Here is a 49,486-nt window from a genome sequence, read left to right as displayed (position 1 = left end):
CTCATGGCCCAGGTTCGCGCATCAATCTGCGGATTGACGACCGGGCTATCCGGCACCTGATCGGTGAGGTGGTAGGCTCCATCATTCAGCCCCAGCGGATCATAGAAGTGGCGCAGGGCGGCATAGGCTTCGGGTTCATCGGCGGAGAACCCGCCATGCTCGATCCAGCCTGGGACATCGAGGGTGATCGCTTCCTCATCCACATTGAGGCTGCCCGGTACCACAATCCCCATACCGCGCAGCAACAGGCTGTGATCGATGGGTGACCGCGTATACTTCTCGCCCTGGCCATAGGTCGCCTCAAACTGCTGAAAGGCGTGTACATTGATGCGCGGGTGGGCGTAGAGATTACCCCACGCTTGCGCCGGGGCAGTGGGTAGCCCGGCCAGCAAGACAATGGTGAGCAACAGGGTGAGTAGAATCCCGGTGCGCTGCGGAGTGGATGTGGGAGAGTTCATAGCAGACCTCGCGGCTAGGAGCGAGTTACTCGTAGTATAGCGGATTGGTATTACCGACACTCGTGCTACAATGAGCGCTGCGATCCACCTCCGGTGGGGGTTTGGGGGCGGCTGCGCCGCCCCCGAAGATCTTTTTTTGTGTTTTTTGGCGGCGTAGCCGCCAAAAAACACAAAAAACTGGGGTTTGGGGCTTCAGCCCCAAGGACTCATCAACCGCGACAAGCACCCAACACTACCCAATGCGACAGACATACCAACGCTCCGTTCTGCTCATCCTCGCCCTCTGCCTCTGGCTGATTGGTTGCGGCTTCATGCTGAACCGTCCCGCCGTGAGCTTCGATACCGTGAGCGGGCTGTATGCGGCTGAACAGGTAGCTACCAGCACCTACCGTTGGAGTGGCGATCAAATCATCATCCCCATCACCCGCCACAGCGGCCCGACCCAACTGCATCTACGCTTGGCCGCCCCGCGTTGGCCGGAGCGACCTGCCCCCGAACTGCTACTGGCAACCAGTAGCACCTTGGCGCACCTCAGCCCACCCGCCGAGATGCGCCACTATCACCTGCTGCTCCCCCCAGACACCAGTGCGCTGTATCTTCACACCAGCGTGGCTCGTCCCCCCGGCAACGACCCGCGCTGGTTGGGGGTGGTACTCTACGATCTGTGGGCGATCCCTAGTGGCCTGCCACTCGATTCTATTCGCCTAGGTCTCCTCCTGTTCCCCGTGGTCTTCGCGGCGGCCCTCATCCTCGATTGGAGCATCCGGTGTGGTTGGGCGGCCCCGCTGCTGCTCACCGGCCTTGCCTTGCTGCCGCGCATCATCGGCCTCGGCCACACCCCCCCCGGCTGGCGGATTGATGAAGTCGTGAGTCTGGTGGATGCCTGGAGCCTCGCCCAAACCGGGCGCGATCATTTGGGCCACGCCTGGCCGTTGGGAGCCTTCGAGGCGCTGGGCGACTGGATCGCGCCGCTGTTGACCTACCTGGAGTTGCCCTTTGTGGCGCTCTTTGGCCCACAGCGCCTCGTTGGGCGTGGGGTGACGGCGGTCGTGGGGGCGCTCGCCGCCCCCCTCGGCTATGCGCTGGCGCAGCGGCTGGGCATGGGGCGGGCCGGGGCGATCACCACTGGCTTGATGATGGCGCTCTCGCCCTGGCAGATCACGATCAGTCGCACCGCCTTGCCGCCTGCGCTCGTGCCGACCTTCTGGACGCTTACCATGCTCGCCGGGGTTCACTTCATCCATGTTCGCGACCGCCGCACCGCCATATGGTTGGCCCTTGCCGCCGGGTTCGCGCTCTACACCTACCCCACCCTCAAGATGGCCGCGCCATTTTTGGTGGCGCTGGTGATCCTGCTGGCGCTCTTCGCATGGTGGCGCAGCCCCGCACGCCCCCATCTAGGCCAGGTAATCCGCGCATGGCTCCCGGCGGGGTTCCTCTTGGCGCTCCTCTGGGCACCCTTTATCCACGTCACGCTCTTCAACCCGGCCAGTTCCACGCGCCTCGGTCAAGCTGCGCTACGCGCCGATTCAGCCAGCGAATGGATTCGGGCATGGTGGGCGGGGTATGTGGTCTACTTCCAGCCCGATTTCTACTACCGTACCAGCGATGGAAGCTCGTTGATGAGCGTCCCAGGGTTTGGCGCGGAACTCTGGGCGGGTCTGCCCCTCGTGTTGATCGGTCTGGTGATGGTAATGAAGCGCAATGTGGCATGGGTAGGGGTGCGTCGCGACGCGCCCCTACGCGATATTCCTTACCTGGATACATATAGATTCATCCCCCTCTTCATCCTGGGCACCATCCTGATCGCCCCGTTCCCCTCCAGCGTCACCACACCCAGCCCGCACAGCTACCGGGGCGCACCGATGGCCCCGATCTATGCCCTACTGGTCGGCTATGGGGCGGCGTGGCTCTGGCAGCAGCGCCGCCCGCTGCTTCAGTACGGGGTAAGCCTCGTGTTGGCCGTCGGGTTGCTGTGGCAGTGGGGCATCTGGTGGAATGCCTACACCCAGGAGTACCCGCGCATCCAGGCCCAACTTAACCAAGATGGGTTAGCAGAAACGCTGCAACGGGCGGTCAATCTGGCCGCAAACTACGACGAGGTGTGGGTTAGTTATGATACGATTGCCATCCCTTACCTCTTCGTTCTCGCCGCCCAACCCATGCCACCCGCTGAAGCGCAACGCCTGATCCAGGTGGATCGGCGCCCAGGGCGATTCAATGCGATCACCCGTGTTGGTCCCTACCTTTTTGTGGACACCCACGACTTACCCGTCAATCTCCCCACGCTGGCAGCGGTACCAGGAACAACGGGATGCCAGGGGTTTGTGATCCAGGAGTGGGAAGAGGCGGGCAAGCGGATTTTGGTCGTCCGTGGAATGTGAACCGCCCCAATCATGCTACAATCAGTATCATCCTGGAGTTGTGACGGATAACGCGAATATGTCCAGGCCAGTCTGTGCGTAGATGCAAGAATGACGAGGTGCGAGCCATGGGTCTTCCGGCAGAATTGATCATTAACATCGGAGATGTGCTGCAACGAGTTCAGCACAACGGGCCGGCAACGAGTATCAATAGCGAGCAGTTAAATGTCAATCTGCTCCACCTCAGCGAAGGTGCGAGCATTCCTCAACACACCAATGAAGAATTGGATGTGTTGTTTGTCGTCATTCAGGGAACCTGTAAGCTGTTTGTGGATAACCAGACCACCGTCCTGCGCACTGGTATGGCGGCTGTGGTGCCCGCCGGACGGGTGCGCGCCCTGCGCTGCACCATGGGGCCACTGGTCTATCTGACGTGCCATCGTCGCCGTGGCCCGCTCATGCCCAAGATTCCTGAGCGTAATTAACCCTAGCGGGGGCTGCGGGGGCCGCAGGCCCCCACAAGAATCTCTCTTGTTGCGGTATTTTTGGCGGCGTAGCCGCCAAAAATACCGCAACATACCCTACCCAAAATACCCCCCCACAATAAAGGCCGAAAAGATCTCCAGCAGTAACACAAACGGATTATTGACCAACAGAAAATACTTGAAGTTGGTGTGATTGGGTTCACGGAAGAGCCGGATCTGGAACGGGATGGGCGCGACTAACGCCAAGGCCACAAAGCCAGCCGCCCACACGTAGCCGCCGATCAATGCCAGCACCAGCATCGCCACCAAGCAGAGATCAATAATCGTATACGCTACCACCAAGGTTTGGCGTACCCCCAACGCCACTGTCAACGACTTCAAGCCCAGTTGACGATCCCCCTCAACACTCTTAATATCATTGAGGAAGAGCAACCCCGCCGCCAGCGCACTATTGATCAGCGCCAAAATCACACTCGGCCATGTGAGGGGCCCAAAGAGCATATGTCCCACCAGCCAGGTCAGCAGGATGTAGCCTACCCCCACCGCCGGTGGGCCAAACCAGAAGTTCTGTTTGAGCTTAATCGGTGGCATACTGTAGAGGACGGAGAGAATCAGGCTGATCAGGGCGAAGATGGGAATCCAGAGGCTGTAACGTGCCAAGAAGATCCCGATCAGCATGGTGCTCAGGCCCAAGATGATCCAGTTGGCGCGAGCGGCTGCCAGACTCAAGCGCCCAGAGGGGATGGGGCGGCCCGGATCATTGATCGCATCCAGCTCATAGTCGTAGTAGTCGTTAATACTCTGGCTAAACCCGGTTCCGAGTGGCCCACACATCAGCGCGGCCAACCCGGCCAAGAGCAGGTGGTTGAGGTTGGTGGGATCAAAACCCGGCGTGCCTTGGCTAGAGGCCAGGGCACCACAAAAGACCATGGCAATTGCGGCCACCCAGGTAATCGGGTCGGCCAGTTCTAAATGGGCCTGGAGTTGGGTGCTGAACGCGGGCTTGGATGTGGCTGTGTGCTGCATAGCGGTTTTTCTTCCAACACGTAGGGGCGAAGCATCGCCCGCGATGTGGTCAGGGATTAGTAACAAGGCTAGGAGCGATGCTTCGCCCCTACTGGGTCATAATAAACGAAAGGACGCCCCACAGTGATCGGTAAGATTGTCATGGTCACGGGTGCAAATTCAGGGATCGGCAAGGTAACGGCGCTCGAACTGGCACGTAAAGGTGCGACGGTGGTGATGATGTGTCGCAACCGCAGCAAGGCCGAGGCCGCCCGCGCCGAGATCATCGCCCAGAGTGGCAACAATCAGGTCGAGTTGATTATCGCCGATTTTGCCGCGCTCGACTCGGTACGGCGCGGCGTAGCCGAGTTCCTCGCCCGCCATGATCGGCTGCACGTCCTAGTCAACAATGCCGGGCTGTTTGTTGATCAGCGCACCCTCAGCCATGACGGCTACGAACTGACCTTCGCGGTCAACCACCTGGCCCCGTTCCTGCTCACCAACCTGCTGCTCGATGCCCTGCGTGCGGCTGCTCCGGCGCGGGTCGTGAATGTCTCTTCGTCAGCGCACATACCCGGACATATCCGCTTCAACGATCTTCAGGCCACCCGTGGCTATATCGGCTTCCGCGCCTACAGCGACTCGAAGCTGGCCAATATCCTCTTCAGCAACGAGTTGGCGCGGCGCATGGCGGGCAGCGGCATCACCTCGAACAGCCTGCACCCTGGGGTGGTAAACACCAACTTTGCGACTGGTTCGGAGGGTATCTTCCAGTTTATCTTCAATCTGGCACGGCCCTTCTTCATCACCCCCGAACAGGGCGCACAGACCTCGATCTACCTGGCGAGTTCGCCCGAAGTGGAGGGGATCAGTGGCAAGTACTTTGCGGATCAGCGCCCCCAACGCGCCTTGAACGAGGCCAATAATGTGGCGGTGCAGCAGAAGTTGTGGGAGGTGAGTAGCCAGTTGGTGGGGTTGGGGTAGGTTGACAATCCGCCCACGTTTGCGTAGACTCACCCGCGCATCATCTCTTTATCAAAAGGAACAACCTATGCGGCGCTTTCTAGCGGCCACACGCTACATCGCCCTCATCCCTAGTATCTGCATCTTTATCGCTGGTACCGCGCTCATGGTCTATGGAGCCATCGAGTCCTTCCAGATCATCATGCATGCCTTTGAAGAAGAGGTCAGTTCCAAAGGTGCCAAGACGCTGCTGCTCTCGGCCATCGAATTGGTAGACCTCTTCCTCCTCGCCACCGTCCTCTATGTGATCGCGATTGGCCTCTACGAACTCTTTATTGATGATGACCTCCCACTTCCACCGTGGCTCATCATCCACGACCTTGACGATCTCAAGGAGAAACTGATCGGGGTGGTGATCGTGGTTTTGGGGGTTCTCTTCTTGGGCCAGGTGATCGCCTGGGATGGCACCCGCGATCTGCTCAACCACGGCGGTGCGGCGGCGCTGGTGATCGCGGCCTTGTCCTATTTCCTCAGTTTGAAGAAGAAGGCCAAAGAATAGAGACGCCATCAAGTAGAGACGCAATATTTTGCGTCTCTACTTGATGGCGTCTCTATTCGCCGCGAAACTCCGGCTTGCGCTTCTCGGCAAAGGCGGCCATGCCCTCTTTCTGATCGTAGGTATCGAAGAGCAGGTAGAAGTTGCGCTTCTCGATCTCCAACCCCTCACGCACGGTCGTCTCGGCAGCATAGCGCACGGCATCCTTGGCCATCCGCACCGCCAGCGGCGGCCTCGCGGCGATCTTCTCGGCCATCGCCTGCGCCGCCGCCATCAGTTCTTCCGCCGGGTAGACGCGGCTTACCAGACCATAACTGGCCGCCTCCTGGGCCGAGATCATATCGCCGGTGAGGATCAGTTCCATCGCTCGGTATGGCCCGATGGCCCGCGTCAGGCGCTGGGTGCCGCCCGCCCCCGGAATGACCCCGATGGTGATCTCTGGCTGCCCGAACTTGGCCGTGTCACTGGCAATAATGATGTCGCACATCATCGCCAACTCACAGCCGCCGCCCAGCGCATAACCTGATACCGCCGCAATGATCGGCTTACGGCAATCGCGTACCCGATCCCACTTGGCGATAATTTCACTGGTCAACATCTTCATCGGTGTTGATTGGCTCATCGCCTTGATGTCAGCACCCGCCGCAAATGCCTTCGGCCCGCCGGTCAGAATCAGCACCCGGATCGCCTCATCGGCATCACACTGGGCAATCGCCGCCACCAACTCATCCATCAGTTCTGGACTCAGGGCGTTCAGCGCCTTGGGGCGGTTCAGGGTGAGGGTGGCCACGGCGCCACGCACGTCAACCAATACCAGTGGTTCTTCGCTCATTGATAGTACTTCCTTGTAGATGAAGCGGTACCAATCCCATCTCCAATGGGGGGTTGGGGGCGGCGAAGCCGCCCCCAAAGATCTTTTTTTGTTGATGTTTGGCGGCGTAGCCGCCAAACATCAACAAAATTATCCCTCCTATTATCGCATAACGTTGCACACCCCGTGCGCCTATGCTATACTCTGCCCGCCAGAAATGGCTGCTAACAATGGATAGTGCTCATCCAGAGGGGCGGAGGGAACGGCCCAGCGAAGCCCCGGCAACCACGTATCAATGCCACGTGTCGAAGTTATGCATTGATCCGAACGGTGCAAACTCCGTCAGCGCAAGCTGGAAGATGAGGTCTCCTATGCCTTCACGCCAGCATGTGGGGGCTTTTTTGTTGCGCTGCGCCTCCAGCGCTCTGTATTGCACCCATAGAGGTTGATGTGACGAAGCCAACCTACCTCCAAGCGCTCGCTGAGCGTGTGCTGATTTTCGATGGCGCGATGGGGACGAGTATTGATACCTTCAATCTTACGGTTGAGGATTATGGTGGCGAAGCCACCAATGGCAACCGTGATTATCTCGTCATGACGCGCCCCGATGTGATCGGCCAGATCCATGCCTCCTACCTTGAAGCCGGTGCTGATGTGGTCGAGACGTGTACGTTCCAGAGTTCCCGCCTCCGGCTTGAAGAGTGGGGGCTGGGCGAGCGGACTATCGAACTGAACCAGACCGCCGCTGCGCTCGCCCGCTCGGTCGCCGACCGCTTCGCGGCCCAGGATGGTCGCCCGCGCTTTGTGGCTGGCTCGCTGGGGCCAACCGGTAAACTGCCCTCTTCCGATGATCCCGCGCTCTCCGACATTACTTTTGCGCAACTGAGCGACATCTACCGCGAGCAGGCTACCGGCCTGATCCAGGGTGGGGTTGATCTGCTGCTCATCGAGACGAGTGTGGATGTGTTGGAGGTGAAGGCCGCCCTCGACGGGATTCGCCGCGCAAAGGCCGACCTCAACCGCCCCGATATTGCTGTCCAAGCCCAGGTCTTCCTCGATCTCTCTGGGCGTATGCTGCTTGGTACCGATGTCCCCGCCCTGATCGCTACGCTCGAAGCCATGCCGGTGGATGTGATCGGCCTGAATTGCTCGACTGGCCCGGAGCATATGCGCGAGGCGATCCAGTATCTCACCGCCCATTCGCGGAAGCCGATCTCCTGTATTCCCAACGCTGGCTTGCCACTCGAGGTGGACGGCGAGACGGTCTACCCCATGCTCCCTGATGAGTTCTCGCGCATTCTGGGCGAGTTTGTGCGCGACTACGGTGTGGCGGTGGTGGGTGGCTGCTGTGGCACGCGCCCCGGCCACATCGCCGCCGTGCGCGAGACGCTCGGCCTCGCATGCCCGCTCAAGCAGCGCGAGATAGACTACATCCCCAGCGTCTCGTCGGGTATCCGCGCTGCGGCGTTGCGCCAGGAGGGCACGCTGACCCTGATCGGCGAGCGGGTCAATACGCTTGGTTCGCGCAAGGTGAAGCGCCTACTGATCAGTGACAATTATGATGGGGTGGTCGAGGTGGCGCGTGAACAGGTGGATAGTGGTGCCCACCTGCTCGATGTCTGTGTGGCCATGACCGAGCGCAGCGACGAGTCGGTGCAGATGAATGCGCTGCTCAAGAAGCTGACCATGAACATCGAGTTGCCGCTGGTGATTGATACAACCGAGACCGATGTGCTCGAACAGGCACTGGCGATGTACCCCGGTCGCGCCGTGGTCAACTCGCTCTCGCTGGAGGGTGGGCGCGGCGGCAAGATTGATAAGGTGCTGCCGCTGGTGGCGCGCTACGGTGCGGCCACTATGGCCATGACGATTGATGAAGAGGGTATGTGCCACACCCGCGAGCGCAAGTTGGCGGTAGCCGAGCGCATCACCCAGATCGCCCGTGACGAGTATGGCGTCCCCGCCGAGGCGCTGATCTTCGATGTGCTCACCTTCCCGATTACCACCGGGCAGGAGGAGTTGCGCAACGCAGCGGTCGAGACCATCGAGGGCATCCGGCTGGTCAAGGAGCGCATCCCCGGCTGCTTCACCACGCTAGGGGTGAGCAACCTGAGCTTCGGCGTCGCCGCGCATGCCCGCGCCGCGCTCAACTCGGTCTTCCTCTTCCACGCCATGGCTGCCGGGTTGGACACCGCGATCATCAATCCGGCCCACATCACCCCCTACACCGAAATCCCCAATGAGCAGCGCGAGATCTGCGAAGACCTGATCTTCAACCGCCGCGAAGACGCGCTGGCGCACTTCATCGGCTACTTCGAGCAGCATCAGGCAACGCCCGAACAAGACGGGGCCAGCGACCCCACCGCTGGCTTAGCGGTGGACGAGCGCCTGCACTGGAAGATTCTGCACCGTAAGAAAGAGGGCGTCGAGGCCGATATTGAAGAGGCGGTCGCCAACCGCGAGGCCGCCGGGGCAGCGCGAGGCGTCGCAGCCGTCGAGGTGCTCAACAGCGTCCTGCTACCCGCCATGAAGCAGGTGGGCGATCTCTTCGGCACCGGGCAACTTATTCTGCCCTTCGTCCTCCAGAGCGCCGAGGTGATGAAGAAGGCCGTGGCGCGCCTCGAAACCTACCTGGAGAAGATGGAAGGCTCGACCAAGGGCAAGGTGCTGCTCGCCACCGTCCTCGGCGATGTTCACGACATCGGCAAGAACCTGGTCAACACCATCCTCGCCAATAACGGCTACACCATCTACGACCTAGGCAAGCAGGTGCCGGTCAACACGATCATCGAGCAGGCCATCGCGTTAGAGGTGGATGCCATCGGCCTCTCGGCACTGCTGGTTAGCACCAGCAAGCAGATGCCGCTGGTGGTGCAGGAACTCCACCAGCGCGGCATGAACCTGCCGGTGCTGGTGGGCGGCGCGGCGATCAACAAGCAGTTTGGCCAGCGTACCAGCTTTGTCGCCACAGACACCGCCTACGCGGGCGGCGTCTTCTACTGCAAAGACGCCTTTGAGGGGCTAGAGGCGATGGATCGCCTGAGCGACCCGGCGGGGCGCGCCGACTACATCGCGGCCAGTCTGCGCGAGGCCACCGAGGGGCTTGGCAAGCGCAGCGTTGGGGCCGCCGCGCTGAATAGTGTCGGGGCCAGCGGGCCACGCTCGCAGGTGCGCAGCGATGTGCCCGTGCCCACCCCACCCTTCTGGGGCGCCAAGGCCACCAAGCGCATCCGGCTCGAAGATGTCGCCGCGCACCTCGACCACAACGCGCTCTTCCGCCTGCAATGGGGCGCGAAGAACGCCAAGGGGGCCGAGTGGGAGACGATCAAGGCCGAGTTTGAACAGCGCCTGCGCGACATGTTGCGCAGTGCCGAGCGTGACGGTTGGTTGGAGCCCCAGGTGGTGTATGGCTACTTCCCCGTGCAGAGCGCGGATCAGGAGTTGGTGGTCTACGATCCCGCCTCGGTACAGAGCGGCACGCCCCGCGAACTGACCCGCTTCGCCTTCCCGCGCCAGATTGGGCGCGAGCATCTCTGCCTCGCCGACTACTTCCGCAGTGTGGCGAGCGGCAGCTACGATCTGGGCGTCTTCCAGTTGGTAACGGTGGGGCCACGCGCTAACGAACTGAGCAACCAACTCCAGGCCCAAGGCGATTACAGCCAGGGCTACTACATCCACGGGCTTGCCGTGAGTATGGCCGAGGCACTCGCCGAGTACACCAACCAGATCGTGCGCCAGGGGCTAGGACTCGGCGAAGGCCGGGGCAAGCGCTACTCGTGGGGCTACCCGGCATGCCCGGATCTGGCCGAGCACACCAAGCTCTTCGCCATCCTCCCCGCCGAGCAGATCGGCATGAGCCTCACCGAGGCATACCAACTGGTGCCGGAGCAGAGCACCGCCGCGCTGGTGGTACACCACCCCGAAGCCAAGTACTTTAGCATCGGCAGCGCCGAATAGGGCTGCCTATACAGATGGGGTTGCGTAGCTAGGCTACGCAACCCCATCTGTGTGGAGACACCATGGAGTTCATCACCGGCATCATTGACTTCATCCTGCATATTGACGAGCATCTCGGACGTTTCGTTACCGACTATGGTGCGTGGACCCTCGGTATCCTGTTTGTGATCATCTTCTGCGAAACCGGCCTCGTCTTTACGCCCTTCCTCCCCGGCGACTCACTGCTCTTTGCGGCAGGCGCGATCTCAGCCCAATACCCCGACGCGCTGCCCTTCGGCTTCATGCTGATCCTGTTGATCACCGCTGCCATCCTGGGCGACACCGTCAACTACTGGATCGGCTCATCCTTGGGCCACTGGCTGATGAACCGCCCCAAGCCGCTGATCAAGCGCGAGTATATTGATCGCACCCACGCCTTCTTCGAGAAGCATGGTGGCAAGACGATCATCATGGCGCGCTTCGTGCCGATTGTGCGCACCTTCGCCCCCTTCGTTGCCGGTATGGGCAAGATGTCCTACCGCTACTTCCTCACCTACAATATCGTCGGTGGTATAGCATGGGTGATTCTCTTCCTCGGCGCGGGCTACCTCTTCGGCAACGTGCCCTTTGTGAAGCACAACTTCGAGTGGGTCGCCATCGGGATCGTGCTGGTCTCGGTACTCCCGATGGTGATCGAGTTTGTGCGCGGGCGGAAACATTAAATTGTTACCCGCACCAAAAGGGAGGAGGCGGTATGTACCGCCTCCTCCCTTTTGGCTTTGCTGCAATGTTCTTGGGGCTGATGCCGCCAAACACCAACAAAAACGATCTTCGGAGGCGGCGCAGCCGCCCCCAAACCCCACCAGAGGTGGCTTTACACCGTTACAACGGGTTTGATGACCTCAACTATCGGGGCGGCGGTAAGGGCAATCTGTAACACCTCATCCATAGATGTGACCGGGATCAGATTGAGATCCTGACGCACCTTTTCGGGGAGTTCGACAATATCCTTGGCGTTCTCCTTGGGTAGGATGAAGGTACGGATACCAGCGCGGTGGGCGGCAAGGGTCTTCTCCTTGAGTCCACCGATGGCGAGCACCTTCCCGCGCAGCGTCACTTCACCAGTCATGGCCACATCGCGGCGTACCGGCTGGCCCGTCATGGCGCTGATCAGCGCGGTAGTGAGCGTAATACCTGCCGAGGGGCCATCCTTGGGCACCGCACCTTCGGGGATGTGGATGTGGATGTTGTGCTCCTCGAAGTAGTTGGTCGCAATGCCGAGCTGATCGGCCTTGGAACGCACATACGAGACGGCAGCCTGGGCGCTCTCCTTCATCACATCACCGAGGTGTCCAGTCAGGAGCAGCCCGCCCTTCCCCTTGACCGGCAAGACCTCAATGCTGAGAATGTCACCGCCGGTGCTTGTCCAAGCCACGCCGGTGGCAACCCCAATCTCATCGCGCTCTTCGGCGAGGCCGAAGGTGAAGCGTTCGGGGCCGAGGTAGGTCGGCACATCATCGGTATCAATCAGATAGCTGGCGGGGCTATCTTCCGCGCCGGGTTCGGTGGAAGCAGCAACCTTACGCGCCACCTTACGGCAGAGGGTCGCCAGTTCGCGTTCGAGGTTACGCACCCCAGCCTCGCGGGTATACTCACGCACCAACTTGAGCACGGCACCATCGGTAATCTCCAACTGTTCGGGGTGGAGGCCGTGGAACTCGCGCTGCTTGGGCACCAGGAAGCCACGTGCGATACCGAGCTTCTCATCTTCAGTATAGCCACCAATCTCGATGATCTCCATGCGGTCGCGCAGCGGGCCGGGGATCGGTTCGAGCTGGTTGGCCGTGGCGATAAAGATCACCTTACTGAGATCGAAGGGAATCTCCAGGTAGTGATCGCTGAAGGTGTTGTTCTGCTCAGGATCGAGCACTTCGAGCAGTGCCGAGGTCGGATCACCCCGGAAGTCGGTACCAACCTTATCCACCTCATCCAGAATATAGACCGGGCTATTCGACTTGAAACTCTTCATACCCTGGATGACACGACCCGGCATCGCACCGATGTAGGTACGGCGGTGGCCGCGAATCTCGGCCTCATCGCGCACGCCACCCAGGCTGGTGCGGATGAACTGGCGATTGAGCGAACGCGCAATACTGCGCCCCAGGCTCGTCTTGCCCACACCGGGTGGGCCAACGAAGCAGAGGATCGGGCTACGCATCTTATTCCCGGCCAGCTTACGCACCGCGAGGAACTCCAGGATGCGCTCCTTGACCCGTTCGAGGCCAAAGTGATCCTGATCGAGCACTTTCTGCGCCTCGACAATACTGATCTCGCCGTGATCCTCTTCGGCCCAAGGCAGATTGAGCAGCCAATCCAGGTAGGTGCGAATGACCCCGGCTTCGGGGCTATTCATTCCCTGCTGGGCGAGGCGCTTAATCTCGTGCAGCGCCTGGTTTTTGACATAATCAGGAGCGGTGAGTTCAGCAACCTTACGCCGCAGTTCATCAATCGGATCATCGCTATCATCATCCTCGCCGAGTTCACGGCGGATGACGCGCATCTGCTCGCGCAAGAAATACTCACGCTGGCTCTGATCGAGCACCTCTTTGGTATCCTGCTGGATCTTCGCACGCAGTTTGAGCAGTTCCAGTTGGCGTGCCAACACCATATTCGCCTTGCGCAAGCGGGCCATCGGATCGAGCGTATTGAGAATATCGAGGCGGTCGCGGAAGTCGAAGGCTGGCCCCCAGGTGACAATATCGGCCAGATGACCGGGGCGCTCGATGCGGTGGACAAACTGGATCGCCTCTTGGGGCACTTCACCCAGATGATCCACAAACTCATCCACCTGCTGCTTCACCGTATCCATGAGCGCCTGGATCTCCATGCTATCCACATCAGTGTCAAAGACCGGCAGACAACTGACACGGTAGAAGGGTTGGATTTGGATTGCACTCTGGATCACGGCGCGGTGCAAGCCCTCAAGGATGACCCGCGCAGTCCCATCGGGGAGTTTGGCAAACTCCTCCAGGCGAGCGATGACCCCAGTCGGAGGGAGTTGCTGGGACTGGGCACTCTTATAGCCCTCCAACTCATTCTCGCGCACAAAGATGAGCAACACCTCGTGGTCTTCGTCCCAGGCGCGCTCCATGGCCCGGTAGGATTTCCCCTGCGGCACTTGGAGGGGGATGGTCATATGGGGCATGATCACCATCTCGCCCAACACCACCAGCGGCAACAGGCGTGCATCCTTGGTTGCAGGCTCAAGATCGCTATCATTCAGCATTGCGGGTTCATGCGTAGGGCGCAACTCATCGCTCATGCAACTGTATCCTCACTATCATATCAAACCAAGACAACAGGGGACAAAACCGACTTAGGCTAAACGTCTATTTTCACCATAATCCGTGACGCGCTGCATCCCAGCGAGTACCTGCTCAAGAATCTGCTGGAAGGTATCAACCTCGTCTTCACTCAACTGGCCGAGGGCCATCTGCATCTGTTCACGGCGTGCTTGGCGGATTTCTGAGATGAGAGCAATGCCCCGCGCCGTGATATAGACCATCACTTGGCGACGGTCATGCTTATGACGAGTACGTTCAATCAACTGTTTTTCCACTAGTCGATCAACAATACCCGTGAGCGATGCGGCGGACTGATGGGTCGCATCGGCAAGATCGGACATCTTACACTCTTCGCTCACCTGGTGCAGGTGAATGAGCGTGTAGAACTGAGGCAAGGTGAGGCGAAAGCGCTCATCATCAAGCAGTTGCATGAATTGGCGCTGAGCGAGCCAGCTAATCTGCATGATCGCTTGCTCGATCTCCTCAAGCGTGCCGCGTTCGGTTTGTAGTTCGCGACGGACTGAGGCCATACGGCTATCCTCACGGATGTAGATATTCAACACTGTTGAGTATATCACCCTTAAAGGGTTGTGGCAAGGGAATGTCACCTCCGGTGGTTGGGGCGCAGCCCCCATCCCGTAGGGGCGAAGCATCGCCCACCATAGCCCCCCCCCACCGAATACATCCGCAGGCGATGCTTCGCCCTTGGGGCGCAGCCCCCACCCATCGAATACATCCGCAGGCGATGCTTCGCCCTTGGGGCGCAGCCCCCCACCTTCGCCCTTGGGGCGCAGCCCCCCCCACCGAATACATTCGCCCTTGGAACCCCACCGGAGGTGGGCCGTCACCGAGGGAACCGTTGATATAACATTACCGCCGTAGCCTGGTAGCAGGGCCGCAATTGCTCGGCGAGATCGTGGGCATCTTGGAGGCTAGAGGTCTGTTCGAGTTGGTTACACAGGGTAGCGAGGGCATGCGCACCAAGCTGGAGGCTACCACCACGGAGGCGGTGGGCAATCCGGCGGGCCGCGTCCCAATCGGTATGCACGATGGCTGCATCAAGCGCATCAAGTTGGGGCAGAAGTGCCTCTTCAAAGAGTTGGGCCAGATTAAAATCGGTGGCGGCACCATCTAAGTCGAGAGATTGGGCAAGCAATTCAAGGTGGTTCCAGTCAATCAGTGTGGGTTCAGCGGTTGGAGGCATTGGGTCATCAGCAGCGGGATTCTGGCATGCGAGAGCCTGTTGCAGGTCATTCGGCTGTACCGGCTTACTGAGATAGCCATCAGCACCCATGTTCAGTAGCCGCTCCCGTTCACTATCTAACGCATTGGCGGTAAGTGCAATGATCCGGGGTTGTACAATGCTGTCACCGTAGGCGCGGATCGCCAGGATGGCTTGGGCACCATCCAGCCGTGGCATCTGAATATCCATCAACACCACATCATAGGCATGTTCGTGTAGCGCATCAACCGCAGCTTGACCATCATCCACGATGGTGACGTGGTGGCCAAGCCGCGTCACCATGCGCCGCACGACTTCTTGATTGACCAGATTGTCCTCGGCGACGAGAATATCGAGTGGATGCTCGGCGGCGCACAGGGGTTTGTTGGGGCGGGGAAGATCGACGGGATTGGCATGGGCGAAGGGCAGGTTCACACTGAAGATCGAACCATGACCGAATCTGCTCGTCGCCCCAATCGTTCCACCCATGAGGTGCGCCAGTTGCTGGCTAATGGCTAAACCCAGGCCAGTGCCACCATAACGGCGGGCGGTACTGCTATCGGCCTGCACAAACGGCGCAAAGATCCGTTCGAGTTGCTCCTCAGTCATCCCGATACCCGTATCGCGCACCTGGAAGCTGATCTGCGAACACTCCGGGCTGGGTTGATCGAGCCGCGTGACCTCTAGGGCGACCTCACCTTGGCTGGTGAACTTCACCGCATTACCAAGCAGATTAAGCAGAATCTGGCGTAAGCGGGCCGCATCACCCTGCACCGTCTGGGGAACATCCGGGGCGATGTAGCAATTGATAGCGAGGTTCTTGGTTTGGATGGTGTGGGCAACAAGATCAATGGTGGTCTTTAAATGATGATGCAGATCGAAGACGGCCAATTCCAATTCAAGCTGGCCCGACTCGATGCGTGAAAAGTCAAGAATATCGCTAATCACCGCCAGAAGCGCCTCGCCCCCGGTGCGGATCGTATCCACAAAAATGCGCTGTTCGTGGTTAAGATCACTCTCTTGCAGCATCGCAGACATACCGAGCACCGCATTGAGTGGGGTACGGATCTCGTGGCTCATATTGGCCAAGAAGGCCGATTTTGCCCGCGTCGCAGCCTCGGCGGCATCATTGCGGGTGCGCAAGGTATTCGCCATCTCCCACTGCTGGATGAAGGCTTTGATCATCTCAAGACCGGTGCGCAGCATCCGCAATATCGCATCGTTCCATATCCGATCCGCTTGACCATCGCCTGCGGCGAGGGCACCCTGCCAGTGGGGATCGATCTGGAGGCCCAGGCCCAGCATTGATCGGATTCCATTGGAACTGAGTAGGGTATGTGCACGGGTGCCAGGGGCAAAGAGTTGATCAATCGGGCCGACCACAATCACGCCTTGCTCAATCGTGGCTAACAGAATGGGAGGCAGATGTTCACGGTGTATCCGAAACTGACGAACGGGAACCGTAGCGGGCGCGTGGCCCTCGATCACAATCCCCACCTGTTCAACCGCCGCATCAGGGCGCGGAAAGATATGTAGGGCCAAGTGGCTACAATTGAGCGCACTGTACAGCGTCGTAACGGCCTGTTGAACTACTGGTTGCCACGCCAGGGCATCGGCACCTTGCACCAAGAGGATGCGTGAACAACGCGCCAGCGCTTCGGCATAGCGAAGCTGTTCGGAGAGCGCCTCCTCCGCCGCTTGGCGGCTGCGCATCGCGGCATTAAGCTGGTTGAGTTCGTTGTTTGTACTGAGGCTGGCCTGAAGTTGGACGTTGGTCTGTTCGAGTTGGTGTAGGGCACTGCGGGTGGTTTCGAGGCTTGTCTGGTAGGCGCGTAAGAGTGAACCGACGATGATCACCATCAGGATTGAAGTACCACCAATAAGGACGAGGTTGTTGAAAATCAGCGGCCATGTGAGCACCACATGGCGGATCGGGTCGAACGGGTAGGGGCGTATTCCAAGCCTAATGCTCGCTGGGATGACCAAGAAACCGACCAATCCGATGCCAATAACGACATATGCTGCACGTTGGCCGAGTAACAGCACCGTTAACACGGCGGTGACAACGAGGAGGCCGGGAACCATTCCGAACAGGCCAAAAAAGTAGAGACCAATCAGCGTTAAGAGGAGAAAATAGCCAACCAAAACCATTCCGCGCAGCCGATAGTTTGTTCGACGCGCAAGAACGACCGTAAACACGATCAGGGTCATACTGACTTGGCAAAGTCCAAAGATCCAGTATCCGATCCAAATACTGACCATCATATTGATCAGCATCATCGGGATGATCAATACAAAAAAAAGGCGTAAGAGTAGCGCAACGATTTGTTGACGCCAGACAAGGAGGGGATCAGCATCAAACGGCCCCACATTGGTGGGGGAGATGTTGCTCATGGTGTATGTGTCCTTGAAGGTCGGGTGCTGCTAGTATAGCACGTTATCCAACGGGGTCGAGACGCAAACGGCGGTTGCGTAGGGCATGGGCAAAGCCCTTGGGGCTGCGCACCAAAAATGATTTTCGGAGGCGGCGCAGCCGCCCCCAACCCTCCACCGGAGGTGACGTTGCCCATGCCCTGGGCGGCTGCGCACCTACGTTGACTCAGAATAGGGCACGGTGTACAATGCCTAAACGTAGACACCTCATAACCCCCTGTTTCCCGTGTAATCCGACTGTAATCTTACAACCTTGAGATTACGCCTATCTACCGTCTATAGTAGTAGCGTGATCAAACGGGAAACGTCATTACTTAGGTGTCTCCTACACTGGCTCGCAGAAAGGGGTCGCTCATGCGGCGTATCATCATTCGCGACACATCTCGGATTGAACCCTTCGCTGAGCCCGCTCGTGATCTGCGCATTTTGAACAAACCCCTCTGGTTGATGCAGCGTGATCTGCTAAAGGCCCATTATGCGCACACGAGTGAGGTTGACTCGTTCGAGGAGTTATATAATCTGATTGACCAGAGCGATGAAGAACTGATCATTTACCGTGATAATCTCTTTTTCAATGCTGAGTTGATCGAGACCTTTATAGCACGGGCTAAAACCTTGGGGCGGCCCTGCCAGATTGCCTTTTGGGCTACTGACGAGGCGCGTGGGATCAAGGGTGATGCGAGTATTGAGAAGCACGCACTGCAACTCTGTACCAACATCGTTCGCCACGATCATGCCACCTATCACGCCAATGGGCGCGAAGCTCAGGGTGCGGTGCATCTGGCCGATATCTTCTACTACCCGGCAGGGCAGCGTGTGGCGCCGGTGCCGCTGATTGTAGAGACGATCAGCCGCGAGATGGGCTACTACCACATTCCGAGCTATATGGCCACCAACCAGGGCGATCTGACCTACCAGATCCCGTTGCGGGCCTTCTTGTCGATTGAGAGTTGGCTGCATGTCTTGATGGCAAATGTGCTCATGGGGGTCTTCTCTTTGGCGGCGCAGCAAGATTCGCGCATGGAGAAGGCCCGACTGATCAATATTCGCAATTGGACCCAAGAAGACTGGCAACTCTTCCCCAGTAAGATCGCCTTCTCGCTCAATGCCTTGTGGGAGAAGTTGAACCCACTCGAAGAACCTTGGCGCAACCACTTTTTGTCCTCGCGCAGCCTTGTGACAGTCGGGAAGCGCTGTTCAATCGATCCAACTGCGATCATCCACGGGCCAACGATCATTGGCGATGATGTCTATATTGGGCCGGGGGTAGTGATTGCCAACAGCATTATCGGCAACAATGTCAATGTAATGCAAGGCTCGCAGATCATGCTCAGTGTGGTCAGTGATCGCTGTTTCATGCCCTTTAATGCCGGGCTCTTTATGACCGCGCTGATGGAAAATAGTATGGTGGCCCAGAATAGCACCTTGCAACTCTGCGTTGTGGGCCGTAATACGTTTATTGGCGCGAATAACGTCTTCACCGACTTCAACTTACAAGGTGAGCCGATCAAAGTTGCCCATCAGGGGCGGGTGGTTGAGATCAACCTGCCGGTGCTCGGCTCGGCGGTGGGGCACAATTGCAAGATCGGGAGCGGCTTTGTGGTCTATCCGGGGCGCATGATCGAGTCAAATGCTGTTATAATCTTTGACAATGAGAAGAACCTGATCCGCAAGACGGTTCCCGGTCATAATGTTGATGATGTTGATGTGCGAGGTGAACCTCGCCGCATCGTCTATCATTGGCCGAATGTCTATATTGATCCAGCGGATGATCGCGACCAAGTGGAACCGCCCGATACACGTGCCTTGTATACTGGCAACGGGGTTGCTGGTGAGCACTATCGTGAACGTTCGGATGACCAACTGCTCAGTTTGCCCGCCGATGCTGAGGTGGGTAGTTCGGTCAATCATTCGGTGATGAGTCTGCCAGTAGCCGTCGGCGTCTCTGCAAGGCGAGGAGGATAGGCGGTGAGTAAAGAGCGCATCCTGGTCGTTGAAGACCAACCAGACATTTCAAGTCTGCTCAAGATCTACTTTACCTCTCAGGGCTATGAGGTTTTTACGGCGATGCGTGGCCAGGTGGCGCTGGAGATCTGTAGTAAGACGCCGCCCAACCTAGCGCTGCTTGATGTAAACCTGCCCGATATGGAGGGTTATGATATTGGTAAGGCACTCCGGGCCAGCCCGCGCACGCGCCACATCCCGATCATCTTCCTCACTGCACGTGGTGAACGGCGTGACCGGCTGATTGGCTTGGGTGAGGTGCAAGCCCAGTACTATATCGTCAAGCCCTTCGATATCGAAGAGGTGCATACGATTGTCAAGAATCAGCTTGATGATGCCCGCCGTAAGAATCAACTCCATCCGGTGACGAATCTGCCGACGGCCGATCTGATCAATGATCAGTTGCGCCAGTTGCTCTCAACCCAGGGTTGGGCGATGGCCCTGGTGCATATCAATGGCTTCGAGACGTTTACCCAGTCCTATGGCTCGGTGGTGGGTGAGGATGTCTTGAAATTTAGCGCCCTGCTGATGAACGAAGTGGTGAACGATCTCGGTAGTACCGAAGACTTTGTGGGGCATATGGTGGTGGGGCCAACCTTTGTGGCCACTTCGGCACCAGATCGCCTCAAGGCGATCTGTGAACGGCTGATCGCCCGCTTCGATGAAGAGATCGGCCTGCATTACAACTACAAGCACCGGAAACAGGGCTATATTGAGGTGCCGGACGATCAGGGTGAGATGCGCCAGGTTCCACTTATGTCGCTCTCAATCGGTGTGCTCACCAGCCAAGATGGCCCCTTCTACGATATTCGCGAACTGAGCGAAATGGCCGAAGAGACCCGTCAGCGTACTGTTCAGCAGGCACGTGAGTTGGGTAAGAAGAGTTGGGTAACCTTCGGGCGGGCGCATTAGCGTCACCAAAGAATGACCGGCGGTCAGAGGGGAGTTGTGGTCGCCAATATGCGCTACACTCCCCTTTGGTATCTTAATATGGCAGCGGAAACCAGTATCGCCCGCGTTTATTGTGAAAGAGCTTGGTCAATCGTTGTTCTATCTGACCAATGCTCCGCTGACCAACCGCCCGTGCCGCCCCTGCGGACTCTGTGAGGAGCATTCCAGATACCATGGACTCTTTGATCGCCTCAACTCCGACCTATGGCTGGGAACTGCTTGCTCAGTTGGCCGCCTGGGGGCAGCAGAGGACTCCCAATCCTGATCCGCACACTTGCGTGGGTGATCTGGCAGGACTGCTGGCTCGTTACTTCCAGGTACCTGGTGGGCGGGTGGAAATTGTCGAACAGGGGCATGTTCTTGCTGCTGGTGCATGGGGCCATCCGGTTGCAGCGGATACACTGCCGCTAAGCCTGAGTGCGCATGGTGAGGAGATCGGGCGCTTATGGCTGGTGGGGCAGGCTACGCTCGATGCTAACTTCTTGCGCGTGTTGACCGCGCAGTTGGCCTTGCTTTTGCAGAATCAGCGCCAGCAGGCCGAAGTACAAATTACGAACCAGTTGCGAGCAATGGTGGCCGAGTATTTGGAGCAGGTGGGCACGCTGGATAGCCGCGCTTTGTTTGATGCGGTCTTGATGGCGGCCTTGCCGCTGTTGCATGTGACGAGTGCGGCGATCTACAGTCAGGATGCGGCGCATCTGTTGCTCTATGCTTCGGTGCCGGATCAGGCATCCTATCCGTTGTTGATTGATGATGTGGCGCACTTTGTGGCAGAACGCGCACCACGCCAGATGCAGCTTGGCCATCCAGCAGCGCTCTCGGTTTGGGTCTTTCCTTTGTGGACCCACGAGACGTTGGTGGGGGTGTTGATGGTTGGTCTGGGTGAGGCTGATCGTACTCCGATCCAGATGCGCCTCGTCACCTTCTTTGCCGAGCAGGTGACGTTATTGTTGCGCAATGCACGCCTCTTTAGCCAACATCAGCAACGCGCCCGTGAGTTGTTTGTTCTGTACGAGAATAGTAAAGAGATCACGACTGGTACCCAGATCGAGAGTATGCTTGATCGGGCGAGTGAGAATATTGCGCTGGCGTTGAGTGCCGACTATTGCGCAGTGCGGTTGATCGATCCCCAGCACCCCGATACCCTCGCCATCGTTGGCTGTTATGCCGAACATGGCCGTGAAGAGCACATGCCGACGGTGCATGCTGTGACCATGTTGGCCGAGTTGGGTCGCAACGATATCATGCTGGTTGATACGGTTGCCAGTTTAGAACCTAGTACGCCACTGGCAACGATGTTCGCTGCCGAGAAGTTGGGTACTGCGTTCTTGTTACCCTTGCGCGCCAAAGACCAACTGATCGGCCTCTTGACCATCGGCTATGTGCGTGAGCGGCGTCCGGTTTCGCAGGCGGATCGTAACTTGGCGCAGGTCTTGGCGGCCCAGGTGGCGACGGCGATTGCCAACCGGCGGCTCTACTTGGTTGAGCAGCAGCGGGCGGCGGAGCTAGAGCAACTCCAACGGATTGGCCAACGTCTGAGTGCAGGACTCTCGCTTGATGAGACCCTCGAAGCGATCCTCGAAGGGGTGCATTCGCTGATTGATTGTCAGGCCGTGCGGGTGAGCCTGTGGGATGCACCAACACATGAGTTGACGGTCGTGGCGACGACGGGCTTGCGCGAACCAGCCAGGAGCACGCCAGATGGTTTAAGCACGTGGCTGGCCCGCCATCAACGCTCACGGGTGATTGCCGATCTGGAGGCCAATGCGCGCCAGGCACCGGCTGGGCAGCAGTATGTCCACATCCCCTTAGAGGATGGCACCCTCGCCCACTCCTATCTGGGGGTACCACTACGCACCGGCGATACATTGGCCGGGATTCTGGAACTCTTTGCGCGTCAACCGGGTGCTTTCTCATCTGAGAATGAACACCTGATGAGCATTGTGGCTGGGCAGTCGGCGCAGGCGCTGGTGAATGCAACTCGCTACGAGCAGGCCGATACGAGCCTGCGTATCCGTTTGGAGCAACTGCGGGCCTTGCAACGGGTATCGAGCCAGTTGGCGATCACCCTCAACCAGAAGGAGATCCTGTCCTATGTGCTGGAGCAGGCGATCAAAGCAACCGGAGCAACCCATGGCTTGATCGCATTGAAGGCCAATGAGGATGATGGCAGCGATGGGCAGTTGGCGCTACGTGCCTTGGGTGGTGCGTTGGCCTCCGCGATCTACCACCGCAGTATGCACAATCTCGTCCTTGACGGTAGCCACACATGCTTGATTGTTGAAACGGTGGGCTATGATGAGGCGACCCAAGACGCGATCATCGGCTCGGTGTTGGATAGTGTCGCGGCGACGGCGCATACCGCCATCCAACAGGGTGAGCCGGAGTTGAGTGATCAGATCGGGCCAAGTGAACGGATTGCGGTCTATCTGCCCGATGCGGCTTCGGCTTTGGCCGCCCCGATCTTCTATGAGGCGGGGGTGGCGGGGGTGTTGCTGCTACTCTCGCCACGCCCACGTGGTTTTGATCACGACTCGGTCGAGTTCCTGCGCGCCCTGACCCACCAGGCGGCGGTAGGTATTGGCAATGCGCAACGCTACGCCGAACTCGAACACCTCTCGCGCATCTTCCAGCGCCGTGCTTCAATGCTGAATGATGTGTTGGAGATTGGTCAGTCGTTGCGTACTGATGATTCGCTCGAAAGCCTGTTGGAACAGGTTGGCTATAGCGTCGTCGAGTCGGCCAACTTCCGCACCATTCTCTTCTGTCTGGCTGATCCCGACAATCCGCAGGTGTTACGCCCGGTGGCGGCGGCGGGTATTCCGCTGAATGAGTTGGATCATCTGGGTGAGGAGCCATTGCCGGAGGCGTTGGCCATCCGCTACCTCGATTCACGCTTCCAACTGGGCCATTGCTACTTTATTCCAGCGGAAGAGGCGTTGGCGCTGGAGGCCGATGTTCGTACCACGGTCTTCAACTATACCCCGTTTGATGATGATCGTCTGCCCGACGAGTGGCAGTGCAATGATCGTTTGTGTGTCCCGCTCTATTCCGCTGAAGGTAACCTGCTCGGCCTGATGTTTGCGAGTGACCCGCAGGATCGTCAGCGGCCTACGGCTCGCACCGTTGAGGCGCTAGAGGTCTTTGCCGATCAATCCGCGATTGCGATTGAGAACTACTACCTGCTGCGTGATGCGCGCGCACGGGCCGAGTTGATGGCGGCGCTCTTCCAGGTGGGTAGTGCGGCTACCAGCACGACTGATCTGGAGACTCTGCTTGATCGGGTCTACCAGGAGATTGTGAGCTACCTGGGCACGCCCAGTTTCTATTACATTGCGCGTTATGATGCGGAACGCGAGCAGCTATGCTTCAAACAGTTTTTGCGCCAGGGCGAGGTATTGCCCGAATATGAACAGGCAACCTTCGCTAAGAGCGGGCTGAGTGAGATTGTCATTGATACTGCGAAGTCGCTGCTGATCCATGATCTGCATTCCGATACCGAAATGGCTGGTAAGCGGATCTTACGTGCCGAACAGGGCGAGTTGGTGCGCTCGTGGCTGGGCTTGCCCTTGATCAGCCAGGGCCACGTCATTGGGCTGCTCAGTGTGCAGGACTTTAAGCCCAACGCCTTCTCGGAGCGCGATCAACAGTTCCTCAATGCGCTCTCAAGCCAGTTGGCGATTGCCTTGGAGAATGCGCGCCTCTTTGCCGAGCGTGAACGACGGATTGCAGAGTTGGATGTGATCAACCAGATTGGGCGGATTACCAGTTCGACCCTCGATCTGCCGTTGATGTTGCATCGTGTCTATACCCAACTTGCCAGTTCACTCACCATGGATTCCTTCTCCATCTTGGTCTATCAGGATGAAGTACAGGAGATCTTGCTCTCTTTTGAGGTGGATGATGGCAAGCAGGTTGTTGATCACATATCACGCAAACCGAGTCCGGGGAGCCTGACCGAGCAGATTATTCTGACGCGCCAGCCCCTCCAGTTCCAAGATCTGCGCGTGGAGGCGAACGATCATGGGTTGACCCCGATGCCCTTTGGGAGTGAGCGCCTTTCGGCGGCTTGGCTGGGGGTGCCACTCTTGGTTGGTGATGGACGTGTGGTTGGGGTGATGGCGGTAATGAGCTATACCCCCAATGTGTATGGCGAGCGTGAACGTTCCTTCCTCACCACAGTGGCCAATCAGGTGGCACTAGGGGTGCAGAATGCGCGCCTGCTGGCGCAGGCGCATGAGCAGGTGCAGCAGCTCGATCTGCTCAATCGGGTCTCGCTGATGGCAGCCACTGAGACCGATGTCCACCAGATCTACCAGACAATTGTCACGGCGATGTCTGAGGCTACCGGGGCAAATCAGGCCCGTTTGTTGCTCTACAACCGCCGTACCGGGTATGCGCGCAGTGTGGCGACGCTCGTTCCAGAGAAGGAACATACCGCGCTGGTGCTGCCACTGATCAATAATCCTGCGGTGGATTGGCTCGATGAACATAAGATGCCGCTGGTGACTGAAGATGCGCGCCATGAACCAGACTTGGAGCGTTCACATCAGGCGTTTATTGCGCTCGACATCCGCTCGTTAGCACTCGTTCCGCTCGTGGTGGATCACGACGTGATTGGTGTTGTGACCCTCGAGACAATTGGCCATCTCGGCGACTTCCGCCCGCAGGCGATTGAACTCTGCCAGACGATTGCCAACCAGGTCACGGCGGCGATCTCGCGTAGCCAAGCCTTTGCCGCAGCGCGTAATAGTGCCGAGGCGCTGGGTGAAAAGGTCAGCGAACTAAGTACCCTGCTGGATGCAGCGCGGATTCTCTCCTCGTTGCTCAAGCCCGAAGAGGTGTTGAACAAACTGATGGAGTTGGTCTCGCGCCAACTCAATGTCACCACCGTGGCACTCTGGACGATCACCGAAGGCAATATGCTGGTTCCCGCCGCGCTCGATGGTATCCCCAGTGAGCGGGCCGGGCGCATGCGCGTGCCAGTGGGCCAGGGGCATACCGGGCGGGTTGCCCAAACCGGCCTCCCGTTGATCATTGACGACGTGAGCAAGCATGGTGGTTCGATCTACCCGCGCTATGAGCGTGACAACAACCTCGTCTCGTATATGGGCGTGCCAGTGATCTATCGTGAGCGCACGATTGGTGTGCTTAGTGTGATGACCAACTATGTGCGCTTCTTCAGTGATGATGAGATGATGCTCATGGCGGGGCTGTCCGACCAAGCCGCCACCGCGCTGGAGAATGCGCGCCTCTTCCAAGAGCGCGAACGTCAGATCAAGGAACTCTCGACGATCAACGCGATTAGCGCGGCAGTCAATTCGACCACCGAACCACAGGATCTGCTCGAACGCCTGCACCGGGGTGTTGGCGAGATTCTTGATGTGAGTACCTCGATCATTGCTATCTACGACCCAGCCAATGATCTCTTGAGCTACCCGGTGGTCTATGATCGCGGTGTGCGTCAGATGCTCGATCCCTCTCCATTGGCGAATGGTACCAATGCCTGGGTGGTGCGCAATCGTCAATCGCTCTTGCTGCACACGATTGATGAAGTGCGCACCATGGGCTTGGTGGTTGAAGATGGTCATATTGGGGCCGATGATCAGATCGAACAATCCTATCTGGTCTGCCCGATTATCTTTGGCAATCAAGTTTTGGGTGTGATCAACATCCAGAGCTATGAGCAATATGCCTTTAACCAGCATGATCTGCGCTTCCTGACCACCGTCACTAACCAAGCGGCGGTAGCACTTAACAACGCGACGCTCTTTACCGAGACGCGCCAGAATGCGCAGGAGATGACGACACTCTTCGAGGTGACGCAGAATCTCTCTGGTACACTCGATCTGGACGAGACCCAGCACCTGATCGCCGATTCGGCGGTGCGGATGCTGGGGGTTGAGATGTGTGCGGTCTTGTTGATCGAGGCGGGAGAGATGACGAAGCCGTTGGTGTTGGATCGCGGTGAGATCATCAATGCCAATGATCTGGGCTTTCGTCTGGATGGGCTAACGGGCCAATTGCTCAAGCGCGATCAGCCCTTAGCTATCCGCGATTTCCCCAACCTGGATCGGGAGATCACGAGTGACCAGATCCGCCAGCATGGAGTACGCAGTGCTCTTGGGGTGGTGATTACCTCGCATGATGAGCGTCTGGGCGTACTCTGGGTGGCCTCGCGCATGTCGCAGGAGTGGAACAAGCGCCAGATTGCGCTCATCTCGATCTTGGCCAACCAAGCTGGGCAGGCACTGAAGAGCGCCCAACTCTACCAGTTGGAGCAGCAACGGCGGCGGCTGGCCGATACGCTGCGTGATGTGGCGCAGTCCTTTACCAGTACTCTGGCGCTGCCCGAAATCCAGACCTTGATCTTTGACCAACTCAAGCGTGTGGTAAACTATGATAGTGCGGCGGTGCTGTTGCGGGTTGGTACGACCGACCGGTTCCAGATTACTGAAACACGTGGGATTGGTGCGGTACCTCTGCGTGAAGCGACCTTTGCGATGGATGCGATTGCGCTCTTCCAAAATATGGCCATTGAGCGCAAACCATTGATGTGCGCTGACACCCTCAATGATCCGCGCTTTGCGATGATGCATGAGTTGGGTTGGCATGCGCGTTCCTGGATTGGTGCGCCGCTGTTGGTGGATAATGAATTGGTGGGGTTGCTCACCATCGGTGCCGATGCGCCTGATAGTTACGATGACGAGGCAGTTGAAGGTACCTTTGCCCTTGCCAGCCAAGCGAGCCAGGCGATTCAAAATGCGCGACTCTTCGATCAGATCTCCAAACTGGCGGCAGATCTGGAGCGGCGGGTATTGGAGCGCACTGCGGATCTGGCGCGGGCAACCGATCAGTTGAGTGAAGAGAAGGATCGCCTCGAAGCCGTCCACGCAATTACACTGGAGTTGACCACCCAACTCGATCTGGATAGTATCATCCAGCGTGCATTAGAGTTGATCTCGGAGAACCTGGGGGTTGCCCGTGGTTCGATCATGTTGCGTGACACCGAGAATGGCTCGTTGTTATGTCGGGCGGTACTCTACAACCGGGGTGATGTGCGCGGGGCCAACATTCCGCTCACCTTCCAGGGCAGCGAGGGGCTATCTGGGTGGGTCATGCGCACCCAGGAACCGGTCAATATCGGGGATGTGCGGCAAGATGCGCGGTGGGTACAGGAGGCGGGGCGCGCCGATGATGTACGTTCGGTAGCGGCGGTACCGATTAAGACCAACGACGCGGCACTAGGCGTGCTGGTGCTTTCTAGCCCGATGGAGCACTACTTCACCGACTCGCAGATGAATCTGTTGGGGACGATTGCCAGCGTGGTTGCTTCGGCAGTCAGCAATGCCCAACTCTACAACTTCATTACTGAACTCGCTACGCGCAACTCGATCCTGCTCGAAGAGCAACGCGAAGAGAGTTCGAAGAGTGCGGCAGTCTTCCGTTCGGTGACCGAAGGTGTGATCGTGCTCGACCCGCAGGGTCAGGTGACACTCTTCAACCCGGCGGCTGAGCAGGTGTTGGAGATCCCGGCGGAGCGCTTGTTGCATCAACCGCTCAGTCGGCTCCACGACCATGGCGAGGATGAAGATCAACGTAAGCGGGCGCAGACCCTCTATACTGGCCTCGTGAATGGCTTGAATCAGGTGCAGCAGACCGAGAAGATCTACAGTTCATCACTCGATCTGACCAACCCTAATCAGGTGATTGCGCTCAATATTGCGCCGGTGATCGGGCCGGATGGCCAGGGCTACGGCAATGTGATGGTCTTGCGCGACATCACCCGCGAGATTGAGGCCGACGAGGCCAAGCGGCAGTTCATCTCCGACGTGAGCCACGAGCTACGTACCCCGCTCACCGCAATCAAGGGCTATGTGGATGTCTTGTTGCTGAGTGGTACCCAGACACTGACCAGTGATCAGGTGAGCTACCTAGGGATCATCAAGAACAATACCAATCGGCTGAAGGCACTGATCGAAGATATTCTGGAATTCTCGCGCCCCGATGCCTCGAAGAAGCTCAACTTTGCCCGGCTTGCGATCCCTGATGTGATTGACGAGGTGGTCAGTTCGTTGCGGCTGGAGTATCAGCGCAAAGATATGACGGTTGAGGTGGATGCGCCCCATGATCTGCCGACCGTGATGGCCGATCAGAAACGGATCACCCAAGTGGTGTTCAACCTCTTCTCAAACGCGGTAAAATACACCTTCGAGGGCGGTCGCATTCATGTCCGTGCTTACCTCAATCGGGCTAACATGTTCCAGGTTGATGTCGAAGACACGGGTGTGGGGATGTCGCCTGAGCAGCGTAAAAAGCTCTTCCGGCCCTTCTACCGCGCCGACAACCCCTTGCGTGATGTGGCAGGTGGTACCGGGTTGGGCCTCTCGATTGCCAAGGCGTTGATCGAGCAGCACGGTGGCGAAATGTGGGTCACCAGTGAGATCGGTAAAGGTAGCACCTTTAGTTTCATCCTTCCGCTCGAGCAGACGGACGTGAACCAGGAAGAGGACGCCGCGTGAGTGCCATTCATCTCGACAACCGACTGGTTCACTACGAGGTCTTCGGACGCGGCCAGCCAATAATCTTCCTTCACAGTTGGCTCGGTTCGTGGCGCTATTGGGTGCCCACGATGGATCTGGCCTCTGAGCGGTATCGTGCGTATGCGCTCGACTTCTGGGGCTATGGGGAGAGTGACCGGCGCGGGACACAGTTCACGATCTCTAGCTATGTGGATATGCTCAATCGCTTTATAGGCCAGATGGGGATCCCCCATGCTTATCTCGTTGGCCACGGGATGGGCGGGATGGTGGCGATTCGGGCCGCACGTGAGAACCCAGAACGCTTCACCAAGGTGATGAGTGTATGTACACCGCTCTATGGCCAAGTGTTGAGTAACCACGTCAAGCCGGGTACCTTCTCCAAGTTACTTGGGCGCAGCAATCCCACCAATGTTTGGACGAAGATCATTCGCTCCATTCCCATCGCCGATAGTGATGTGCAGAAGGAACTCTACGAAGATACCGAAAGCCTGAGTGAGACGGTCTTGGGGAGTGTGCAAGAGTCGTTATTTGATACCGATCTACGTTCAACGCTGGCCACCCTGGATGTACCACTCTTGGCAGTCTATGGTGGCAAGGATGTGATCGTGAATGACGAACATGCCCAATTCCTCAACGAACTGAGCGACCGGCCAACCCAGTTGATCACCTTGCCGAAAGCCAACCACTTCCCCTTCTTGGAACAGTCAAACACCTTCTCGCGGCTGTTGTTGGATTTTCTGGTCTCCCAAGGTTCGCCAGTGGAGATCAAAGAGGAGTGGCGGCGCCGGGTCAATCAGCGCGAGTATCTATAATTGCATCAGACCAGCACATTCGCCGTATACCCAGCATCGCGGATTGTGTGTAGGATGGTGGCCAAACTGAGCGCCTCGGTGTGTTCGATGTAGAGGATGTGCTCGGCGAGGTTGGCGCGCACATGGGTGACACCGGGCAGATCGTTGAGCACTGCAAGCAGGATGCGGCGGTCATGCTGCTGGCACATGGTATGAATGCGGAGGATTTGGCGGGGCATTAGGTGGCTCGCTTTCGTTCATTCATTGCTGTGAGTTTCCCGGCGGGGGTTGGGGAGATGCGAAGCCGCCCCCGAAGAACTTTTTTTCTCTGATGTTGGCGGCTTCGCCGCCAACATCAGAGAAAAGAGGCTCTGGGGCGTAGTCTCAAACTCCACCGGAGGTGATGTTGCTTGGATAGGGAGATAGACATATGACCGAACCATCGGATGCCCCTCAAGAGGCAGTGCAGCGCAACACCAAGGGTCTCGTGATCGTGAATACCGGCAACGGTAAGGGTAAGACCACCGCCGCCCTCGGTATTCTGCTGCGTGCGTGGGGGCGGGAGATGCGGGTAGGTGGGGTGCAGTTTATCAAGAACGAGCATGCCAACTATGGTGAACTGCGCGCCCTAGCGCGGATGGGAATTGAGCTAACCCCAATGGGTGATGGCTTTACCTGGAAGAGCCGTGATATAGACGAGAGCCAAGCTAGGGCGCGGCATGGGTGGGAGGTGGCCCAGCAGATGATTCGCGAGGGCGGCTATGATGTTTTGCTGTTGGATGAATTCACCTACCCATTGCAGTATGGTTGGATTGATGTTGAGGATGTGATTGCTTGGTTACGTGAGCATAAACCACCGATGTTGCATCTGATCATTACTGGGCGTGGCGCACCAGAGAGCCTAGTGGAATTTGCTGATCTCGTCACTGAGATGCGCGAGGTGAAGCACCCCTACCGCGAGCAGGGCATACGTGGCCAGAAGGGGATTGAATTTTAGTAGGCGACGCGGTTCTTGCCGGTGCGTTTAGCGACATAGAGTTGCTGATCGGCGGTAGCGATCATTTGTTCGATATTACCATTGCGCAACACCGCCACCCCTAGGCTGAGTGTTACCCGTAGGCGCGGTTCGAGGGCATACCAGCAATAGCTCTCCACCGCATTGCGGATCGCTTCAGCAATCAGCACGGCTTCATCAAAGAGCGTATTGGGGAGTAGAATCAGAAACTCCTCGCCACCATAGCGTGCGACGAGGTCGCTCTCGCGGGTCTGCTGGCGCATGAGTTTGGCCACCGTGCGCAGCACATCATTGCCGAGCATATGGCTAAATTGATCATTCACCTGCTTAAAATTATCAATATCACCCATGATCGCACACAGCGTATGACGTAGTTGCACTGAGGTCGCGGCCAGTTCTTCGATATGGGCATCTACATAACGGCGGTTGAAGAGGCCGGTGAGGCTATCTTCGTTGGCCTCACGTTCAAGAATCCGGGTACGGGCCTCAAGCTCGCGGATCACCTCATGCTGCTCGGATTCATCGAGTGCCTCGCTGATCGTTGCGTGCGGAACATGGAGTAAGAGTTGGTCGGTAACATCACCGAGGTTATGCTGGATGATCACGACCGCTTTTGCCCCACGTTTAGAGGCAGCCTCGATGGCCTCCTTATTGGGAACGAGAGCGATAAACTGTGTTGTGGTCTGGAGCGAATTCCATAGCCCCCAGACACCGGGGTCGGAGCTATTGGCGATCAGCAGGGCGGGGCTAGGATGGCGGGCCAGCAGACCCTGGGCGGACACGACATTGGTCGCGACCATTGGGCGGTAGCCTTGGAGGCGCACGGTCGTTGCGATAGTGGCCCGTAGTGCTTCGTTGGGTTCGATCAGGAGGGCTTCGGGGCGTTGTTGGCCGCGCCGATCCTGCGGAATTTCGGGGACTTGTACCACATTGTGGCGACGGTCGAGCACATAGCTATTGCCAGAGATATGTTTCGCGGCCTGCTTCAACTCGGCTGAGACCTGACTGAGATGATCGACACTAGTGAAGGAGCGGATATTGGTACTCACCACCGCAATTGAGAGGCTGAGCAGACCAAACTGGCGAGCGACGCCATGGCGATCAATCCCGCGCAGGTACCCACGCTCCAGATCGGCGGGATCATAGAGGGTGCGCATTTTTTCATCAAAGCGAGCAATCAAGCGCTTACACAAAGCCTCTGGATCATTGCCAAAGTGAATGATCGCAAAATCATCACCACCGATATGGCCAATAAAATCATCGTGGGCGGTGATCTCCGTGATCACATGGGCCAAGAGATGGATGGCACGATCCCCACGTGCAAAGCCATAGGCATCGTTAAATGCCTTAAAGTTATCGAGGTCAATCCAGAGCAACGAGAAGGCATGGCCAAGACCGAGTTGACGTTCAAGTTCGGCTTGGAGTAGCACATTGCCGGGCATGCCGGTGAGCGGATTGCGCACCGGGAGTTGGGCTGCGCGCCGCAGGTGGCTACGGATGCGTGCCAGCAATACATCAATATCATAGGGCTTGATGATATAGTCATCGGCCCCACTATCAAAGCCAGTAACAACATCCGATGAGGTGCTGCGTGCAGTGAGAATGATCATCGGCAGATGCGCCGTGCGGGTATCATTGCGCAACTGGCGGATGGCCTCAAATCCGTCCATCAAGGGCATCATTAGATCAACCAACAGCAGATCGGGTGGTTGATCTTGGGCCATCCGTACCAATTCATCGCCATTACTGGCGATACGCACCTCATAGCCAACATCCTGAAGCGTCTCGCGGAGCAAGAGGCACAGGGCCGGATCATCATCGGCAACAAGGATTTGTTCGTGTACCGTCATTGCCAACCCTGGATCATTGACGAACTTGGCGATCGATCCGACATAGCGGGTTCCTTTATACTGTCATCAAGCATACCACAAGATATTATGCTCTGTTGATTCTTCTTGTGCATGTGCGAGGGCATGGGCAACGTTGTTGGGGCTTCGCCTCAAACCCCAATTTTTGTTGTGTTTTGGCGGTGAAGTCGCCCTCGAACCTCCACCGAAGGTTGCACATGCCCTGACTATCGTGCCGTACCCTAGCGGCTGCGCTAACCGCAAGTGGTATAATCCGAGTAACTTAACGCTTCAATAGCATCACGCGAGATCGTGTTGATGATACAGAAATGAGACAACTTCGATGCCCACCTTTAGTGAACTTGGCCTAAGTGAACCCATCCTGAATGTACTTAAGGATCTTGGCTATGATGAACCGACCCCTATTCAGGAGCAGGCCATTCCGGTAATGCTCTTGAATAGTGATGTGATTGCTCAAGCGCAGACCGGCACCGGTAAGACGGCGGCCTTTGCGCTGCCGATTGTCCAACGGTTGCGTGATGAGCGGGTGCCGCAGGCGCTGATTCTGGCTCCGACCCGCGAGTTGGCGATGCAGGTGGCCGAGGCAATCTATAAATATGGCAAGGGTCGGCGGATTAGTGTCGCGCCAGTGTATGGTGGACAGCCGATCTATCGTCAGCTCCGAGCGCTCGAACAGGGCGTGCAGGTGGTCGTTGGCACGCCGGGTCGGATTATGGATCATATGCGGCGTGGTACGTTGGTGCTGGATCAGATCTCGACGGTGGTGCTGGACGAAGCCGATGAGATGCTCGATATGGGTTTTGTTGAGGATATTGAGTTTATCTTACAACAGACCCCTCAGACACGGCAGACAGCGCTCTTTTCGGCGACGATGCCGGAGGCGGTGCAGGGCTTGGTGCAGCGTTATACCAGGGATGCCAAGCGCATCAGTATTGCGGCTGAACAACTTGCGACACCGCGTACTCGGCAGACCTACTACGAAGTGATGCCGCGTGAGAAGCTTGATGCCTTGTGCCGCATTCTGGATGTGGAGACGCCCAGTTCGGCGATCATCTTCTGCCGTACCCGCAGCGAGGCTGATGCACTTGGTGAGAGCCTGCAAGGGCGTGGCTATCTTTCTGAGGTGCTGCACGGCGATTTGAGCCAAGCCCAGCGTGACCGGGTGATGAAGCGCTTCCGCGAGGGCCAGGCCGAGTTGTTGGTGGCTACCGATGTTGCGGCGCGTGGGTTGGATATTCCCGATGTCACCCATGTGATCAACTATGATGTGCCCAACGACCCAGAGGCGTATGTGCATCGCATCGGGCGTACCGGGCGGGCTGGGCGCACTGGGTTGGCGATCACGCTGATCACCCCGCGTGAGCGGCGTATGCTCCAGATTATTGAGCGTGCCAGCCGATCCCGCATTCAGCGCCAGAAGTTGCCCTCGCTGGCCGATGTGGCGGCGCGCCGCCGTGAGGCGTTCCGCGATGCGCTGCGTGAGGTGTTGGAACAGGGCGATCTTGACCCGTACCTCCTCATGGTTGAGGAGATGTCTGAGGAGCATGATGCGGTTGATCTGGCCGCTGCGGCCTTTAAGTTGTTGCTCAACGAGGTGGAACAGGATGATACGATTACCAGTGTTGAGGGTGACGCGGCTGGCTCTGAGCCGGGCATGCAGCGCCTCTTCCTTGATGTGGGCCGCTTCGACCGGATCCGTCCCTCCGATATTGTGGGCGCGATTGCCAATGAAGTGGGCCTCTCGGGTAAGAGCATTGGCAGTATTGATATCTATGACCGCTTCTCCTTCGTGGAGGTGCCTAACGAACATGCCCAGAAGGTGCTGCACATCCTGAATGGGGTGAGCATGCGCGGCAAGCAGGTGCGGGTTTCGATTGCGAAGCCTAAACGCTAAACTGGCTGAAATACCCAGAAAACCACTTACCCAGAGGAGTGCCACCTCATGAGCGATACTACCCGCCAGGAACTGCTTGAGCGAGTAAAAGAACAGAGTGTTGCGTTTATCAACCTCCAGTTCACCGATATTCTTGGTATGGTCAAGACTGTGACGATTCCGATTGAGGAGTTGCCCGATGCGCTTGATCATGGGGTCTGGTTTGATGGGTCCTCGATTGAGGGTTTTGCGCGGATGGTCGAGAGCGATATGTATCTGGTGCCCGATCCGAGCACCTATTCGCTCATTCCTTGGGATCAGCATGCCGGGCTTTCGACCGCCCGGTTCATCTGTAATATCTACACCCCTGATGGGACGCCCTTTACGGCTGATCCGCGCCATGTGCTCACCTCGGTATTGGGGCAGGCGGCGGAGTTGGGCTATGGCTTTCATGTGGCACCGGAGTTGGAGTTCTTTCTCTTCCACCGTGATGGTGTGCAGCAGACGACGCCGTTGCCGCATGATAACGCGAGCTATTTTGATGTCTCGACTGATCAAGCAACGCTCATTCGACGCCAGATGGTGCGGGCACTACGCGGGATGGGGATCGTCACTGAGGCGGCGCACCACGAAGTGGCCGCCGGGCAGCACGAGATTGATCTGCGGGTGACCGAGGCGCTGCGGGCTGCCGATCATACCGTTACGGCGCGGGTGGCGCTGAAGGCTATCGCGCAGATTAATGGCCTGTATGCGACCTTTATGCCCAAGCCGTTGGCGACGGTGAATGGGAATGGTATGCATGTCCATCAGAGTCTGGTCGATCTGGCGACGGGGCAGAATGTCTTTTTCGACCCTGACGATCCATATGGGCTGTCTCCGATTGCGCGCCACTTTATCGCCGGGTTGCTGGCGCATGCACGCGGGATGTGTGTCATTCTGGCACCGCTGGTCAACTCCTACAAGCGGCTGGTGCCGGGGTTTGAGGCACCGATCTATATCTCGTGGGGACGCACGAACCGTTCGGCGTTGGTGCGGGTGCCACGGATCACCAACGGGCGCAACCAGAGTACCCGGATTGAGTTGCGCTGCCCCGATCCTTCGTGTAACCCCTACTTGGCCTATGCGGTGATGCTGGCGGCGGGGCTTGATGGCATCAAGCGCAAGTTGTCGCTGCGTGAAGCAGCCGAAGAGGATCTCTTTCACATCGATCCACGGGCGCGGGGGCTGGCGATGTTGCCCAGTTCGCTCGGTGCGGCGCTGGATGCGCTGCGCGAAGATGAGGTCATTCAGGCCGCGATTGGGCCGAATGTCTATGAGCGTTTTGTGGATGCGAAGCAGTTGGAGTGGGAGAGTTACCGTTCCTATGTGTCGCAGTGGGAGTTAGAGCGCTATTTGCCGATCTTTTAGGGCGTTCGGGGGCGGCACAGCCGCCCCCGAGATCTTTTTTTGTGGTGTTTTGGCGGCGAAGCCGCCAAAACACCACAAAAACCACAAAAAGAACCATGAACCATTGCCTGATCGCCTATACGGTTCCCCAAATGGCTACCTGGCAGCATGAAGCGGTGCTGGCTGGTGATGACCCGGCGTGCCAGCAAGCCTTGCTGGGGCCGGTTGAGGCGCTTGCGGCGGTGACTGAGGTCGTTCCATCTTGGGGGGCCACGACACCCACTGGGAGTTGGATCGAAATTCAGCTTCGCGCCCATACGGTGCAGGGCTGGTCGAAGTTCTATCGGGTGGCCACTTGGGATGCCGCACCCGAAGCGAGCCGCCGGACTAGTTTTGCTAGCCAGCAGGATGAGATCGGGTGTATAGCGACCGATACGCTCTTGCTCAACATTCCCGCTGATGCGCTCCAGGTGCGGGTATTGCTGTGTGCGCCGACGGGTGTTGCGCTGCCGCACCTCGATCTGCTGACCTTGTGTGTGAGTTGTAACAGCGACGCAGCGGCGGCAGCACCGGCCCCGGAGGTGTGGCCGTCGCCCCTCGCCATGCCGCTGCTCATCTCGCAGTATCTCAGTTTCCCCGACGGTGAGGGCTGGTGTAGCCCAACGGCGCTGGGGATGTGTCTGGCCTATTGGCGCACACACCTGGATGATCCGCGCTTGGCCGCCTTCACCACCCCTGCGTGTGTACCCGATCTGCTTGTGCCGATGATCTATGATCCGGCCTGGGAGGGCACCGGCAACTGGGTCTTCAACACCGCCTATGCGGCCAGCCTGGGGCTGTTTGCCTATGTCACCCGACTGCACAGCCTGAACCAAGTGGCGCGCTGGGTACAGGCGGGGGTTCCGGTGGTCTGTAGCGTTGCGTGGCGGGAGGGTGAGCTTGAAGGAGCGGTGGGAGCGACTGCCGGGCATCTCACGCTGCTGATCGGCGTGGATGCTGATGCGGTCACGGTGGCAGAACCGGCCAGCCGGGATATGGCGCAGAGCATCTGGCGCTACCCAGCGGATCAGTTTGTGGCCTGTTGGCAGAACAACTCGGCGGGAGCAGTCTATCTGGTCTATCCGCCCGATCATCCCCGACCTGCCCCTGGCGCGGATGATGCTTGGTTTTGAAAGTGCCGTATGAAGATCCTCTTTCTCTCGCCCTACCCGGCCTATCCGCCACGGGGTGGCGGGGCGTTGCGTATCTGGAACCTGCTGCGGGGCTTGGCTCAGCATCATGACATCACGTGTCTCAGTTTTGCCTCCGACGCGGCGGCGGTGGTGGCGCTGGCCCCCATGCGGGCGCATTGCCGCCTCGCAACGGTGATCGGACCGCCGCCGCGCAGCCTCGCGCAGCGCGCTAGGGCGACGCTTACCAGCCGACTGCCCGATCTGGCGTTGCGCAACGCCGCCCCGGCCTACCGCGAGGCGCTGAGTCGGTTGTTGGCCGCCGAGCGTTTCGATCTGGTTCACGCGGCCAGCCTGGAGATGGCCGATTATGGTCTGTTGGCGCGCCAATTCGGGGTGCCGCTGATCAGCCTGGATCAGTTTAATGCCGAGTACCTGTTGCAGCGGCGGGCGGCGCTGAGTGACCTACGGCGCGGTGTGGCGGGCACGCCACGGGCGTTGCTGGGCGGAGTCTACTCGCTGGTGCAGTGGCGTAAACTGGTGGCCTACGAGCGGCGCGTGGTGCGCGACTATGACCGGGTGTTGGTGGTGTCGGCGGAGGATCAGGCGGCGCTGGCGCGGCTGGCACCGCAGGCGAGTCTGCACGTCATCCCCAACGGGGTGGACACGAGTTACTTTGCGCCGCATGACCCTCCCCCCCCTGGCCTCCCTCGCCCGTTCGCTGCGCGAACAGGCGAGGGGGGAAGCGATCTGGTCTTTACGGCCACGCTGGATTACCGGCCCAACATTGACGCGCTGGTCTGGTTTGTGCAGCAGGTACTCCCGCGCATTCGGGCCGTGCAACCAGCGGCGCGTTTTGTGGTGGTGGGGCGGGCGGCGGGGCCGGCGGTGCGGGCGCTGCACGATGGCGACGCGGTGGTGGTGGTGGGTGAAGTGGATGACGTGCGGCCCTCCATTGGGGCGGCGGCGGCCTACGTGGTACCGATGCGCATCGGGGGTGGCTCGCGGCTCAAGCTGTTGGAGGCGCTCGCACTGGCTGCGCCGGTGGTGAGTACGCCGATGGGGGCCGAGGGCATCATCGGGCTAGAGGATGGGAAACACCTGTTGTTGGGGGCAACCCCGGCGGCGTTCGCGGCGGCCACGCTACGCCTGATCGCAGATCGGGAGTTGGGGCGCAGGTTGGGGGCGGCGGGGCGGGCGCATGTGGTCTCGCAGTATGATTGGCAGGCGATCATCCCGCGTTTGGAGGGGGTGTATGGGGGTTAACCGCCGAGGACGCGGAGGGGCGCAGAGGATTCTTTTTCTGTCGTCTCCTCGGTGGTAGATGGTATATAACCGCCGAGGACGCGGAGGGGCGCAGAGGATTCTTTTTCTGTCGTCTCCTCGGTGGTAGATGGTATATAACCGCAAAGGACGCGGAGGGGCGCAGAGGTCGAGGTTTAACCGCCGAGGACGCGGAGGGGCGCAGAGGATGGTGTTTTATCCGATCCTCTGCGCCCCTCTGCGTCCTTTGCGGTGAAAAGAACGGGGCAGATCTACCGCCCCAGGCGCGCCTTGAGCTGCTCGGTCAGCAACGGCAACACCTCATTCACGTCCCCAACGAGGCCATACGTGGCAACGCGGAAGATCGGGGCGTCGGGATCTTTGTTGATCGCCACAATCGAGCGCGAGGTGCGCATCCCGGCGAGGTGCTGAATGGCCCCGCTAATCCCGCAGGCTACATAGAGCTTCGGGCTAACCGTCTTGCCCGTCTGGCCGACCTGATGCTCGTAGGGCACCCAGTGATCATCAACCACGGCACGCGAGGCACCATAGGCGGCACCGAGCGCTTCGGCGAGGGGCGGAATGAGCTTGAAGTAGTTGTCCTTGTTGCCCAGGCCGCGCCCGCCGCTGACGATGATCGTGGCGTCGGCGAGGTTGACCGCGCCGCTCTTGGGGGCCACACTCACCACCTTGGTGCGGATGCTGGTGGCGGGCATGGCGACATTCTGGATGTTGCCGCTGCGCCCAGCTTGCTCGGCAGCTTCGGGGAAGCTCTGCTTGCGCGCCAGCACCACCACCGGGCGTCCGGCGGCGAAGGCGAGGGTGTTGATCACATTACCACCGTGCGAGGGGCGCACGGCGCTGATCTGACCACCGGAAACCGTAATATCGGTGGCATCAACCGCGAGGCCCGCGTTTAGATCGGTAGCCAGGGCGGCACCGAAGTCGCGCATCTGGAAGCTGGCACCGGCCAGTACCACTGCGGGCTGAGCCTGTGCGGCGACGGCTTTCGCCGCTGCGACATAGCCATCGGTGGTGTAACTGGCCAGGGACGCATCACTGACGACATAGACCGTATCGGCACCCAGGGCGACGGCCTGCGCCGCCAGATCACCGGTATCGCCACCGACCACCACCGCAGCGAGGGGGCCACCCAGGGCATCGGCGAGGCTCTTTCCCTTACCGAGTAACTCACGGGTAATCGCGGCAATCTTGCCGCCTACCTGCTCGACACATACGAGTACGCCTGACATTCTATCCTCCCTTGGATCGCACGCAGCGTCCTAAATAACCTGGTTCTCCAGGAGCTTATTGACCAGCGCGGCAACCTTGGCGGCAGCATCGGCCCCGGTAATCATCTCGCCATTGGGGCGAGCGGGGGCGGGGGTGCGGGCGCTCAGGGCGGCAGTCGGGGCGAGATCGGCAGCGCTGAGGCCCAGATCAGCGGCGCTCCAGACGGGCGGCTCGATCTTGGCGACGCGCTTGATCTTCAAGAGGGAGGGGTAACGCGGGCTGTTAATATCCTTGATCACACTCACGACGGCGGGTAGCGGGCTTTGCACGGTCTCGATCACCGTCTCTAGGTTGCGCTCGGCAGTGATGGACTTGGCCGCCGGGTCAACATCTTGGATTTTCCCCACATAGGTGATCTGGGGCCAGCCGAGGTGACGGGCGAGCGCCGGGGCGAAGGCACCGCTCTCATCATCGGTGCTGTTGCGCCCGGTGATGACGAGATCGACATCGCCCAGTTTGGTAATCGCCGCAGCGACGGCACGCGCAGCACCCAGCGTATCGGTATTGGTGAAGGCCGGATCACTGAGCAGCAGCGAATCGGTGGCCCCCATCGCCAGGGCGCGACGGATCTGTTCTGTCCAGCCGGCGTTGCCCAGTGAGAGCACCGTCAACTTCCCACCATGCTTCTCGTTCCAGGTGATGCCCTCTTCGACGGCATATTCATCAAAGAGGTTGATAATCTTCTCGATGCCGTCCGCATTGATGCTCAGGTCAGCATTGAGCTTGACCGAGTTGTCACGGGGAACCTGCTTCATACACACAACGATGTGCATTCTGTGATCTCCTTAGATTGCTCCTGCTCCGACGCGGTGCATTATATCATTTTTTGTCTGAAGGGAGGGTATGTTGTCCTTCACTACATTCGGTGGGGGTTTGGGGTGGCTACACCGCCCCCGAAGATCTTTTTTTGTGTTTTTTGGCGGCGAAGCCGCCAAAAAACACAAAAAAATAGGGTTTGGGGCTACGCCCCAAGACGCTATGCACCCCACTCGGTGGGATCATAAGCCGGCAACTCGCAGCGCAGCGGCGGACTGATACGTCGCCCCAGGGCAAAATCGGCCTGCAAGAGTTCCTGTAGCTCGCGGGTGCCCTCATAGATGATGCCGCCGCGTGCATTGCGCAGGTAGCGCTCCACCGGGTACTCATCCGAGTAGCCGTAGGCTCCGTGAATCTGGATGGCGTCGTCGGCGCACTCGAAGCTACTCACTGTCGCATGCCACTTGGCCAGGGTGGTCTCGCGGGTGTTGCGCTGGCCCTGGTTCTTCATCCAACCGGCGCGGTAGACCAGCAGGCGCGAGGTGTCAAGTTTGCGCACCATGTGGCTGATCATACGCTTCACTAGTTGATGATCGGCGATGGGGCCACCGAAGCTGTGGCGCTCTTCGGCATACTTCAGGCTGGCTTCGAGGCTGGCCTGGATCAGCCCGGTGGCTCCGGCGGCGACGGTGTAGCGACCGTTGTCGAGTGCGGCCATGGCGATCTTGAATCCCTCGCCCTCTTCACCTAGGCGGTTGGCGAGGGGTACGCGCACATCCTGCAAGACCAAGCCGCCGGTATTGCCCGCACGCATGCCGAGTTTGCCGTGCAGCGGGTAGGAGGCGACCCCCGGCATGGTGCGCTCGACAATAAAGGCCGAGATGCCGCGTGCGCCCTTGGTGGGGTCGGTCTTGGCAATCACGAGGAAGGTGTCGGCAATATCGGCGAGGCTGATCCAGATCTTCTCGCCATTGAGGATGTAGTCATCGCCATCGCGGCGGGCGGTGGCCTGCATGGCGACGGCATCGGTGCCAGAGTTGGGTTCGGTGAGGCAGTACCCGGCGAGTAGTTCGCCCTTGGCCTGGGGAATGAGGTAGCGCTGTTTCTGCTCCGCGCTACCCCACTGGAAGAGCGAGAGCGAATTGAGGCCGGTATGAACGCTGATCACCACGCGCAGGAAGCTATCTACCCGTTCTAGCTCCTCACACACCACCGCGAGGGCGAGGTAATCCATGCCTGCGCCGCCATACTTCTGGGGGATACAGATCCCCAGCAGACCCAACTCGCCCATACGCTTGAGGATGGGGCGAATATGCGGGCGATCCTCTGGCCCCTCGGTATGTTCGCCGCCACTCCGATCCCAGGTACGAATATGCGGAGCCACTTCACGTTCAGCAAAATCACGCACCGTGCGGCGTAGCATTTCGTGTTCGTCGCTGAGGAACATGCCGTACCCGGCAGTTAGATCGAGCATTGCGCAGATACTCCTTTGTAGCGCTTGTATTCGGATGTGGGCATTATACCGCAGGCGGGTACGAAGAAGGGGGAGCAGGTTCCTGCTCCCCCTTCTCAAAGTTAACGAACAACCAGTGGTAGATAGACATTGTAGGGTTCTACAATCTCTATCGTACCATCCGAGACTGCACTTAATCCACCGGCGGTTTGGATGCGAACCTTATAGATCCCAGCCTTGATCGAGGTATCTATCGTTGCAATGAGATCCGTATCCGATCCTGGCGCATAACTGACTGAACCGACCGACTGCATCTCGCTGGTTGTTACATCAACCAGATAGACCTTGGGTAACTCGCCGCCTAGCCCCGCAGTCCGAATATTGAAGGTATTGATCCCAGTGAGTAGTAACTGGGTGGGGGTGAACGACTCGATCTTCAAGGTACTATCCACGCCTGCCTGGAGCGAGATCATACCACCCTGCCAGAGTGTGTTATCAGATGCGTGTCCCAGTAATGAGACTGGCATCTCGAAGCTCTTCCCTTCTGGTTGAGCCAATACACGCCAGCGGAGTGCAACCAGCGGATGTGACTCACTGCTACTCCATGCCGTATAGACCGCCAGATCATAGGATCCATTGCCCTGGGCAACCCATGAGAGGCCATCAGGATTACTGCTAAAGCTAATCGGCTGACCATCCGGGTTAAGTGGCTGAATCTCCACCAATTCCAGGTAGTTGGATTTAGCTCCAATCAAGAGCTTGTACTCATCAGCCTGACCAGTCGCATGGATAATGGTCGTGAACTCAGATCCTACTGCAACCGTACCATTCACTTCGATCTCAGTCAGACGCAACTGATCATCTGAAGCGACGGGAAGATCGCTATCAGTAGCGAACTGAACAGGCTTGGTGACGATTTGGGCCGCAGGCTCATCAACCCCCATCATTGTCCCCACCACCACGCTAAGGTCATAGGTACTAGTCAGCGTGCCGCCAGTTGAGTTAAAGGCATTGACCGCTGCGTAGTACCTCCCAGTAGCGGGGGCTGTCCAAACGATCTGTGACGCCCAAGTCAGGTAATCATCATTGGAGGCCAGAAGTGTACCACTACTACTGTAGAGCCAGAGGTACGTATCGGCGTTATTTCCCAGATTGGACGTATATAGCGTATAGGTTGTCCCAGCGACTGCATCGAAATAGACCCAATCAACATCGCTAGTAGTATGGAAGTTGTGCGTTTGAGCACCCGATCCAATCATGATAGTGCGGGCTTGAGATGACATATCATCGGGTTCATAGGCATCAATCGGAATTCCTGCGGTACCCGTCACCGAGAGGTCATAACTCGTACAGTTCCCGGATGTGGAACTTGAGTAATGAGCGACCCGCACAAAGAGCGGATCGCTTGATGTTGCCGTCCAGACAATCCGTGAGGCCAAGCTGCCATAGTCATCGTTGTAGACCAACGAATTGCCATAGCGATCCATGAGTTGGAGGGTTGTATCGCCACATGTCCCAAGATTCGTGGTTGCGATCATATAGATCCAACCACTTGTTGGGTAGAAGTAGCCCCAATCCTGATCGCCAGGGATGTGGAAATTATGATTCTGCGCACTCGTATTGATCTGTATCGAGCGAGCAGTCGTGATAGCATTATCAGGCTCGAAGGTGTCAATGGTCGTACTGCTGATACTCGTTACCCGTAGTTCATAGGATGAACATGAGCCAGAACTTGTTGAGGAATAGTGACGTACCCGTGCATACAGGGTTGTACTACTACTCGAATTCCAGACAACACGTGAGGCTAGGCCATTATAGTCATCGTTGTTGGCCAGGAAGGTTCCACTGGAATTGTAGAGATCGAGCACGGTATCGCTACATGCACCCAGATTGAGGGTCTCGATGGTATAGGTTGTATCTGGTTGAGTTGTGAAGCCGACCCAGTCATAATCACCAGCGACATGGAAGTTATGTATCTGGTTGGTGGCGCTATTCACGCTGATTGAGCGTGCCTGTGTGATCGCATTATCCGGCTCATACGCATCACTACTGCCCATCAGAGTCAAGGTATAGTCGGTATTCGCCCCAAAGATACTAGCGTTGAATTGGCGCACACGCGCACGATATGTTCCATCACTCGGTGCGACCCAGACAATGCGTGAGGCGTAGCCATCAGTGTCATCATTGAAGGCGAGGAGGGTTGTTCCGCTGTTATCGAACAACTCCAGCACCGTATCGGCACGGGTGGCAAGTTGGGATGTCGCAAGAATATACGATACCCCGCGTGTTGCCGTAAAGACCACCCAATCCTGATCGCCCTGGCTATGGAAGTTATGGCGCTGTCCAGCCGCGCCATTGCCGATGGTTCGTGCAGTTCCGGCGCTGTTATCAGACTCATAACTATCGGGATTGGCGGGAGTGCCATACGCAAAGAGGCGCAGGGTATAGCCGGAATTGCTGCCGGTATTAGAGGCCGAGAAGGGGCGTACCCGCAGGAAATACTGCCCGTTATCAGGTGCAGTCCAGACAATCCGTGAGGCGAGCGAACCGGCCCCATCGTCATTGCTCACCAAGGGAACCGTGGCATTCGCGACAAAGAGATCGAGCACGGTATCAGCACGAGTATCTAGCAGTGCAGTCTCGAAGGTATAGCGATTCCCGGCGATTGCAGTGAAGCGTACCCAATCGGTATCATCAGATGCATGGAAGTTACGACTCTGGACAACGGGTGCCTCAGAAGTGCCTGGTACCACGACAAGTGCCTGGCTGGTCGTATTGTCTGATTCGTAGGAATCAGGGGCAACGATTGGCACCACACTGATTTGGAGATCATAAATGAGGCTTGGATTGCCAGCCGTAGGACTATAGTGGCGTACCTTGATGTAGAAGCGTTGCGCACTATAGATATTGATACTTATTCGCGAGGCAAATTCACTGTAATCATCATTCGTACTGATGAGTGTGCCGAGGTTACTATACAGTTCGAGTACTGTATCGTTGGAAGCCGCAAGATTGAGTGTTCTGATATCATAGGCCATATTGGCACTCGCATCAAAATAGACCCAATCTTGATCGCCGGGTATATGGAAGGTGTGACTCTGGGGCGTAGCGCCTACACTAATGGGGCGAGCGGAGCCTTGGCTATTATCGGCTTCATAGGCATCACCCACAACCCCAGTATTGATCACACGTAGCGAATAGGTGGTATTAACCCCTGCTTCATTACGATAGTGAAAGACCCGCGCATAATAGGTTCCGCTGCTCGGTGTTACCCACGAGATCCGTGATGCGAAGCTGCCGGAAGAGTCATCATTGTAGGCTAAGCGTGTACCGGCATTGTTGTAGAGTTCGAGAACGGTATCACTGGTTGAGCCAAGATTGAACGTCTCAATGACATAGGTATTGCCTGCTGAGGCACTGAAGGAGACCCAGTCCTCATCACCACGTATGTGGAAGTTGTGTGTTTGACTGGCTCCACCAACAGTGATCGGCTTTGCGGTACTGCGGGTATTATCGGTCTCGTAGGCGTCAGCAGGTGTCTGAGGCGTATTTGCAATGATGCGTACCGAATAGGTGCGGTTTGCGCCGCCTTGATTTCCAAAATTGTTGACACGTATATAGAAGGTGCCACTACTTGTTGACTGCCAGGTGATGCGCGAGGCAAGATTGCCCGATGCTATATCATCGTTCATCGCAATCACCGTAGTCGCATTACTGCTATACAGGGTCAGCATGGTATCAGCGGCTGTACCGAGATTGAAGGTCTCAATCTGGTAGGTTGTTCCGGCTATGGCGCTGAAGCGTAGCCAATCCTGATCCCCATTCTGGTGGAAGTTATGTGGCCCATGAGACGTACCATCGGTCAGGATGGTCTTAGCTTGACTGCTACTATTGTCAACCTCAAACGTATCGGCAGTTACTGTTCCCCCACACGGTATTGCTTGATTGAGTTCAACCGCCTGCGCGGCAAGCATGGTTGTGTTGTACTGGCTTGATCCCGTACCATACAGCGCCGCCGCCGCACTGAGCAGCGCATTATACAGATCATTGAAACTGGCTTGCTGATTCAAACCACCGACTAGCGTTCGATAGAAGATGCGCTCAGTTGCATTACGCCCAATCGCAGTGATGGTGCGCCCATTGAAGGTACCACCATCCGACATTAAATAGGCGAGTTTATTCGGAATACCACTATTGATATGTACCCCACCGTTGTCTTGGGTGGTACAGACATAGTTACTGACGCGATCCGGCTGGTTGTATAGTGTCGGGTTGGCCATACTGCGGATCGGCCCGCCGTTGGCATCTTCACCGATCAGCCAATCGTCACGATCAACCATGGCGGCAAAAATATCCGACATGGCTTCATTGATGGCACCTGACTGATTGAGATAGGCTAAGTTGGCCGTATATTGGGTGACTCCGTGCGTCCATTCATGGGCTATGATATCGCGCTTGGCCCATCCGGGGCCGTATGCGGTATATGATCCATTCCAAAATGCATTGGCCATGGTGCCGTAGCGCACAATCGCGACCATTTGTGCGCCACGATTATCAAAACTATCCCGTCCATGGGTGTTGAAGAAATAGTTGTAGGTGTCACCTGTATTGACGAAGGCAGCGACACAATCACTACTTGGTGTGCCTACTGCACCAGACTCACGGTAACAGGGGCTGGAGCCACTCGTGGTGTTATTTCCATCATAGATGGCCCGATTAAGCCCTTCTTGGTGGTTCGAGTAGGTAATCCATGGCTTGCCCGTTTCGGCATCAATGATCACTATTGCGCTGTTACTCTCATCGGCGGTGGTGAGAACCAGATGGTAGGCTAGTGCGGTAGGGCCAGGGGTTAAAGCAAATAGATCCGGGTTGAAAAAGACCAACTCGCTCTGGGTGAGGGTTGGTTTGTTCCACTGGGCCTCAATTGCCGCTGTGATGGATTCGGCATCCTCTTCTGGTGTTGCTGCCTGAACTTCACGTTGTGCGGCAAGGCGTACTGCCTCCTGCGCAATTTTGTATGCCTCCTCGACACTGAGGCTTGGCTTACTATCTGCCGCAATGGATGTGAGATAGGTACCACTGATGCTACGTACCTCATCTCCCTCGACTTGTAGAGTCAATCCAGCACTAAATACTGGTATCTCGCCTTTCACTTGCCCAAGCCGCACCACATGGAGTGACGCATCGAGTGGTTCACTCGAAACGACCTTCCAACCGAGATCTTCAATACTCGCTAACTCGCCCATGGTGGTTGTATTGACAAAAGTCAACGCAACATCCTTGGGATTGACCGGCCCTTGTTGGGCATCTAACTGGGCAGCAACGGATTGACCTAAGCTCGGATGGGGGGCAATAAGCTCATCCTGAAAAATACGCTGCGGTACTTCTGGCGGGGCAGCCTCTTGGGCTTGGATCGAGGGCACTCTACGATCTGGATAACCGAATAGGAACGACATGACGATTAGGAGCGTGAGGAGGGGTTTGATGCTCTTCATCCTGTTATCCGTTCTCCGTTTGCGAATAAGTATGCGACACGCTAATTATGTGTGTAATAAATCACATTTTAAATAGACATTTTTTAACTGGATTTCAGTGATATTATTTTTCATTTCTCACCTATTATACGGTAATCATGTTGAGAATAGTAGATTCCTAACCTTATAAAAAAATAAGTTATTCGTGGGCTAGGCGTATCGCGGCGGCCCAGCCGCCCCCACCCCACGTTTGCCCGCCCTAACCCTATGCTACAATATGGACACGATTGCACTGATCTGAACCTTCAGTATCCATAGGGAGCCTGCATGACTGCGTATCTGGTGACTATCGGCTTGGAGATCCACGCCCATATTAAGACCGCCTCGAAGATGTTTGACGGCTGCCCCGCCGATTATGCCGGTGCCCCGCCGAATAGTTATGTCTCGGCGGTGAGCCTGGGGTTGCCCGGAACATTGCCGGTCCTGAACCAGCGCGCCGTCGAGTTGGCGGCGTGCGCAGGGATGGCGCTCAACTGCCGGGTCAACCAGCGTTCGGTCTTTAGCCGCAAGTTGTACCTCTACCCCGATCTGCCCAAGGGGTTCCAGATTACGCAGTATGATGAGCCGATCTGTAGTGATGGTTGGGTTGAGATTCGGACTGCGGCGGGTGAGACACGCCGGATCGGGATTGAACGCCTGCATATCGAGGAAGATACCGGGCGGCTCGTGCATGCCGATGATGATTCGTCGCTGATTGACTATAACCGTAGTGGTACGCCACTGATGGAGATTGTCAGCCGTCCCGATGTGAGTACGCCCGAAGAGGCGCGCTTGGTCTTTGAGAAGATCCGCCAGATTCTGGTCTGGATCGGGGCGAGTAGTGGCAATCTGGATGAGGGGGCGGTGCGCTGTGATGCGAATGTGAGTGTGCGTCCTGAAGGTCAGGTTGAGTATGGGGCCAAGGTCGAGATTAAGAATATCAACTCGTTCCGCTTTGTGGAGCGGGCGCTTACCTATGAGATCCAGCGCCAGATCGAGACACTGAATGCCGGGGGCAGCGTGGTGCAGGAGACCCGTGGCTGGCGCGAGGATCTAGGGCGCACCGAGGGGCAACGCTCGAAGGAGTTTGCCCACGATTATCGCTACTTCCCCGAACCCGACATTCCGCCGCTTGAACTGAGCGCTGCTTGGATCGCCGAGCGTAAGGCGGAACTGCCCGAACTGCCCGATGCGCGGCGGGCGCGCTTCGAGAGCGAGTACGGGCTGAGCCTCCAGGATGCCGATCTGTTGACGCTGGAGCGTCCGGTGGCCGACTACTTCGAGCAGGCGGTGGATGCGGCGGCGGTGGCTGGGAGTAGTGCCAAAGAGGTTGCGAATTGGGTATTGAATGAGGGCTTCCGCTTGCTCAAGGAGCGCGGTGAACCGGCGACAGCGCTGGCTACCCGCATGCCAGTGGCGAGTCTCTCTGGCCTGATTGGGTTGGTGGTGAAGGGCGCAATTACCCGTGGCGTGGCCAAGCAGCTCTTTGAGGAGTGTTTCGACCGTGGCGCTGATCCGGTGCAACTGGTGACCGAGCGCGGCCTGACGCAGATCAGCGATAGTGATGCGTTGCGGGTGGCGGTGCGCGAGGCACTGGCTGATCCTAAGGCGGCCAAGGCGATTGGCGAGTATCGCGGTGGGAAGGCCACGGCCATTCAGTTCTTGCTGGGGATGGTGATGCGCGCCTCCAAGGGTCAGGCCAACGCCCAGGTGGTGCGCAGCCTGCTTGAGGAGGAATTGGCAGCCCAATGACACGCAGCGACGAGACCCAACCCAGTCCGATTGATTTGCTCGAATCGGCGCGCGCCAAATATTCGCTGGCGTTGGGGCGCTTGCGGCGTGGCCCGCCCGAATTGGCGTTGCTCAGCCTGCATGGCAGCATCGAGGATGCCTTGCGCTCGTATGCGATGCGCCACCGCTTGCCCGCTATTGCCGAGCCGTTCCCGCAATTGGTTGAGGTTCTCGCCGCCGACCCGCAGGCGCGGCTTGATCCGACCGAGGCGAACATTATTCGCCGGATGCACCGCCTACG

At 57.9% G+C, this 49,486-nt stretch carries 29 protein-coding genes and 1 riboswitch (1 of these 30 running past the window's edge); of the genes, 17 read left to right on the top strand and 12 right to left on the bottom strand.

The window, feature by feature from the left end:
- Positions 1-458 (bottom strand): hypothetical protein (locus EKD03_RS05910; protein ID WP_153188292.1); only part of this gene is annotated, 458 nt, incomplete at its 3' end.
- Between the two features lie 239 nt (positions 459-697).
- Between EKD03_RS05910 and EKD03_RS05900 the strand changes: the two genes are divergently transcribed.
- Positions 698-2,842 (top strand): phospholipid carrier-dependent glycosyltransferase, encoded by a 2,145-nt coding sequence (locus EKD03_RS05900; protein ID WP_129628556.1) that lies wholly within the window; start codon positions 698-700, stop codon positions 2,840-2,842.
- Between the two features lie 107 nt (positions 2,843-2,949).
- Positions 2,950-3,306 (top strand): cupin domain-containing protein, encoded by a 357-nt coding sequence (locus EKD03_RS05895; RefSeq protein ID WP_129628554.1) that lies wholly within the window; start codon positions 2,950-2,952, stop codon positions 3,304-3,306.
- A gap of 96 nt (positions 3,307-3,402) precedes the next feature.
- Here the strand turns inward: EKD03_RS05895 and bchG are convergent, their stop codons facing one another.
- Positions 3,403-4,332: a (bacterio)chlorophyll synthase gene (bchG, locus tag EKD03_RS05890; protein ID WP_129628552.1), complete on the bottom strand. Its 930-nt coding sequence runs from the start codon at positions 4,330-4,332 to the stop codon at positions 3,403-3,405.
- Between the two features lie 123 nt (positions 4,333-4,455).
- Here bchG and EKD03_RS05885 point away from each other — a divergent pair, with 123 nt between their 5' ends.
- Complete coding sequence (locus tag EKD03_RS05885; protein WP_129628550.1) at positions 4,456-5,295, top strand: SDR family oxidoreductase; 840 nt, start codon at positions 4,456-4,458, stop codon at positions 5,293-5,295.
- A gap of 67 nt (positions 5,296-5,362) precedes the next feature.
- Positions 5,363-5,833, top strand: a complete 471-nt coding sequence (locus EKD03_RS05880) for a YqhA family protein (protein ID WP_129628548.1) — start codon at positions 5,363-5,365, stop codon at positions 5,831-5,833.
- Between the two features lie 52 nt (positions 5,834-5,885).
- Here the strand turns inward: EKD03_RS05880 and EKD03_RS05875 are convergent, their stop codons facing one another.
- Positions 5,886-6,662 (bottom strand): enoyl-CoA hydratase-related protein, encoded by a 777-nt coding sequence (locus EKD03_RS05875; protein ID WP_129628546.1) that lies wholly within the window; start codon positions 6,660-6,662, stop codon positions 5,886-5,888.
- Between the two features lie 217 nt (positions 6,663-6,879).
- Positions 6,880-7,007: riboswitch (SAM riboswitch) on the top strand.
- A gap of 84 nt (positions 7,008-7,091) precedes the next feature.
- Here EKD03_RS05875 and metH point away from each other — a divergent pair.
- Entirely contained in the window at positions 7,092-10,598 is a 3,507-nt protein-coding gene (gene metH, locus EKD03_RS05870; RefSeq protein WP_129628544.1) for a methionine synthase, read from the top strand.
- 62 nt (positions 10,599-10,660) lie between these two features.
- Positions 10,661-11,299 carry a DedA family protein gene (locus EKD03_RS05865; protein WP_129628542.1) on the top strand — a complete coding sequence of 213 codons (639 nt, stop codon included), beginning with the start codon at positions 10,661-10,663 and terminating at the stop codon, positions 11,297-11,299.
- A gap of 152 nt (positions 11,300-11,451) precedes the next feature.
- Here the strand turns inward: EKD03_RS05865 and lon are convergent, their stop codons facing one another.
- The 3 genes from lon to EKD03_RS05850 all read right to left on the bottom strand — a co-directional run bounded on the left by lon (position 11,452) and on the right by EKD03_RS05850 (position 17,537).
- Entirely contained in the window at positions 11,452-13,899 is a 2,448-nt protein-coding gene (gene lon / locus EKD03_RS05860; RefSeq protein ID WP_238613406.1) for an endopeptidase La, read from the bottom strand.
- 54 nt (positions 13,900-13,953) lie between these two features.
- On the bottom strand, positions 13,954-14,451 hold the full coding sequence (locus tag EKD03_RS05855; protein WP_129628540.1) for a MarR family winged helix-turn-helix transcriptional regulator: 498 nt from the start codon (positions 14,449-14,451) through the stop codon (positions 13,954-13,956).
- 314 nt (positions 14,452-14,765) lie between these two features.
- Positions 14,766-17,537: an ATP-binding protein gene (locus EKD03_RS05850; RefSeq protein WP_129628538.1), complete on the bottom strand. Its 2,772-nt coding sequence runs from the start codon at positions 17,535-17,537 to the stop codon at positions 14,766-14,768.
- Positions 17,538-17,930: 393 nt separating this feature from the next.
- On the opposite strand from EKD03_RS05850, the gene EKD03_RS05845 reads away from it, so the two are divergent.
- From EKD03_RS05845 to EKD03_RS05830, 4 genes are all read left to right on the top strand, one after another.
- A complete protein-coding gene (locus EKD03_RS05845; protein ID WP_129628536.1) occupies positions 17,931-19,541 on the top strand; it encodes an LbetaH domain-containing protein in 1,611 nt (536 codons plus the stop codon).
- A gap of 3 nt (positions 19,542-19,544) precedes the next feature.
- Complete coding sequence (locus EKD03_RS05840; RefSeq protein ID WP_129628534.1) at positions 19,545-20,492, top strand: response regulator; 948 nt, start codon at positions 19,545-19,547, stop codon at positions 20,490-20,492.
- 212 nt (positions 20,493-20,704) lie between these two features.
- Entirely contained in the window at positions 20,705-29,053 is an 8,349-nt protein-coding gene (locus EKD03_RS05835) for a GAF domain-containing protein (protein ID WP_129628532.1), read from the top strand.
- Positions 29,050-29,886, top strand: a complete 837-nt coding sequence (locus tag EKD03_RS05830) for an alpha/beta fold hydrolase (protein ID WP_129628530.1) — start codon at positions 29,050-29,052, stop codon at positions 29,884-29,886. The genes EKD03_RS05835 and EKD03_RS05830 overlap by 4 nt, the downstream gene beginning before the upstream one ends.
- A gap of 5 nt (positions 29,887-29,891) precedes the next feature.
- Here EKD03_RS05830 and EKD03_RS05825 read toward each other — a convergent pair whose 3' ends face one another.
- A complete protein-coding gene (locus EKD03_RS05825; protein ID WP_129628528.1) occupies positions 29,892-30,104 on the bottom strand; it encodes a heavy-metal-associated domain-containing protein in 213 nt (70 codons plus the stop codon).
- A gap of 191 nt (positions 30,105-30,295) precedes the next feature.
- Between EKD03_RS05825 and cobO the strand changes: the two genes are divergently transcribed.
- Positions 30,296-30,862: a cob(I)yrinic acid a,c-diamide adenosyltransferase gene (gene cobO / locus EKD03_RS05820; protein ID WP_129628526.1), complete on the top strand. Its 567-nt coding sequence runs from the start codon at positions 30,296-30,298 to the stop codon at positions 30,860-30,862.
- Here cobO and EKD03_RS05815 read toward each other — a convergent pair.
- Positions 30,859-32,730, bottom strand: coding sequence for a diguanylate cyclase (locus tag EKD03_RS05815; protein ID WP_161569192.1), 1,872 nt, complete (start codon positions 32,728-32,730; stop codon positions 30,859-30,861). The two genes, cobO and EKD03_RS05815, sit on opposite strands and share 4 nt — an antisense overlap.
- 340 nt (positions 32,731-33,070) lie before the next feature.
- Between EKD03_RS05815 and EKD03_RS05810 the strand changes: the two genes are divergently transcribed.
- The 4 genes from EKD03_RS05810 to EKD03_RS05795 all read left to right on the top strand — a co-directional run bounded on the left by EKD03_RS05810 (position 33,071) and on the right by EKD03_RS05795 (position 38,442).
- Positions 33,071-34,642, top strand: coding sequence for a DEAD/DEAH box helicase (locus EKD03_RS05810; RefSeq protein ID WP_129628524.1), 1,572 nt, complete (start codon positions 33,071-33,073; stop codon positions 34,640-34,642).
- Between the two features lie 48 nt (positions 34,643-34,690).
- Positions 34,691-36,028: a glutamine synthetase family protein gene (locus EKD03_RS05805; RefSeq protein ID WP_129628522.1), complete on the top strand. Its 1,338-nt coding sequence runs from the start codon at positions 34,691-34,693 to the stop codon at positions 36,026-36,028.
- A 95-nt stretch (positions 36,029-36,123) separates the two neighbouring features.
- On the top strand, positions 36,124-37,179 hold the full coding sequence (locus EKD03_RS05800; protein WP_129628520.1) for a C39 family peptidase: 1,056 nt from the start codon (positions 36,124-36,126) through the stop codon (positions 37,177-37,179).
- A gap of 9 nt (positions 37,180-37,188) precedes the next feature.
- A complete protein-coding gene (locus EKD03_RS05795; RefSeq protein WP_129628518.1) occupies positions 37,189-38,442 on the top strand; it encodes a glycosyltransferase family 4 protein in 1,254 nt (417 codons plus the stop codon).
- A gap of 269 nt (positions 38,443-38,711) precedes the next feature.
- Here EKD03_RS05795 and EKD03_RS05790 read toward each other — a convergent pair whose 3' ends face one another.
- The 4 genes from EKD03_RS05790 to EKD03_RS05775 all read right to left on the bottom strand — a co-directional run bounded on the left by EKD03_RS05790 (position 38,712) and on the right by EKD03_RS05775 (position 47,436).
- Entirely contained in the window at positions 38,712-39,692 is a 981-nt protein-coding gene (locus EKD03_RS05790; protein ID WP_129628516.1) for an electron transfer flavoprotein subunit alpha/FixB family protein, read from the bottom strand.
- Positions 39,693-39,722: 30 nt separating this feature from the next.
- The gene (locus EKD03_RS05785) at positions 39,723-40,505 is read right to left on the bottom strand and encodes an electron transfer flavoprotein subunit beta/FixA family protein (RefSeq protein ID WP_129628514.1); all 783 of its coding nucleotides are present in this window, start codon (positions 40,503-40,505) and stop codon (positions 39,723-39,725) included.
- 203 nt (positions 40,506-40,708) lie between these two features.
- Positions 40,709-41,962 carry an acyl-CoA dehydrogenase family protein gene (locus EKD03_RS05780; protein ID WP_129628512.1) on the bottom strand — a complete coding sequence of 418 codons (1,254 nt, stop codon included), beginning with the start codon at positions 41,960-41,962 and terminating at the stop codon, positions 40,709-40,711.
- 101 nt (positions 41,963-42,063) lie between these two features.
- Positions 42,064-47,436 (bottom strand): M4 family metallopeptidase, encoded by a 5,373-nt coding sequence (locus EKD03_RS05775; RefSeq protein WP_129628510.1) that lies wholly within the window; start codon positions 47,434-47,436, stop codon positions 42,064-42,066.
- Between the two features lie 306 nt (positions 47,437-47,742).
- Between EKD03_RS05775 and gatB the strand changes: the two genes are divergently transcribed.
- Complete coding sequence (gene gatB / locus EKD03_RS05770) at positions 47,743-49,206, top strand: Asp-tRNA(Asn)/Glu-tRNA(Gln) amidotransferase subunit GatB (RefSeq protein WP_129628508.1); 1,464 nt, start codon at positions 47,743-47,745, stop codon at positions 49,204-49,206.
- A protein-coding gene (locus EKD03_RS05765; RefSeq protein ID WP_129628506.1) for an SH3 domain-containing protein crosses the window boundary here: on the top strand, positions 49,203-49,486 show its start. Its footprint extends 868 nt past the window's final position; only the first 284 of its 1,152 coding nucleotides appear in the window; the start codon lies at positions 49,203-49,205; its stop codon lies off the right edge, out of view. Before gatB ends, EKD03_RS05765 begins: the two co-directional genes overlap by 4 nt.

Origin of the sequence: Candidatus Oscillochloris fontis (assembly GCF_004138135.1) — a bacterium.
In the GTDB taxonomy this organism is placed as follows: domain Bacteria; phylum Chloroflexota; class Chloroflexia; order Chloroflexales; family Chloroflexaceae; genus Oscillochloris; species Oscillochloris fontis.
This window is presented reverse-complemented; position numbering and strand designations above follow the sequence as displayed.

Coding starts and splice junctions, on each gene's coding strand:
- EKD03_RS05900 (WP_129628556.1), top strand. CDS start 698: ATGCGACAGACATACCAACGCTCCGTTCTGCTCATCCTCGCCCTCTGC.
- EKD03_RS05895 (WP_129628554.1), top strand. CDS start 2,950: ATGGGTCTTCCGGCAGAATTGATCATTAACATCGGAGATGTGCTGCAA.
- bchG (WP_129628552.1), bottom strand. CDS start 4,332: ATGCAGCACACAGCCACATCCAAGCCCGCGTTCAGCACCCAACTCCAG.
- EKD03_RS05880 (WP_129628548.1), top strand. CDS start 5,363: ATGCGGCGCTTTCTAGCGGCCACACGCTACATCGCCCTCATCCCTAGT.
- EKD03_RS05875 (WP_129628546.1), bottom strand. CDS start 6,662: ATGAGCGAAGAACCACTGGTATTGGTTGACGTGCGTGGCGCCGTGGCC.
- EKD03_RS05865 (WP_129628542.1), top strand. CDS start 10,661: ATGGAGTTCATCACCGGCATCATTGACTTCATCCTGCATATTGACGAG.
- lon (WP_238613406.1), bottom strand. CDS start 13,899: ATGAGCGATGAGTTGCGCCCTACGCATGAACCCGCAATGCTGAATGAT.
- EKD03_RS05855 (WP_129628540.1), bottom strand. CDS start 14,451: ATGGCCTCAGTCCGTCGCGAACTACAAACCGAACGCGGCACGCTTGAG.
- EKD03_RS05850 (WP_129628538.1), bottom strand. CDS start 17,537: ATGAGCAACATCTCCCCCACCAATGTGGGGCCGTTTGATGCTGATCCC.
- EKD03_RS05845 (WP_129628536.1), top strand. CDS start 17,931: ATGCGGCGTATCATCATTCGCGACACATCTCGGATTGAACCCTTCGCT.
- EKD03_RS05835 (WP_129628532.1), top strand. CDS start 20,705: ATGGACTCTTTGATCGCCTCAACTCCGACCTATGGCTGGGAACTGCTT.
- EKD03_RS05825 (WP_129628528.1), bottom strand. CDS start 30,104: ATGCCCCGCCAAATCCTCCGCATTCATACCATGTGCCAGCAGCATGAC.
- cobO (WP_129628526.1), top strand. CDS start 30,296: ATGACCGAACCATCGGATGCCCCTCAAGAGGCAGTGCAGCGCAACACC.
- EKD03_RS05815 (WP_161569192.1), bottom strand. CDS start 32,730: ATGACGGTACACGAACAAATCCTTGTTGCCGATGATGATCCGGCCCTG.
- EKD03_RS05810 (WP_129628524.1), top strand. CDS start 33,071: ATGCCCACCTTTAGTGAACTTGGCCTAAGTGAACCCATCCTGAATGTA.
- EKD03_RS05805 (WP_129628522.1), top strand. CDS start 34,691: ATGAGCGATACTACCCGCCAGGAACTGCTTGAGCGAGTAAAAGAACAG.
- EKD03_RS05800 (WP_129628520.1), top strand. CDS start 36,124: ATGAACCATTGCCTGATCGCCTATACGGTTCCCCAAATGGCTACCTGG.
- EKD03_RS05795 (WP_129628518.1), top strand. CDS start 37,189: ATGAAGATCCTCTTTCTCTCGCCCTACCCGGCCTATCCGCCACGGGGT.
- EKD03_RS05790 (WP_129628516.1), bottom strand. CDS start 39,692: ATGTCAGGCGTACTCGTATGTGTCGAGCAGGTAGGCGGCAAGATTGCC.
- EKD03_RS05785 (WP_129628514.1), bottom strand. CDS start 40,505: ATGCACATCGTTGTGTGTATGAAGCAGGTTCCCCGTGACAACTCGGTC.
- EKD03_RS05780 (WP_129628512.1), bottom strand. CDS start 41,962: ATGCTCGATCTAACTGCCGGGTACGGCATGTTCCTCAGCGACGAACAC.
- EKD03_RS05775 (WP_129628510.1), bottom strand. CDS start 47,436: ATGAAGAGCATCAAACCCCTCCTCACGCTCCTAATCGTCATGTCGTTC.
- gatB (WP_129628508.1), top strand. CDS start 47,743: ATGACTGCGTATCTGGTGACTATCGGCTTGGAGATCCACGCCCATATT.